This is a genomic window from Nocardia sp. CS682, assembly GCF_004634405.1.
Classification (GTDB): Bacteria; Actinomycetota; Actinomycetes; order Mycobacteriales; family Mycobacteriaceae; genus Nocardia; species Nocardia ninae.
Genome location: NZ_CP029710.1, coordinates 173,015 through 230,685, shown reverse-complemented (window position 1 = coordinate 230,685; position 57,671 = coordinate 173,015). Strand labels below are relative to the sequence as shown.

The 57,671-nt window shown below is 66.9% G+C and carries 51 protein-coding genes (1 of these 51 cut by a window edge); 25 read left to right on the top strand and 26 right to left on the bottom strand.

All coding sequences use genetic code 11. The annotated features are described in order from the left end of the window. Window positions 1-4 precede the first annotated feature (4 nt). From DMB37_RS01070 to DMB37_RS01035, 8 genes are all read right to left on the bottom strand, one after another. The gene (locus tag DMB37_RS01070) at window positions 5-1,111 is read right to left on the bottom strand and encodes a winged helix DNA-binding domain-containing protein (protein ID WP_135231022.1); all 1,107 of its coding nucleotides are present in this window, start codon (window positions 1,109-1,111) and stop codon (window positions 5-7) included. A gap of 18 nt (window positions 1,112-1,129) precedes the next feature. Beyond that, window positions 1,130-2,080, bottom strand: coding sequence for a M56 family metallopeptidase (locus DMB37_RS01065; RefSeq protein WP_135231021.1), 951 nt, complete (start codon window positions 2,078-2,080; stop codon window positions 1,130-1,132). Continuing rightward, window positions 2,077-2,481 (bottom strand): BlaI/MecI/CopY family transcriptional regulator, encoded by a 405-nt coding sequence (locus DMB37_RS01060; RefSeq protein ID WP_255508360.1) that lies wholly within the window; start codon window positions 2,479-2,481, stop codon window positions 2,077-2,079. The genes DMB37_RS01065 and DMB37_RS01060 overlap by 4 nt, the downstream gene beginning before the upstream one ends. Before the next feature lie 297 nt (window positions 2,482-2,778). Then, complete coding sequence (locus DMB37_RS01055; RefSeq protein ID WP_167768671.1) at window positions 2,779-5,382, bottom strand: glycosyltransferase; 2,604 nt, start codon at window positions 5,380-5,382, stop codon at window positions 2,779-2,781. Window positions 5,383-5,444: 62 nt separating this feature from the next. Then, on the bottom strand, window positions 5,445-6,023 hold the full coding sequence (locus tag DMB37_RS01050) for a 2OG-Fe(II) oxygenase (protein WP_167768670.1): 579 nt from the start codon (window positions 6,021-6,023) through the stop codon (window positions 5,445-5,447). 99 nt (window positions 6,024-6,122) lie between these two features. Then, window positions 6,123-6,563, bottom strand: a complete 441-nt coding sequence (locus DMB37_RS01045; protein ID WP_135231017.1) for a hypothetical protein — start codon at window positions 6,561-6,563, stop codon at window positions 6,123-6,125. Window positions 6,564-6,864: 301 nt separating this feature from the next. Continuing rightward, window positions 6,865-7,419: an integrase core domain-containing protein gene (locus DMB37_RS01040; protein ID WP_135231016.1), complete on the bottom strand. Its 555-nt coding sequence runs from the start codon at window positions 7,417-7,419 to the stop codon at window positions 6,865-6,867. 363 nt (window positions 7,420-7,782) lie between these two features. Next, a complete protein-coding gene (locus DMB37_RS01035) occupies window positions 7,783-8,127 on the bottom strand; it encodes a helix-turn-helix domain-containing protein (RefSeq protein WP_240772181.1) in 345 nt (114 codons plus the stop codon). Between the two features lie 93 nt (window positions 8,128-8,220). Here DMB37_RS01035 and dinB point away from each other — a divergent pair, with 93 nt between their 5' ends. After that, complete coding sequence (gene dinB, locus DMB37_RS01030) at window positions 8,221-9,453, top strand: DNA polymerase IV (RefSeq protein WP_135231014.1); 1,233 nt, start codon at window positions 8,221-8,223, stop codon at window positions 9,451-9,453. 295 nt (window positions 9,454-9,748) lie between these two features. Here dinB and DMB37_RS01025 read toward each other — a convergent pair whose 3' ends face one another. Beyond that, entirely contained in the window at window positions 9,749-10,162 is a 414-nt protein-coding gene (locus DMB37_RS01025; RefSeq protein WP_135231013.1) for a nuclear transport factor 2 family protein, read from the bottom strand. Window positions 10,163-10,405: 243 nt separating this feature from the next. Between DMB37_RS01025 and DMB37_RS01020 the strand changes: the two genes are divergently transcribed. Together DMB37_RS01020 and DMB37_RS01015 are read left to right on the top strand one after the other, a co-directional pair. Then, window positions 10,406-10,780 carry a hypothetical protein gene (locus DMB37_RS01020; protein ID WP_135231012.1) on the top strand — a complete coding sequence of 125 codons (375 nt, stop codon included), beginning with the start codon at window positions 10,406-10,408 and terminating at the stop codon, window positions 10,778-10,780. A 10-nt stretch (window positions 10,781-10,790) separates the two neighbouring features. Next, a complete protein-coding gene (locus DMB37_RS01015) occupies window positions 10,791-11,081 on the top strand; it encodes a hypothetical protein (protein ID WP_135231011.1) in 291 nt (96 codons plus the stop codon). A gap of 134 nt (window positions 11,082-11,215) precedes the next feature. On the opposite strand, the gene DMB37_RS01010 is transcribed toward DMB37_RS01015, so the two are convergent. The 6 genes from DMB37_RS01010 to DMB37_RS00985 are packed head-to-tail and all read right to left on the bottom strand — an operon-like array spanning window position 11,216 to window position 16,497. Further along, window positions 11,216-11,566, bottom strand: coding sequence for an Hsp20/alpha crystallin family protein (locus DMB37_RS01010; RefSeq protein WP_206055151.1), 351 nt, complete (start codon window positions 11,564-11,566; stop codon window positions 11,216-11,218). 35 nt (window positions 11,567-11,601) lie between these two features. Then, window positions 11,602-12,480, bottom strand: a complete 879-nt coding sequence (locus tag DMB37_RS01005) for a phosphoribulokinase (protein WP_135231010.1) — start codon at window positions 12,478-12,480, stop codon at window positions 11,602-11,604. Window positions 12,481-12,510: 30 nt separating this feature from the next. Continuing rightward, the gene (locus DMB37_RS01000) at window positions 12,511-13,590 is read right to left on the bottom strand and encodes a class 1 fructose-bisphosphatase (protein WP_135231009.1); all 1,080 of its coding nucleotides are present in this window, start codon (window positions 13,588-13,590) and stop codon (window positions 12,511-12,513) included. A 16-nt stretch (window positions 13,591-13,606) separates the two neighbouring features. Further along, on the bottom strand, window positions 13,607-14,623 hold the full coding sequence (locus DMB37_RS00995; protein ID WP_135231008.1) for an AAA family ATPase: 1,017 nt from the start codon (window positions 14,621-14,623) through the stop codon (window positions 13,607-13,609). Continuing rightward, the gene (locus DMB37_RS00990) at window positions 14,613-15,035 is read right to left on the bottom strand and encodes a ribulose bisphosphate carboxylase small subunit (protein WP_135231007.1); all 423 of its coding nucleotides are present in this window, start codon (window positions 15,033-15,035) and stop codon (window positions 14,613-14,615) included. Before DMB37_RS00990 ends, DMB37_RS00995 begins: the two co-directional genes overlap by 11 nt. 19 nt (window positions 15,036-15,054) lie before the next feature. Then, window positions 15,055-16,497: a form I ribulose bisphosphate carboxylase large subunit gene (locus DMB37_RS00985; protein WP_135231006.1), complete on the bottom strand. Its 1,443-nt coding sequence runs from the start codon at window positions 16,495-16,497 to the stop codon at window positions 15,055-15,057. A 365-nt stretch (window positions 16,498-16,862) separates the two neighbouring features. Here DMB37_RS00985 and DMB37_RS00980 point away from each other — a divergent pair, with 365 nt between their 5' ends. Next, window positions 16,863-17,732: a LysR family transcriptional regulator gene (locus tag DMB37_RS00980; RefSeq protein WP_240772180.1), complete on the top strand. Its 870-nt coding sequence runs from the start codon at window positions 16,863-16,865 to the stop codon at window positions 17,730-17,732. An 88-nt stretch (window positions 17,733-17,820) separates the two neighbouring features. Next, entirely contained in the window at window positions 17,821-18,678 is an 858-nt protein-coding gene (locus DMB37_RS00975; RefSeq protein WP_135231005.1) for an SAM-dependent methyltransferase, read from the top strand. A 4-nt stretch (window positions 18,679-18,682) separates the two neighbouring features. On the opposite strand, the gene DMB37_RS00970 is transcribed toward DMB37_RS00975, so the two are convergent. Beyond that, window positions 18,683-19,555, bottom strand: a complete 873-nt coding sequence (locus DMB37_RS00970) for an NAD(P)-dependent oxidoreductase (protein WP_135231004.1) — start codon at window positions 19,553-19,555, stop codon at window positions 18,683-18,685. Between the two features lie 49 nt (window positions 19,556-19,604). Between DMB37_RS00970 and DMB37_RS00965 the strand changes: the two genes are divergently transcribed. Then, window positions 19,605-20,012: a MerR family transcriptional regulator gene (locus tag DMB37_RS00965; protein WP_135231003.1), complete on the top strand. Its 408-nt coding sequence runs from the start codon at window positions 19,605-19,607 to the stop codon at window positions 20,010-20,012. A 75-nt stretch (window positions 20,013-20,087) separates the two neighbouring features. On the opposite strand, the gene DMB37_RS00960 is transcribed toward DMB37_RS00965, so the two are convergent. The 4 genes from DMB37_RS00960 to DMB37_RS00945 form a co-directional block, all read right to left on the bottom strand. Further along, window positions 20,088-21,149, bottom strand: coding sequence for a chitinase (locus DMB37_RS00960; protein WP_135231002.1), 1,062 nt, complete (start codon window positions 21,147-21,149; stop codon window positions 20,088-20,090). A gap of 220 nt (window positions 21,150-21,369) precedes the next feature. Beyond that, a complete protein-coding gene (locus DMB37_RS00955; RefSeq protein WP_240772179.1) occupies window positions 21,370-23,193 on the bottom strand; it encodes an FHA domain-containing protein in 1,824 nt (607 codons plus the stop codon). Then, complete coding sequence (locus tag DMB37_RS00950) at window positions 23,190-23,633, bottom strand: hypothetical protein (RefSeq protein ID WP_107656639.1); 444 nt, start codon at window positions 23,631-23,633, stop codon at window positions 23,190-23,192. Before DMB37_RS00950 ends, DMB37_RS00955 begins: the two co-directional genes overlap by 4 nt. After that, a complete protein-coding gene (locus DMB37_RS00945; RefSeq protein ID WP_135231001.1) occupies window positions 23,633-25,174 on the bottom strand; it encodes a hypothetical protein in 1,542 nt (513 codons plus the stop codon). Before DMB37_RS00945 ends, DMB37_RS00950 begins: the two co-directional genes overlap by 1 nt. Before the next feature lie 194 nt (window positions 25,175-25,368). Here DMB37_RS00945 and DMB37_RS00940 point away from each other — a divergent pair, with 194 nt between their 5' ends. The 15 genes from DMB37_RS00940 to DMB37_RS00870 all read left to right on the top strand — a co-directional run bounded on the left by DMB37_RS00940 (window position 25,369) and on the right by DMB37_RS00870 (window position 43,621). Continuing rightward, the gene (locus DMB37_RS00940) at window positions 25,369-25,764 is read left to right on the top strand and encodes a response regulator transcription factor (protein WP_135231000.1); all 396 of its coding nucleotides are present in this window, start codon (window positions 25,369-25,371) and stop codon (window positions 25,762-25,764) included. Between the two features lie 515 nt (window positions 25,765-26,279). Next, window positions 26,280-26,648, top strand: coding sequence for an NADH-quinone oxidoreductase subunit A (locus DMB37_RS00935; protein WP_228540775.1), 369 nt, complete (start codon window positions 26,280-26,282; stop codon window positions 26,646-26,648). A 50-nt stretch (window positions 26,649-26,698) separates the two neighbouring features. Further along, window positions 26,699-27,253 carry an NADH-quinone oxidoreductase subunit B family protein gene (locus DMB37_RS00930; RefSeq protein ID WP_135230999.1) on the top strand — a complete coding sequence of 185 codons (555 nt, stop codon included), beginning with the start codon at window positions 26,699-26,701 and terminating at the stop codon, window positions 27,251-27,253. Beyond that, window positions 27,250-28,023 carry an NADH-quinone oxidoreductase subunit C gene (locus DMB37_RS00925; RefSeq protein ID WP_206055150.1) on the top strand — a complete coding sequence of 258 codons (774 nt, stop codon included), beginning with the start codon at window positions 27,250-27,252 and terminating at the stop codon, window positions 28,021-28,023. The genes DMB37_RS00930 and DMB37_RS00925 overlap by 4 nt, the downstream gene beginning before the upstream one ends. Continuing rightward, window positions 28,023-29,357: an NADH dehydrogenase (quinone) subunit D gene (nuoD, locus tag DMB37_RS00920; protein WP_135230998.1), complete on the top strand. Its 1,335-nt coding sequence runs from the start codon at window positions 28,023-28,025 to the stop codon at window positions 29,355-29,357. The genes DMB37_RS00925 and nuoD overlap by 1 nt, the downstream gene beginning before the upstream one ends. Before the next feature lie 31 nt (window positions 29,358-29,388). Beyond that, on the top strand, window positions 29,389-30,135 hold the full coding sequence (gene nuoE / locus DMB37_RS00915; protein ID WP_135230997.1) for an NADH-quinone oxidoreductase subunit NuoE: 747 nt from the start codon (window positions 29,389-29,391) through the stop codon (window positions 30,133-30,135). A gap of 1 nt (window position 30,136) precedes the next feature. Beyond that, entirely contained in the window at window positions 30,137-31,480 is a 1,344-nt protein-coding gene (gene nuoF / locus DMB37_RS00910) for an NADH-quinone oxidoreductase subunit NuoF (RefSeq protein WP_135230996.1), read from the top strand. 20 nt (window positions 31,481-31,500) lie between these two features. Then, complete coding sequence (locus DMB37_RS00905) at window positions 31,501-34,011, top strand: NADH-quinone oxidoreductase subunit G (RefSeq protein ID WP_135237256.1); 2,511 nt, start codon at window positions 31,501-31,503, stop codon at window positions 34,009-34,011. Continuing rightward, window positions 34,004-35,839: an NADH-quinone oxidoreductase subunit NuoH gene (gene nuoH, locus DMB37_RS00900; RefSeq protein ID WP_135230995.1), complete on the top strand. Its 1,836-nt coding sequence runs from the start codon at window positions 34,004-34,006 to the stop codon at window positions 35,837-35,839. Before DMB37_RS00905 ends, nuoH begins: the two co-directional genes overlap by 8 nt. Further along, entirely contained in the window at window positions 35,836-36,711 is an 876-nt protein-coding gene (locus tag DMB37_RS00895; protein WP_240772178.1) for an NADH-quinone oxidoreductase subunit J, read from the top strand. The genes nuoH and DMB37_RS00895 overlap by 4 nt, the downstream gene beginning before the upstream one ends. Continuing rightward, a complete protein-coding gene (gene nuoK / locus DMB37_RS00890; RefSeq protein ID WP_107656630.1) occupies window positions 36,708-37,007 on the top strand; it encodes an NADH-quinone oxidoreductase subunit NuoK in 300 nt (99 codons plus the stop codon). Before DMB37_RS00895 ends, nuoK begins: the two co-directional genes overlap by 4 nt. A gap of 1 nt (window position 37,008) precedes the next feature. Beyond that, window positions 37,009-38,895: an NADH-quinone oxidoreductase subunit L gene (gene nuoL / locus DMB37_RS00885; protein WP_135230994.1), complete on the top strand. Its 1,887-nt coding sequence runs from the start codon at window positions 37,009-37,011 to the stop codon at window positions 38,893-38,895. Next, window positions 38,892-40,517, top strand: a complete 1,626-nt coding sequence (locus DMB37_RS00880; protein WP_135237255.1) for an NADH-quinone oxidoreductase subunit M — start codon at window positions 38,892-38,894, stop codon at window positions 40,515-40,517. The genes nuoL and DMB37_RS00880 overlap by 4 nt, the downstream gene beginning before the upstream one ends. 83 nt (window positions 40,518-40,600) lie before the next feature. Then, entirely contained in the window at window positions 40,601-42,226 is a 1,626-nt protein-coding gene (gene nuoN / locus DMB37_RS00875; RefSeq protein ID WP_135230993.1) for an NADH-quinone oxidoreductase subunit NuoN, read from the top strand. A 144-nt stretch (window positions 42,227-42,370) separates the two neighbouring features. Then, complete coding sequence (locus tag DMB37_RS00870) at window positions 42,371-43,621, top strand: MFS transporter (RefSeq protein ID WP_135230992.1); 1,251 nt, start codon at window positions 42,371-42,373, stop codon at window positions 43,619-43,621. Here the strand turns inward: DMB37_RS00870 and DMB37_RS00865 are convergent. Beyond that, on the bottom strand, window positions 43,557-46,274 hold the full coding sequence (locus DMB37_RS00865; RefSeq protein ID WP_135230991.1) for a M48 family metalloprotease: 2,718 nt from the start codon (window positions 46,272-46,274) through the stop codon (window positions 43,557-43,559). The two genes, DMB37_RS00870 and DMB37_RS00865, sit on opposite strands and share 65 nt — an antisense overlap. 193 nt (window positions 46,275-46,467) lie before the next feature. Then, entirely contained in the window at window positions 46,468-46,977 is a 510-nt protein-coding gene (locus tag DMB37_RS00860) for a hypothetical protein (RefSeq protein WP_135230990.1), read from the bottom strand. 133 nt (window positions 46,978-47,110) lie between these two features. On the opposite strand from DMB37_RS00860, the gene DMB37_RS00855 reads away from it, so the two are divergent. Beyond that, window positions 47,111-47,659, top strand: coding sequence for a phosphatase PAP2 family protein (locus tag DMB37_RS00855; RefSeq protein ID WP_167768668.1), 549 nt, complete (start codon window positions 47,111-47,113; stop codon window positions 47,657-47,659). A 17-nt stretch (window positions 47,660-47,676) separates the two neighbouring features. Here the strand turns inward: DMB37_RS00855 and DMB37_RS00850 are convergent, their stop codons facing one another. From DMB37_RS00850 to DMB37_RS00840, 3 genes are all read right to left on the bottom strand, one after another. Further along, window positions 47,677-48,426, bottom strand: a complete 750-nt coding sequence (locus DMB37_RS00850; protein ID WP_135230988.1) for an SDR family NAD(P)-dependent oxidoreductase — start codon at window positions 48,424-48,426, stop codon at window positions 47,677-47,679. Between the two features lie 241 nt (window positions 48,427-48,667). Beyond that, window positions 48,668-49,405, bottom strand: a complete 738-nt coding sequence (locus DMB37_RS00845) for an SDR family NAD(P)-dependent oxidoreductase (RefSeq protein ID WP_135230987.1) — start codon at window positions 49,403-49,405, stop codon at window positions 48,668-48,670. Between the two features lie 299 nt (window positions 49,406-49,704). After that, complete coding sequence (locus DMB37_RS00840) at window positions 49,705-51,141, bottom strand: alpha-amylase family protein (protein ID WP_135230986.1); 1,437 nt, start codon at window positions 51,139-51,141, stop codon at window positions 49,705-49,707. Between the two features lie 381 nt (window positions 51,142-51,522). Between DMB37_RS00840 and DMB37_RS00835 the strand changes: the two genes are divergently transcribed. The 3 genes from DMB37_RS00835 (at window position 51,523) to DMB37_RS00825 (ending at window position 57,296) form a co-directional block, all read left to right on the top strand. Further along, the gene (locus DMB37_RS00835) at window positions 51,523-53,622 is read left to right on the top strand and encodes an ABC transporter ATP-binding protein (protein WP_206055149.1); all 2,100 of its coding nucleotides are present in this window, start codon (window positions 51,523-51,525) and stop codon (window positions 53,620-53,622) included. Further along, on the top strand, window positions 53,619-55,382 hold the full coding sequence (locus tag DMB37_RS00830; RefSeq protein ID WP_135230985.1) for an ABC transporter ATP-binding protein: 1,764 nt from the start codon (window positions 53,619-53,621) through the stop codon (window positions 55,380-55,382). Before DMB37_RS00835 ends, DMB37_RS00830 begins: the two co-directional genes overlap by 4 nt. Before the next feature lie 81 nt (window positions 55,383-55,463). Then, a complete protein-coding gene (locus DMB37_RS00825) occupies window positions 55,464-57,296 on the top strand; it encodes a hypothetical protein (protein WP_240772177.1) in 1,833 nt (610 codons plus the stop codon). 110 nt (window positions 57,297-57,406) lie between these two features. On the opposite strand, the gene DMB37_RS00820 is transcribed toward DMB37_RS00825, so the two are convergent. Next, on the bottom strand, window positions 57,407-57,671 hold the final stretch of the coding sequence (locus DMB37_RS00820) for an alpha/beta fold hydrolase (protein WP_135230984.1). 551 nt of this gene lie beyond the right edge of the window; 265 of the gene's 816 nt are visible here — the last part of the coding sequence; its start codon lies beyond the right edge, outside the window — the gene reads right to left on this strand; its stop codon occupies window positions 57,407-57,409.

Here is a 57,671-nt window from a genome sequence, read left to right as displayed (position 1 = left end):
CGGACTAGCCGGCGTGCACGGTCAGCGCGTCGCGGCCGAGAGCCTGGGCCAGATGTTCGAGTGCCGCATCGAATCCCTTCCCGGGCAACGGCGCACCGTCGAACATCGCCACGGTCACCGTGTCGTCGGCGAGTTCCCACGTACCGGCGATGCGGCCGCCGACGACGACGATCGGTGAGATCCAGCCCGCGGTGCGGCTGACCTTCGCCCGATGATCCCCGGGCAGCAGCACGGTGTCGGCAGTGCCCGGGCCCAGGACGTACTGATCGAAGCCGCCGAGCAGGTGCACCGACTTCGTCGGCTTCGTCGCGGCGAGCTCGTCGAGGTGTTCGCTCAGCAGATAGCCGGAGCGGCCTTCGACCTCGACCTCGGTGACGGTCTCCCCCAGCTCCGAAAACCAGCGGCGCAGCACGGTTTTGCGCACACTGCCGCGGCTGAGCCAGGCATCGAACGCCGCGGGCGTCGCGGGTCCGTAAGCGCCGAGGTAGGCGGTGATCGCCAACGGCGCGGCGGCATCGGGCTCGGGCAGGCCCGGCCAGCCGCCGACCAGCTGTGCCGGATCGGCGAAGGTTATCTTGCTGCCCCGGGCCGGGCCGTGACAGATCGCGCCTTGCCAGGCAAGGGGTTTGAGCAACGCGCCCCAGCCGGAGCGCAGCTGCGCACCGAGCCGATGGAACGCGGGATCGGCGATGACCGCCTCGACCAGTTCCTCGCGCGTGAGTACCGCGCCGTCGAGCACCGCACGCACCCGCTCGGTCAGGGCGGCGACCTCGGCGGGCGACGCGCCGAAGTTGCGCTCCCACACCGGTCGCTCCCAGGTGCGCGCCGACGCAAGCAACGAAAGGTAGGCAGCGGCAAGATCCGGGGTGAGCGCGTGCAACGTACCGCGCATCGCCCACGTCTTGATCAGGGTGCCGTCGTTCAGCGCACCGACCAGCGCACCCGCTTGCGAGGCCGAACCACGCAGCGCTACCGCCAGTTCCGCGGCCGAGGTGACTTGCGCCTGCACGCCACCCAACCGGGCCACGATTTCGGTCAGCTGCGTGGCGGGTGCTGCGAGGTACTGCCTGCGCAGCCGCCACGCGAAAACCTGATCCCAGGTGAGGCGCACAGGTAACTCCTTCAATCTTCAGCCCAACACGGCGCTGCAGAAGGCTACCGTGGCCGCGGCGAACGCCAGTCCGGTCACCGTTGTCGCGATGACACCGAGCAGCGCGGTGCGGGTGGTCGCCCTGCGGATCGGGCTCACCGGATCGACCAGGCGCTCGGCCCTGGCCAGCACGGCGGTGCCCGCGGCGGCCAGCGCGCCCGAGGGGACCGGGCCGGAGACGCCGAGTATCACCAGCAGCCCGCCGAGCAGCGGTGCCGAACCGTGGGTGCGCGCCGCCTTGTCGTCGGCGCACATCTCAAGCAGCCGGGCGATCTCGGCGGCGCCCGCGGTGACCAGGCGCAGACCCGGCAGCGTGGTGGCGATCGCACGCAGTACCGCGGTCAGCGGGGCGTGCCTGCCGGAAAGGTGGGCGTGTTCGTGCGCCAGGACCGCGGCGAGCTGGTCGGGCGCCAACGCCGCGAGCGCGGCGCTGGTGACGACGACGGTGTCGGGCCGGCCCGGCACGCAATAGGCTTGGCGCTCCGGCGAATCCAGCACCAGCGCGGACAGTCCGGGCACCCGGCGCCCGACCAGCCGCAGCGCCTTCGCGTGCTCCTGGGTGCGCTTGCGCATCTCGCGCACCACCGTGACCGCTCGGGCCACCACGGCGATGGTGCAGGTGGCGACCAGCGCGCCGACTGCGAAGGTGGCGGCCTTGGTCGCGCCGGTGCCGTCCTCGTGGATCGGGGTCCACATGATCGCGAAGCAGGCACGCAGCGCGTCGTGCGGATGTCCCCAGTAGGTGGCGAATTCGACGGTGAGCATGGTCGCCGCCGCGGCCCACGAGCCGAGCGCGCCGACGATCGCGACGACCCAGGCGATGATGCCCAGCCGCGGCGCGTTGCCGCGCCGGGTCAACCTGCGCAGCACCGGCGGGCCGATCGTCGCCACGGCGCTGCCGTAGAGCATCAATGCGATCGCCAGGGTCATGGCGCGGCGCTCTCGGTGCCCGGCGGTGCGTCCGGGGTCTTGCGGGTGGTGAGCCTGCGTAGCGCGGCGCGCAAGCCCGCCGATTCCTCGGCGCTGATCCGGTCCACGAAATGGCTCAGCACCAGATCGGAGCGGCCGCCCGCGCCCAGCGCCTCGAGCATGAGCCGGGCGCTGTGTTCCTCGCGGGTCAGCGTCGGCCAGTACCGGTAGGCCTTGCCCGCGCGCTCGCGCGCCAGCCAGCCCTTGCGGTGCAGGTTGTCCATGGTGGACATGACGGTGGTGTAGGCGATGTCGCGCTGCGCGGACAACTCGTCGAATATCTCGCGCACCGTGGTGTCCTCTGCGTCCCGATCCCAGATACGGTCCATGATCACCGCCTCCAGGTCTCCAAATCCGCGCACCGTACCGACTCCCTCATCCAAAACGTGCCGTGCCGTCGGGCCAGCGTACCGGTTCGTCCGAATTGCTACGTAGTCAAACCGTAGATTGCGCGCGTTCTGTTCGATCACCCGGGTTCCGGATGTCGGTTGTCTTGCGTCAAGCCGGTGGCAGGCTGCGATGGCACAGTTTGGTTGCCGCGCCGAGGACTGCGAACGACGAAGCAATGCCGGCTACTGCGCATCGCCAAGCGAGTGTTGACGTCGCGCGGTGAAGGCAAGCCGCTTCTTGGCGGGCGAGGCAGCTCGGCTCGGTCGCGATCAGCGGGTGGTGGTTGCGACCGAGTGCTGAACGAGGATCGCCCGAAGATTGAGGTCAATTTTTCCGGTGCTGGATATGGGGAATTCGAGTTGGCTATGTGCCTCGTCGGAGGAAACGATCACTACGCGTTGTTGCGTGGATTGCGGACTGTTCCCAATCATTACCGTTCCGAGGTCCTGGTCATCGTAGATTCGGAGAGTGTGGTCATCGATCAGTGCGACGGAGACCGGATCGACGCACAGCTCGATGCGAGGGATGGTGGGCAATTCGGTTAGGTAGTCGCGCCCGACGCGTTGCAGGATCGCGAGTTTCGCGATCCTGCGGTGTGTCGTATCGGTGCATTTGGACAAGAATCGGTTGAGTACCTCCACGTCGTATTTTACTAATGCGAATTCACTGGTAGTTTTGGTAATGCTGGCCGGGTGGATCCGGTGCACATAAGTGGGCTCTGGAGCGCGGGTGAAGGGTATGCCGGCGGCAGCGAATCGCAACCAGAGATCCCAATCCTCGGCGTATCGAATCCGGTGATAGCCACCGACATTTTCATAGTCATCGATACTGAATAGGGCTCCGATGCACAGATAGTTTCCGGTAAGAAGATGGATGAGCTGATCAGTTGGTTCCGGTGTGAATTCCACGGTCCGCCGTAGCTCGCCTGCCGGGTTGGAACCGGTGTCGATCAGTGCCAATCGAGTAGTGGCGACAAGCCCTGGGGATTTCAGATAGGTGTCCTTCATTACCGCGATGTGGTTCGGAAGGAACATGTCGTCGGCGTCGAGTTGGGTGATCAGCCGGGACGTGACTGCGGCCATCGCGGTTTGTCGGGCTTGTCCGATACCTACTTGTTGCCGCAGTTGAACGAGGTTCAGGGGGAGGATATTTTTCCATCGGCCCACGATTTCGCAGGAGTTATCGTGTGAGGCGTCGTCGACGACCACGATCTGTTCGGCGGGGACGGTTTGTGCGGCGAGAGAGCCGAGGGCTTGGTCGAGGAACTCGGCGCCGTTGTGGACCGGTATAACGACCGCCACACCACTACGGTCGGTGCGTGGTGCGGTTCTGCGCGAGACCGAACCACGACTGGGCACGGTGGGTTCGGGCGTGGTCTCGGCGGAGGCGTTCGGTGGCACGGTGGCAGATTCGATTGGATCAATGTTGAATTGGTCGCGCATGTCGGGGTCTTCACCGATGACCAGGTTTTCCTGGGTCGCGATGGCCGGAACGCAGCGCAGGGCGCGGTGTGGGAACTGGCCGGCGTAGAAGATGTCGATGGCCTTGTGCTCGGCGATCCATCGACCCATGTCGTTGTCGTTGTCAGGGAGCTCGGCGAGCAACCGCTCGAAGATGTTCCGGTGGTAGGCGACTGCGTGTGTGGTGGTTGTTCCGGTGGCGTCGGCGAGATGTTCACAGTCGTCGAGCAGCTCTGGCGCGTGTCGCCATCGTGGCGCGCAGTGATCGAATCCGCCGAGGTAGAACAGGTCCCATTGCTGGTGGCGCAGTTCACGCAGGCTGCGCCGCAGAATCCACGGGGTACCGGAAAGAAAGACGGCATCGTCCTCGAGGACCAGGACGTTGTCCAAGCCGTCGCGGTGGGCGGCGGCTAGTACTGCACGGTGCGATAGGGCACACCCGACCGCTGGATCGTTGGGCGTCGCTATCGCCGAGACCCGGATTGTTCTTTCGGCGATGTCCAGCGCTTGCAGGCGGTGGGTCAGCCGGGCAAGTCGGTCGGGTCGATCGTCGAGGTTGATGCAGTAGATGGCGTCGAAGTAGGTGAATGGGTTGTTTCGTTCGTTGTGCCAGCGCGCGAGGAACTGCTCCAGTTGTTCGTCACCGCACCGCTGTCGGTAGTGAGCCACCACTGCTTCGGTGGGCAGCCCGAGTTCTTCCCAGCCGATCATGTGGTTGCGGAACCGCTCCCACCTCGAGTGCGGTGCAGAGGGACGATCGGGCCGGTCGAAGCGGTGCGTCCACCGCAGGAAGGGCAAGCACAGCACACGCCGGCCCGCGGCCCGGTACTTGGCGTGCAGATAGCCCTCTTCGCCGCCATGTCCGGTGAAGCGCGGGTTGAACCCCAGCCAGGTTGCTTTGCGGCAGGCGAACAGCCCCATCCCGTGCATGCCGATTTCGAACGGTGCCCCATCGAGGTCGGCGGCCCGGGGGTCTGTCACCACGCTGAACCGCCCGAACATACCCTCGGCCCAGACTGGGTCGCTGTGGGAGGCCAGCCTGATCATGTCTCGGTCGATCAAGGGGCCGTGCAGCAGGTCATCACAGTCGGGGTGGGCATCGATGAAGTCGAGCAACCGCGCCAGTGCCCCCGGCTCCAGGAGCACGTGGCAGTCGATACACAAAACCCACTCGCCCCGGGCCTCCCGGAACAGGCGATCTTTCACCGCCGCCGGACCGCGCAACTCCGGTGCGCTGAGGTAACGCAGCCCGTCGACCGAGGTCGCCAGCGATCGCAATGCCTCCGATACCGGACCGGGCTCCTCGTCGTTGTCGATGACGAGGAGCTCGATCCGATCGGCTACTTCACGGTGATACAGGCTCAGGGCGGTGACCGTGAAATACACCCCGTCATAGTCGTCACGTGTGGCCATTGCGATCGTCAACGCAGGAGACCTGAGAGCTTTCCTGGCTGTGAGATCCGTGGCAAGGTCGATCATGGCAACCATCCATGGAAACTGAAGTAGCCGTCGAGTAGGTCCCGGCCCTCACAGCTGACCTGCTCGATCTCATGCCAGGCGACGGAGGGGAAAAACACGATGGAGTCGTGGCGCGGTGCGATTTCACGGAAACTATCAGCACATCCCGGGCGACCGTCGGCGACAGTCAAGTCGAAAATCCGCAACCCACCCCCGGTGAAGGCGCGGGGACGCCGATACAACTGATAGACAAACGAAACATCGCGATCAGTCACCGCGCCGTCCCAGCCCGCATCCGGGCGCGGTCGACGACCACCCTGTTGGAACATCACGAAGTTGTAGGCCAGAGCGCCGTCGCCGATATCGAATCCGAGCATCGCGCACGCCGTCGGCGCCCACCGCGCGACTGCATCCTCCAGAACCGGTACCCGCAGCCGATCGAACGGCACGCACCACTCAGATTCTCTGCCGCCGTGGTCTGCGGCACCCCGCGATGCCGCAGACCACGCTGCGCAGGTCTCCTGTAACAGCCGATCAGCTATCACACCGCCAAGGACATTGTCGAACCGGCAAAAACCCGCTCCCAGCACCGGCATGCCCGACCGTTCCTCAGGGCAGCTTTGCGGAGAACCGAGCTCCGTCGAATCAATCGAGCCCTGGTCTGCACATGTCATCAGTGACTCCACGTGTCCCTATCAGTACTCTTCCACCTTGACCGAGAGCTTCGTATCCTTGCTCGTCTCCAACATCAAGCTCCCGGTAAAGCTTTGATCATCGCCGCTGCAAGTGGTGGAGTCGGCATACACGTGAATCAAACGGTCGCGTGGAGCATCGTAGTCAAAGCGTCCATTTGCATCCGTAACGGCTATCCGCGCAACTTTGGCCTTAGCGGGTACGGGTACCGCTTTACACTTATTCAGGGCAGTAACCTGCACAGGTTTTCCGACAAGGTTGCTGGACGAATTATCGCTACTATCATCAGGCCAATCATCGAAGAACTGCACCGTGACCACGCCGCTATCAGCGGCGTGTGCGGCTGGTGCCACGATCGCCGATACTCCACTTGCGACACCCGTGGCTCCTGCAACAAGCGACGCGGCACTCATGAGCGCCGCTGCACGGGAACGAAACTCCACAGACGGATCCATTCTCGAAACCCTTCCTCTTCGACCTGCCGATAGGACCAACCCACCCAACGAGACAGAACGCGCGAAGGACACATGGCGACTACATCCAGTCTGTGCCCGACCTAGCCATATTCGTTGCCGCATACCGTTCCGGATGGGACAAATTCTGCAACGCCGTGACCAGCGCCCATGAGCGCTGCACCTCTACAAGCGTGTCGGCCGCCCCCGGACGGTCCATGAGTACGCACCGGCACCGCTACCCAACGGGCAACAACACTCACCTGACGCTGGGCGCGCGTTCTCAAGCCGCTCACTCTTGTACGTAAGCGGCCTTGGGGGTCCGGTCGCCGAGGGCTTGGTGGGGCCTGATCGTGTTGTAGATGATCCGGAACCGGTGCACTTCCATGTCCAAGGCGTCTCCGTCAGCGATCAGGCCACAGTAGAGGTGCTCATATTTCAGGGTGCCGAAAAATCGCTCGATGACACCGTTGGTCTGGGGTGAGCGCGCGCGGGTGCGGACGTGGCGCAGGAATGGATCGGTTCCGGCGAATGCGGTCTTGAACACTTCGCCACGAAAGCATGGCCCGTTGTCGGAGACCACAGCGATCGGGGCCGCTGCAGAACCGATCACCTGCCCATCGGCTCCGATGACCTCGGCCAGGCCGCGATCGGCACGCAGATCATCGAGATTCAGGACGTGCTCGGCTTCGGCGACGGCCAGTCGCAGGCATGCCAGCGCGTCGGCCCCTCGTGCGGTCGGGGTGACGGTGATGGCCAGGCAGTATTTGGTGACGTAGTCGATGATCGCGCAGATCCGCCATATCCGCCACCGGTGGTTACGAACTCGCTGAAATCGGTTTGCCACACCCGATTCCGCACTGTCGGCGGGTCATGGAAGATCTGGCGGCGAAGCATCGCCCATGACTTACGATCGGCACGAAACCCGCGAGGCAGCAACAACCCTCGACGGCGCAAAGCCCGCTCCACCGTCGAGGTCGAGACGTCGTAACCGTCGGCGCGCATCATGGCGGCGATCTTGCGGTGGCCCCACGCCGGCCACTCTTCGGCGTACTTCGCCGTGATCGGCTCGAACCGGTCGACCTGGGGTGCGGGCCGGGGTCGGCGCGCGGGTCCGCGTCGCGCAGCCGAGCACGTCGCCGACGGTAGGTGCGTTCGGGGATGCCTGCCAGGCGGGCGAACCTCGAAACCGGCAAACCTTCTGCCGCTCTCAGGGCTTCGAGGTCGGCGAAGGGACCTTGTCGGTATAGGCGGCACCATGGTGCCAGATCCGCAGCTGCACCGTCGCCTCGGCCAGCGCAAGCTTGAGTTGCTCGTTCTCGATCCGCAACCGGCGTTGCTCCGGCGAGCCTTGCGCACCCGGCGGGCCACTCGGGCGCGGTTCGAGAGCTTTCGCGCCCGCTTCCAAGAACGCCTGCTTCCACTTCGAGACCGCCACCGCCGAGACACCGCGTCGCCGCGCGGCTTCCGACACGCTCATCTCACCATTCAGTACCGATAGCACGATCCGGACCTTGTCCTCGACCGGAATCCTCGACCGCGGTGATCTCGACACGACCATCTCCTTCCTGGCTCATGAGTCTCGAACCGTAAACACGGAGACCCTGCCAAGAATTCTGACGCACAAGACGGTGAGCTATGCGAACATATGTTCGTGTCCGACGCACCCGCCTCCCGCCCGCGGATAGTGGCGCGCGCCGAGTCGTCGATCCTGCATGCCGACCTCGATTCGTTCTACGCGGCGGTCGAGCAACGCGATAACCCGCGGTTGCGGGGCAAGCCGGTCATCGTCGGCGGCGGGGTGGTGCTCGCGGCGAGTTATGAGGCGAAGGCGTTCGGGGTGCGCACGCCGATGAACGGCGGGCAGGCGCGGCGGTTGTGCCCGCACGCGATCGTGGTGCCGCCGCGCATGGCGGCCTACGCGGCGGCGAGCAAAGCGGTGTTCGAGGTCTTCCACGACACCACGCCCGTGGTCGAGGGCATCTCGATCGATGAGGCGTTTCTCGATGTCGGTGGCCTGCGCCGGATCGCGGGTGCGCCGATCGGTATCGCCGAACGGTTACGCGCGCGGGTGCGCGACGAGGTCGGGCTGCCCATCTCGGTGGGCATCGCCCGCACCAAATTCCTGGCCAAGGTCGCCAGCGCCGTCGCCAAACCCGACGGCCTGCGCTTCGTGCCACCCGACGGCGAACTCGAATTCCTGCACCCGCTGCCGATCGAGAGACTATGGGGCGTCGGCGAAGTCACCGCCCGCACCCTGCACGAACACAACATCACCCGGGTCGGACAGCTTGCCGACCTCGGCGAAAGCCCACTGCGCGCCATCCTCGGCCCCGCCGCCGCCCGCCACCTCTACGCCCTGTCCTGGGCCCGCGACCCCCGCCGCGTCGAAACCGGTGTCCGCCGCCGATCCATCGGCGCCCAGCGCGCCCTCGGCCGCGCACCCCACCCACCCGACGAAATCGAGGCCTACCTCCACGGTCTGACCGACCGTCTCGGGCGCCGCCTCCGCGCCGCCGACCGCATCTGCCGAACGGTGGTGCTGCGCATGCGTTTCGACGACTTCACCCGCGCCACCCGCTCGCACACCCTGCCCGAAGCCACCGACCACACCGACACCCTGTTGCAGGCCGCCCTATCCCTGCTGACCGCCGCCACGCCGACCATCGAGGAACGCGGCCTCACCCTGATCGGCCTGTCCCTGACCAACCTCACCGACGCCGACCCCTTCCAACTCCCCCTCCCTTTCGACCCCCGCGCCACCAACACACTCGACGCCACCCTCGACGATCTGCGCCACCGCTTCGGCTCCACCGCCATCACACGCGCCGCACTCTTACGCCGTGGCGAAGGGCTGTCGGTTCCCTTGCTGCCGGACTGATACGACAATGCCGGGCCTGAGGGCCCGACCACCGCAGTCCCGCAAGGATGGACGAGCTGTGAGACGCGTGGCCGGCCGGTGGCTCAGCAGCCTGCCGAATCAGCCTGGCATCCGGCCGACGAAATGAGAACGCGCCGTCGCGGTTTCGCCGCCGGGTGAGATGCACATCGACACGTGTGCATGACTCGGCAAGCTTGGCGGCCTCGAGCTGGTTGGCGAGCCGCCGTGCTACATCCGGCAGCGCGTCGGCGTAGCACGACCGTTCAGCTCCGAGCTGCGAACTTTCGTCTCGCGACTACGAGGCGGACTGGGCTTGGGTGGCTGCCAGGGCTTCCTCTTGGATGCGCGGGAACTGGGCGGCCATCGCTTCGGCCATGGCTTGGGCGGCGGAGAGGGGGCGGATCATGACGGTGAGGCTGTCGATCAGGCCGTTGTCGTCGTAATGCAGGAAGTCGCAGCCGTTGACGGTTTTGCCGTTGACGGTGGCTTCGAAGATCAGGGCGTGGTCGCGGCCGTCGGGGTTGGCGATCTCGCGCACATAGCGGAAGTCCTCGAAGACGCGCAGCACTCCGCGCAGGATGGCGGCGGTGATCGCCTTGCCCGGGTAGGGCTTGAACGCCACCGGGCTGGTGAACACGACATTCTCGGCGAGCACCGCCGCCATCGCATCGGTGTCCCTGGCCTCGACGGCTTCGCGGAACGTAGTCATCCCTGCACCTCGCATATGCAACTCGTTGAATAGGGTTGATCGAGCGTAACCCAGAAGCGGCACCACGAGACGAGTAAGGGGCACCAGCCTGCGAATCAGGGGGCGACCCCCGCGGTATACGGGGTACCGAGGGTGCACGCACTCAGAATGTCCCCGGCTATGCCAACCGACTGCCAGAAAGACATAGATCAGTAGGCACCGACGAACGGCGGATTTATGTTTCAAACGGCACTGGGTGCATCGATGCCATCCACTGCCGATCCGAGCAGTCGGGCACAGTTGGTGTCCGAAGAACGCCGAGATTCCTTGGGGGGAATCATGCGAAAACTGTTTGCACTCATCTGTTTTGGCCTGTTGGCCACTCTCCCACTAGCCCCGGCGACGCATGCCGACGCCGTGGAGATCAAGCCACTCTGCGCGAAATCTGGTGTGTTCAAGGCTGGCGGAAACAAGGATCTGTGCGACATGTACTACAACCACACACTGATCCCAAGGTGTCGGGAACTGAAAAGCCGTCCATGCTACGAGCAGGCGGCTCAGTGGTTGGCGGACTGCTACGTCGGGAAGGCGCAAGTCCCGCTCGATCTCATCGCCTTGGAGATCAGGCGCAATGACTAGACTCGGATCCATGCCCACGGAGAAGCTCGGAGAGCCGATCGCTAGACGTGAACTCCGCAAGGGCGACCAGTTGGTTACTGTCACCTTCGATAAGCCCGAGCAGTCCGCCGATGGTGACTACTCCTGTGCTGTGCGGATCGAGGGCATCGATCCGGAGCCCAGAACGACAGCCATATTCGGCGTCGACTCGGTACACGCCCTGAGCGAGGCACTGACGTTCGCGGGCCGACTGCTCGAGGCCGACGACATGGTGACCTGGAATGGTGAGAGCGATCTGGGCTTCCCGCGAAGCGGGCGGTAGCTCACCCGTGTAGGAATCCCCGGTCGCAGGCCGGGGATCCTGTATCGGCCCGGGTCAGCATGCCTTCGGTACTGGCCAGGCACTCCGGCACCACTGTGCCGGACGGCGCTGCGCAGGCAAGTCGAGTGCGCGATCTACTCCATCTTCACCGGGATCTTCCGCGCAGAACTGGCGGACTCGTTCATCCGGATACGCACGCTGAGGATCCCGTTCGCGTAGGTCGCGGCGATATCGTCGTCCCGCGCCCCGGCGGGCAGCGCGACGGTGCGCGTGAGCGATCCGTAGCGGAATTCGGAGTATCCGCCGACCGAGCGTTCTTCGCTGCGTTCGGCTTTGATCGTCAATCGCCCGTCCTGCACGGTGACCTCGAGGTCCCGATCGGGGTCGATCCCGGGGATTTCGACGCGCACGACGTGGTAGTTGTCTTTATCCGGTGCCTCTTCCACCCGCAGATGACCGCCGGAACCGGATCCGATGAACGGCACGATCTTGCGGCTGACCCCGTCAATTTTATCGCCGTTCAGCGAGATCGTTTGGGGCGCTTGTCCATCAACCGCAAAATCAACGGCGTGAAGATGAGCTGCATGGCCAGGTCCATCTTCCCGCCGGGTACCACGATGCAGTTGGGGCGCGACATGAACGAGTCGTGCAGCATCGACAGCAGGTAGGGGAAGTCGATCACCTTGGGATCGGCGAAGCGGATGACGACGAAGCTCTCGTCGGCGGTGGGAATGCTGCGGGCGATGAACGGGTTCGAGGTGTCCACGGTGGGCACGCGCTGGAAGTTGACGTAGGTGTGGGAGAACTGCGGGCAGATGTATTTCACGTAGTCGGGCATGCGGCGCAGGATCGTGTCGATGACCGCCTCGCTGGAGTAACCGCGTTCGGTCTTGTCGCGGATTACCTTCTGGATCCATTCGAGGTTCACGATCGGCACCACACCGACCAGCAGATCCGCGTACCGCGCGACATTCACCGTGTCGGTCACCGCGGCACCGTGCAGCCCCTCGTAGAACAGCAGATCGCTGCCGGGTGCGAGATCCTCCCACGGCGTGAACGTCCCCGCGGGCTGCCCGTACGGCTTGGCTTCGGAATCGTCGTGCAGATACTTGCGCACCGAACCGACCCCGGTCTCGCCGTAATCGCGGAACAACCGCTCCAATTCCTCGAGCAGATTCGCGTCCTCCCCGAAATGGGAGAAGGTGAGGTCGCGATGCTGCTCGGCCTCGGCCAGCGCCAGTTTCATCTCGTTGCGGTCGTAGCGATGGAACGAATCGCCTTCCACGACAACGGCATTGATGCCTTCTCTACGGAATATCTCCTGAAAGGTTCGCGTGACGCTGGTCGTTCCCGCACCGGATGACCCGGTGATCGCGACGACGGGATGCTTGACCGACATGGCACCTCCTCGATTGCCGGACAACAGATTTCAGTGCGGCGCGGGCCGGAACAGCGAGCGTGTCCCGAACAACGAGCTGTCGAAGACGTGCCCCTCGTCGGGCTCGCTGTGATAGCGCTCGATCCGCTCGACCTCGTTGCGCGACCCGAAGATCAGCGGCACCTGGTGATGCACCTGCTCCGGCGGCACCTCGAGCACCCGCTCACCACCCGTGGTCGCCCACCCACCGGCCTGTTCGACGATGAACGCGATCGGATTGGCGCCGTAGAGCAACGACACCCGACCCGGACGCGCCGGCGGTCGAGTGTCGTGCGGATACAGATAGACCCCGCCCCTGGTCAGAATGTGGAAGGTGTCCGCGACCAGCGACGCCACCCAGCGCATATTGAAGTCGCGCCCGCGCGGTCCCTCCACGCCGTCGAGGCATTCGTGCACATACCTGCGCACCGGTCGCTCCCAGAACCGCTCGTTGGCGGCGTTGATCGCGAATCCCGAGGTGTCCTCGGGAATGCGCATCCGCGGATGGGTGAGCACGAACGCGCCGATCTCCCGGTCCAGGGTGAAACCGTCGACACCGCGGCCGGTGGTGATCACCAGCATGGTCGCGGGCCCGTACAGCGTGAACCCGGCACACACCTGGCGCACGCCCGGTTGCAGGAAATCCTCGGCGGCGGGTGCGCCGTTGTCCCGATCCGGGGACCGCAGCACGCTGAAAATCGTTCCGACGGGCAGATTCACGTCGATATTGGACGAACCGTCCAGCGGATCGAAGGCCAGCAGATACTTGCCGCGCCGATGCGCGTCGGGCACCGGATGAATGGTCGGCATCTGCTCCGACAGCAGCGCCGCCAGATGCCCCGTCCACTGAGTTTCGGCCACCATGATGTCGTTGGCGATGGCATCGAGCTTGCGGTGCACCGTCGGCGGCAGATTGTCCGGCTCAGCGGCGCCCAATGAGCCCACAATGGCGCCCCTCGTCACCTGGTTGGCGATGATCTTCGTGGCGGTTGCCACGACATTCACCAACGCGGAGAACTCACCGGAGGAGCCGGGGTGCCGGTGCTCCTCCTCGATCGTGTAGCGGGTGAGCGTCTTCAATCCCTCTGGCATGGGCGCCTCGATCTCGTCACGCTGGGGCCCGCGCGCTCGGCCCGTCCTGCGGTGCGGTGCTGTCGGTGAACACGCTGCTGCCGTACACATCCTGGTCGGTCAGCGTGATCAGATCGGTCTTGCGCAGCGGCCTGCGCAGCTCTACCAGCCGCTTGGCCTGGCGCAACCGGCAGCGGTCGAGTGCGTTGCGCACGCTGCGCGCGTTGGAGAACCGCGGCCGGGTCATCCGCAGCGCCAGGTATTCGGCGAAGGCGGTATGCGCGGGCTCGTCGAAGCGGAAGTTCTCCCGCGCCACCATGAGATCGGCGATGCCGAGCAGCTCCGCGTGGGTGTAGTCGGCGAACTCCAGATGATGGGCCACCCGCGAGGACAACCCGGGGTTGGCGGAGAAGAACCGCTCCATCCGATCCGGGTAGCCCGCGAAGATCACCACCAGGCTGGCGCGCTCGTTCTCCATCTCCTGCAACAGGATCTCGATGACCTCCTGCCCGTAGTCCCGCTCGTTCTCCGGCCGGAACAGGTAGTAGGCCTCATCGATGAACAGCACCCCGCCGGCCGCCTTGGCCAGCGCCTCCTTGGTCTTCGGCGCGGTGTGGCCGATGAACTGACCGACCAGGTCGTCGCGGGTGACGGTGTGCACCTTGGGTTTCCGGATATAGCCGAGCGCGTGCAGCATCTCGGCCATGCGCAGCGCGACGGTGGTCTTGCCGGTGCCCGGCCCACCGGTGAAGCTCATGTGCATGGTGGGCCGCGACGCACTCAAACCGAACCGCTGCCTGGCCCGGTCGATCAGCAGCAGTGCCGCGATCTCGCGCACCCGGCGCTTGACGTTGGACAGGCCGACGAGTTCGGCGTCGAGCCTGCGCAACGTGTCGTGCACATCGTTGCCCGCGATATCGGTCGACAGATCGAGTACCGCGTCGTCGTCGAGGATCTCGGGCTCGGCCGCCGCCTCGGCAGGCTCGGCCCGCACCGGCCTGCCGTCGCCGATACCGGGACGGTGCAGCCGGAAACCGTTGGCCTCAGCCGCCATACCGCTGTCCCCGGCGGTCGTCGGTGGCGTAGGAGTGCAGGCCGTACTTCTGCTGCCGATCCGGTCCCTCCAGTCGGGTGAGCAGGAAACCCGGCTCGTCGGCCGGGCGCTGCACCAGGAAACTCAGCGCCGTGGTCTGCCTGCCGAAGCGGGCGTCGTAGGCGAGCACCCGGATGTAGTGGTGCGGGAAAGTCGAACGGCAGGCATTGATCTCGGCGAGCACACCGTCGGGTTCGTCCAGATCGAACAGCGGTAGCCCCCACATCTCCCAGTAGGCGTTGCGGGGATGCGGGTCGTCGGTGTATTCGATGGACACCGGCCAGCTGTTGAGCAGCGCGTAGCGCACCTGGGCGGAGATCTCCGCGTCGGTGAACTCCGGCAGGTACGAAAACGTTCCGTGACGCAGGTACATGGCATGGGCTCCAAGGGTTTCAGCGAGTGGCCGTCGGCACCGCGTCGGGCGCGTCGGTGGAGGTGTAGTCGAAGGTGACATCGCCCCAGGTCGCCAGCGCGACGTCGAGCGGACGGCAGATCTCGGCGGCCTTGCGCAACACGTCGGGGCCCTCCTTCAGCAGATCGCGACCCTCGTTGCGGGCCTTGACGACCGCCTCCAACGCCACCCGGTTCGCCTCGGCGCCCGCCGCGATGCCCAGCGGGTGCCCGATCGTGCCGCCACCGAACTGCAGGATCACGTCGTCGCCGAAAAGGTCGAGCAGCTGGTGCATCTGCCCGGCGTGGATGCCGCCGGAGGCCACCGGCATCACTCCCGGCAGGCTCGCCCAGTCCTGGTCGAAGAAGATGCCGTTGCCGAGGTTGGCCGGAATGTGGTTCTCCCGCAACGTGTCATAGAAGCCGCGGGTCGTCGCCGGATCGCCCTCGAGTTTGCCGACCACCGTGCCGGCGTGCAGATGATCGACGCCGATCAGCCTGCACCATTTGGCCAGTACCCGGAAGCTCACGCCGTGCGTCTTCTGCCGGGTGAAGGTGGAGTGCCCGGCCCGGTGCAGATGCAGCAGCAGTCCGTTGCGCCGCGCCCAGTGCGACATCGACTGCATCGCCGTGTAGCCGACGGTGAGGTCGATCATGATGACGACGCTGCCGAGCTCCTTGGCGAACTCGGCCCGCTCGTACATGTCCTCCATCGACGCCGCGGTGACATTCAAGTAGTGGCCCTTGAGTTCGCCCGTCTCGGCCATGGCGCGATTGACGCCTTCCATGGCGAACAGATAGCGGTCCCGCCACCGCATGAACGGCTGGGAGTTGATGTTCTCGTCGTCCTTGGTGAAATCCAGTCCGCCCTTGCACGCCTCATAGATCACCCGGCCGTAATTGCGTGCCGACAGACCGAGTTTCGGCTTCACCGTGGCGCCGAGCAGCGGGCGGCCGTATTTGTTAAGATACTCCCGTTCCATCACCGTGCCGTGCGGTGGACCCTGGAAGGTCTTCACATACGCCACCGGGATCCGCATGTCCTCCAGGCGCAGTGCCAGCAGCGGTTTGAAACCGAAGACATTGCCGATCACCGAGGACGTCAGGTTGGTGATCGAGCCTTCTTCGAAGAGGTCGAGATCGTAAGCGACATAAGCGAAATACTCGCCCGGCCGCCCCGGCACCTCATCGACCCGATAGCACTTGGCCTGATACTTCGAGTGCGCCGTCAAACGGTCGGTCCACACCACGGTCCATGTCGCCGTAGACGATTCGCCCGCGACCGCGGCCGACGCCTCGATCGGATCCACCCCCGGCTGCGGCGTCACCCGGAATACGGCGAGCACATCGGTGTCCGACGGCTGATAGTCCGGCGCGTAATATCCCATCGACGCATACGATTGAACACCCGGATCCCACCGGTCCCGCTCGGTCGCTTCGGCCATCGTTCCTCCTGGCAGTCGGTGCTGCGGGACGCTCACGCCCAGGGATCGGGTTGTGCGCCTTGCGAATTCCAGGATGACGGCCGGGTAGACAACAAACAATTTGATTGTTCCTGCGAAAGCTCAACGGAAAAGTCAGGTTTCGCGCGAACCCGGCAGGGTAAGGAGCACTGCGGGCATCGGAAAACTTCCGGAACCGCCGCGAGTACCCCGGGACGCGCACCGACCCGGGGTACTCGAGCGCGACGCGGAAGGGGAGTCACGCGCCACGGTCGGGTTGACCTCGACATCATCGATGTTTCCACACATCACCGCCGCCGCATCGACGTCAATTCCGTTGGCACCAGAGTCACTGCTACCGTCGGCGGATGGGAGCGGTCAGTGCGGCCAGAATGGAAACATTCCTGGTGGTCGCCCGGCTCAGCAGCATCCGCCGCGCCGCGACCCAGCTGCACATCACCGAGGCCGCCGTCTCCGCCGCCGTCGCCCACATCGAGAAGCAGCTGGGCGCCAAGCTCGTCGCCAAATCCGGGCGCGGCATCGCGCTCACCGAAGCGGGCCGCATCTACGCCGAGTACTGCCGCAGCATCCTGGGTCTGATGAAGGAGGCGCACGCCGCGGTCCAGCAGGCCGAGACCGGGCGACTACGCATCGGGGTGGTGGCCACCGCGGGCGAGTACGTCCTGCTGCGCCCCCTGGCCGCATTCCGCAACCGCTACCCCGACATCGAACTGAGCTTGTCCGTGCATCCGCGCGATGTGCTGTTCCTCGAATTGCAGCACCACGAAACCGATCTCGTCATCGCGGGCCGTCCGCCCCGCAACACCGGTCTGGTCATCCGCGCCCGCAGACCCAGCCATCTCATCGTGGTCGGGGCCGCCGATCAGGACCCGCTGCGCACCACCTGGTTACTGCGTGGGCGCGGCTCGGGTACCCGTGACGCCACCCTCACCCTGCTCGACCAACTCGAAATCAGCCCGCCCACTCTCACACTCGGCAGCCACGGCGCCGTGCTCGCCGCCGCCCGAGAAGGGTTGGGCGTCACCTTGATTCACAGTGACGCCGTCTCCCAGGACCTCGAATCCGGCGTCCTGCGCATACTGCCCGTCACCGGCACACCCATGGACCGTCCATGGCACGCCATCACCACCCGCACCCCGACGCCCACCACGCGGTTGTTCCTCACCCACATCCTGGACCCCGGTGAGGTCGGCGCCGACGCCTTCCACCCCGCGTAATAGCCTCTGGCGCAGCACTTCTGGGTCGACTTGTGACGTGATGTGTACCACAAGGCCGACTGGTCGGTGCTGTGTCAAACTGAGCCGCATGGTTGGCGGAGAAGCACCTATCTCGAACGTGTCGGACACCGCCCGGTGGGTGGCCGCCTACCGGGCCCGCGAAACGGCACGCCCCGATGCGCTGTTCCAGGACCCGCTGGCCGACCGGCTCGCCGGCCCCCAGGGCTACGCCATCGCCGACGCCGCACCGAGCATCATGCGCAACGGCTGGCCGGTGATCGCCCGCACCAAACTCATCGACGACCTCATCACCAAGTCCATCGACGAGGGCTGTGACCGGATCCTGAACCTGGCCGCCGGATTGGACACCCGCCCCTACCGTCTGGCCCTGCCCGCCGACTTCGTCTGGGTCGAAGCCGACCTGCCCGAGATCCTCGAGGAGAAGGAGGCCAGTCTCGCCGGCGAAACCCCGCACTGCGTGCTGATCCGCCGGGCCGTCGACCTCGCCGATCCTGAAGCGAGAGAGAAGTTCCTCGACGAGGCGCTCGGTGCGATCGGCCCGGTCACCTCCCGTGCGAGCAAGGCGCTGGTGCTCACCGAGGGGTTGCTGTTCTACCTCGACGTCGACACGGTCACCGACCTGGTCCGAGCACTGACCAGGCCGGAGGTCGCGTGGTGGATGGCCGACACCAACCTCGGCACGCTGCGGATGCGTTCGGAATCCCTGCTGGAGAACGCGCCGATGAAGTTCGAGCCGCCGGGCGGGCTCACCTTCTTCGAAGAACTCGGCTGGCAGCCGCTGGAGGTGGAAGAACTTCTGGTGCACGCGCGCAAATACCGCCGCGCCCCCTGGTTTTTGCGCCCGTTCACCTATCTGCCCGCCCCTGACCTGCGCAAGCCCATGCGCCGTCCATGGTCCGGGGTGATCCGGTTCCGCCAGGAGTAGGCGGCTACGCGGGCTTGCTGAACTCTTCGATCAGCACCGGGTACTGCTCGCCACCGTGTCCGGCCGCGATCGCACGGTCGGCGATGGCCTTGAACAACTTCGGCAGTTCGGCATTGACGCCGAGCGCCTCGCTCTCCTCGATCAGATGCGTCATCGCCCGCACGTCGGTTTCCAAGGCCGACGTCTCGGCGGTGAACGAACCGTTGTCGATCTGCTCGGCATAACCCGGCAGCCAGCCGGCCACCCCGACGGCCATCTGCTGCGCGAACGGCGCATACGTCGCGGCATCGACACCGGCCGTGCGCAGCATCGCCGTGCCCTGCAACCAGGCGTTGAGCACGCTCCACATCATCGCCAGGCCAGCCACGTCGTACAGCGACGCCAGCCCATGATCCGCACCGAGGTAGGAGATCGTGCCCAGCGCTTCGAGTGTCGACCGGTGCGCCGCGAGGTCCGACTCCGGACCGCTGTGCAGAATCACCGCCTCGGCGGTTCCGATCCCCGGCGGCAGGGCCATGATGGCGCCGTCCAAGTAACGGGCGCCGCGTTTCTCGGCCCACCGCACTGCTTCCCGGGCCTGGGTCGAGTCGCCCGAGGTCAGGTTGACCAACATCGTTCCCCCGAGATCGGCCGCGTCCAGCAGCTCGTACACGGCGTCGTAGTCGGTGAGGCAGATGATGGTCAGACCGCTGTTCGCGAGCGCCTCGCCGACCGTCGGCGCCAGCAGCGCCCCCTCGGCCACCAACTTCTCGGCCTTGGCCGCCGTACGGTTCCACACGGTTGTCGGATGCCCCGCCTTCAGGAACGCTCCCGCGAGCGCCTGCCCCATCAGCCCGAGTCCGATGACGGCCACAGATGTTTCGGTTTTCTTGTCCATGGCAGCATCATCAACGTTGATACCGGTATGAAGGTCAAGTGAGGTCGCGATGCGCATCGGGGAACTGAGTCGTCGAACGGGCGTCAACGCCCACCAACTCCGCTACTACGGCGCCCAAGGCCTCCTCGAAGCCGACCGCAACCCCAACGGCTACCGCGAATACGACGAATCCGCCATCCTGCGCGTCAAACAGATCCGCCACCTCCTCGGCGCGGGCCTGTCCTCCGAAGACATCGCCTACCTCCTCCCCTGCGCCGTCGGCGAAAACCCCGAACTCCCCGGCTGCCCCGAACTCCTCACCGCCATGCGCGCCCGCCTCCAACGCCTCGACGACCAGATGACCAAGCTCGCCCAGGCTCGCGCCGCATTGGCCGACTACATCACCGCCGCCGAAGAATCCGGCAGCGAAACCTATCCGCCGTTCGACGGGACCGAGTTGGAGTGCATTCCCGCCTGAACCGGCACAACCAACGTCGAGTGGGCGGGAAGCGACCCGCTGGCCGTGGTGGCCAGCGGGTCGGGTGGGGTGGGGTTACTGCGCTGCGCGTCCCTGGAGGGACTTGACGTTGTTGCCGAAGGTCCAGTTGCGGGAGCCGTCCCAGTTGATGGACCAGGTCATCAGGCCTTTGAGGGCGTTGGCGGAGCCGGTGCCGTAGTGGTTCCAGGCTTGAGATACCAGGGCTGGGGACATGTAGCCGCCGCCTGCGCCGGGTTGGGCGGGCAGGCCGGGGGCTTGTTTGTCGTAGGGAACGGTGATGGTGGTGCCCTGGATGGTGAGACCTTTGGCGAGGCAGTCGGTTTGGGCGATGAAGCCTTGGACGGTGCCGGCCTGGTAGGAGTCGCCTGCGCAGCCGTACATGCTGCCGTTGTAGTACTGCATGTTGAGCCACCAGAGGCGGCCGTTGTCGGCGTACTTCTTGATGATCGGCAGGTAGGCGCCCCAGATGGAGCCGTAGGTGACGCTGCCGCCGGTGACGTAGGCGGTTTCGGGGGCCATGGTGAGGCCGAACCCGGCGGGCATCTGGGCGAGCACGCCGTCGATGATGCGGATCAGGTTGGCCTGGGAAGCCGAGAGGGTCTTGATGTTTCCGCTGCCGACGAGACCGGTTTCCAGGTCGATGTCGATGCCGTCGAAGTTGTACCGCTTGAGGATCGGCACGATGGTCGCGATGAACCGGTCGGCGACCGCACTGGAGCTGAGGTCGATGCCGGCGGCCGCGCCGCCGATCGACATCAAGATGGTGGCGCCGGCGGCTTTGGCCTGGCACATCTCGGCGGGGGTCGCGACCTTGACGGTCGGTTCCATGCCGTCTTCCCAGCGCGCGGTGCCGTTGGACTCGATGACCGGGAACGCCGTGTTGATGACGTTGTAGCCGTGCGCGGCGATCCGGGCGTCAGTGATCGGAATCCAGCCCATGCCCGGGTGCACACCGTTGGCCGCGCCGTCCCAACTCTCCCAATAACCCTGCAGGACTTTACCGCTCGGCTTCGGCTTGGTCGGACAGACATCGGCCGGTGCCGCGGCAACACCCGGCGCGACCGCGACCACCATGGTGCCGATCACCGCCAATACCGCCATCAAATATCTGAGCATTACCGAGCGTTGGCCGAGTCCACGCGAGCCACAGGTGGAGTTCATAACCAAGTAGAAACACACCCCTGCTGATCAACTCCAATGGCGACAACTGGGGAGAGGTTGCCCTATAACAACTGGTTAGCGGGGGCGATTTCGCCGCACTGCCACGCGTGCGGATGTCAAAGCGATTGCGGCGAGGCCGGATACGTCTCCGGCCTCGCCGACGATGACGGGTCGATCAGAGCTGACCGTGCTGGGAGTCGAAGGTGGCGACGCGGCCGCCGAGTTGGATCTGGGCGCCGGGGGTCAGCTTGACCGGGTGGCCGGGGATGGCGCGGGTCCAGTCCTGGTGGCCGGGTTGGCGGATGTGGGTGCCGTTGGTGGAGCCGCCGTCGACGACCGTGACGTCCCAGTCGATGAGGCGAATCTCGGCGTGGGCGCGCGACATGCCACCCGAATGGTCTGCCACGCGGACCGGGCGGGCACCGCGGGCGACCGCTTCCGCGTGCTCGGGTTCGCGGCCCAGGACGCAGTCGTTGTCGAGGACGAACGAGGTGCCGTCGTCGAGCAGCAGCAGGCCGAGTGGTGGACGGATGCCGTCGGTGAGTATGCAGGTCAGCTGATCCATTCGGATACCACAGACCGCGCAGAACGACACCCGCGGATCGTTCAGATGGTCACGCGCGCACTTGAATCCCTTGACCACGACACCACGCGACTCGGCCACGACACCACCGTCGCGGCCGCGGGGCGCCAGCGCCTCGCCGGGCACCACGGTCTCTTCGAGATCGACATCGCGGACCGCAGGGTGGTCCGGAAGGTGCTGAGCCGCACCAGGTTCCGGGCGCACAATGCCGGGTTGCGCACCGCTGTGCGCCGCACTCTCCGGCTGTCCCGCGCCGACCGGCTTGGCCAGCCGCGGCGCACTAGCCGGCGACACCCTCTCGTGCGGCTGCACCGGGCTCACTGCCGGAGAACTTCCGCTGGACTGCTCGGCGACCGCATCCGCCGGAGGGACCTGCGGGCCGCGCGGGACCAGACGTGCCGACCCCGTAGCAGACTCCCGCGACACCGCTGACGCGCCGTACTGCTCCGTCGCGGCATCCGCGACATCGTCCTGTTTCCGCAGATCCGGAACCTGCTGCGGCGCAACACCATGTTGCTGCTCAACACCCGTCGACCCGGAGGCTTCAGTCTCCCGCGCCACCGGCGATGTGCTGTAGTACTCCGTCCCGGCATCCGCGACATCGTCCCGTTTCCAGAGGTCAGGGGCTCGCAGCGACTCGCCACCGGGCACCTCGGCGCTGTGTGGCTCGGCACCGTGTCGCTGCCCGACCCCGGGCTGCTCGTCGAACCCGCGTGGCGCCTGGCCTCCGGTCGGTGTCTCGGCGTTGTGCTGCGGCCGAACCCCGTGCTCCTCGAACCCGGACCGCCGCTGCACACCGAACTCCGCCTGCGCACCGTGCGGCTGGGCAACCCCGGGGTGCTGCTCGACCCCGCGCAGTGGAACCCCCTCCGCACCAGCGGCGAGACCACCGGCACTAAACCACAGCACCACCCCACCACCCGGCGCCGTACCTTCCCCCAACGCGAAAACCCCACGCTCAGGCAACATCTCAGCCACCTGACCCACCTCATCCACGAACAACCCCACCCCGACCCCCGGCGCAGGCGTCACCACCCGGTCGACAGTGAACCCCGCCTCCCGTCCGCGCAAAATCTCCGACCGCTCCGCGCCGGCCAGCACCGCCGTCACCCCACCGTGCAGAAACACCGCGACCCCACCGTCTCCCGGCGTGATCACCCCGAACTCGACCGCGTCCTCATCCCCGTTCTCCAACCCCATCAACCAGTTGGTGGCCAACCGCGCCACCGTCCGCCCGCTGCGCCGCGGCTCGTTGGAGGTCGCCTGCCGCACGATCCCGAGCAACGCCGTCATCGCCCGCGCCGCCACCGAATCCGCGGTCACCGCACCCTCGTCCCGGTGCGCGACCAGCACGACCACACCCCCGCTGCTCGCCACCAGATGACGACCGGGAAGGACCTCGATCTGCCTGCTCACACGAACCTGCCGCCCTGGAATCGCCACCGATGGAACACCACGCGCATCGGTCCGTTCACGATCAGCCAGAACACGATCCAGGTGAGGATGAACTGGATCAGGAACGCGGTCAGCGAGGGACGCAGCGACTCGGGCAGCACGATGGTCGTGTACCGGACGAGCACCCACATGAGCGCCCCCTCGTTGACCATGGTGAGAAAACCGAACAGCGTCGGCCAATCCTTTTCCCAGCGGAACTGTTGCAAGAAATGGTAGAGCAACTCCCACAGCACCCCGACCAGAACGGTGCCGAGCAGGATCGACAGCGTCACCCGGTATGCCTGCCCGAGACTCAGCGATCCCGTCGGCAGCAGCGGGGTGATGATCAGCGCGACGAAAAACCCGATCACGCTCAGCGCGAGCACCCGGGTCTGGATTCGCCCGTTCAATGTCGGCAGCATCAGATCCTCTTGTTCATGACCCAGGCCCACCACTGGCTCGTCGAGCGCAGCGGACCCATTCGCTTGCAGAACCCCAGCGCCGCAAGATCGTCCGCGATCTCCTGCGCGGCGATCTGCAAGCCGAGAAAGGTGTCCACCCCGACGAACGGCCCACCCAGTGTCGCGCTACCGGATGCATAGATGCGCCCGATGCCACTTCGCGTGCCGATCAGTTCGAAGGTGGTGTCCACATCCAGCCGCCCAACCGGATTACGGCCCGCACCAGCGTGATCCAGCAGGTCCGCCAGCAACCGATGCTCACGGATATCGGCTTCGAGCCCGGTGCAGTCGATGATGTAATCGACCGTCGTGTCGAACGGCTGCGTCGGCGGCGGCACCGGCAGTTCCGCGGTGGGGTCCGGGATGATGGTGGCGACCACGCCCTGCCGTCCCGCGGCGGGCCGCGGCGCACGCATCGTCCCGGCCATCACCTGATACCACCCCTGCTTGCGCCCGCGCCGCAACTGCTCCTGCCACAGACGCCGGATCGGCGTATTCGTCCCGGAGATCTCCTGGTACGCCGCCGCCCGCTGCTCACCTTGCAGGGTGCGCATCTTCTGCTTGAGCTGCCCGCCCCACACCGACTTCGGATAGTTGAACCCCTGATACGCCCAGCCGTCGGCACCCTTGCGCCGGTTGAACACATTCTTGCCATGCGACTTCGCGACATAGGTGCGGAACAGATGCAGGATCTGCGTGTTCAACTGCATCCGGTCCCGGTCGTCGATGAGCCGCTGCAACACCCGGCTGGCCACGATCCCGCTACCTCGGATCAGCACCGTTCCCGGCCTGCGCTGCAACGCCTGATACACGTGCTCGTGCGGCTCGTACGCGTTCACCACCCGCGTCGGATCGCGATGCGTCTCCCGGTACTCCTGCAGATCCGGCAGCAGCTTCAATCCCGGATAGCCCACCGCCACATGCACATACGTGCTGCGAAACGCCACCCGCTTGGTCGGCGTCGACCCCGCGGCCGGGGTGAGAATCGTGAAGTATCCCCCACCGTGCCGCTTGCGCACCATGCGAACCTGCCCGCGATGCAACGAGCTCGCATAGCCGATGCGGTGGAACTCCCGCTCCATCCCGACGAACGCCTGCCCCGCCCGCGGTGTGTAGTAGTTCGCGAAGATCGGTTCCACGAACACATTCCACAGCGGTTTGATCGACTTGTCCGCGATCGCCTCCCGCACCGCATAGGACGGAAAGCCCCACATGTTGTCCGGCTCGGACGCCGAATCGCTGCGCAACCGCTCGCCGCGCGGGATCTGTGACACCCGAGTCAGATACTCGTACGACGCCCACGGATGTTCCTGCGGCCCGAGCACCGCCATCGACTGCGCGGGCACCCCGAAGATCCGCAGCGTGTCATAGGTGACGAAGGAGCCGATCCCACTGCCGATCGTCACGAACGGCACATCCACCACCGGAATCCCGGCTCTGTCCAACATTTCATCGGCCCACACGTCGGTATCGACGAGGGCCTGGGTGAGATCTCCCCGCATTTCGGGCACTCTACCGGCCCGTTCTTACCGATGGCTTACGATCCGCCGGCCCCCGGACCCGTGCGTGGTAAACCGCGAGAGGCTCGCACGCCGGTGTGCCACGCACCCGCCGACCTCGGGGATTTTGCGACGCGCGGGATCGGATCTCACCGAACATGCCACGGCGGCCGGGCTTTCGGAAGTAGCATGCGCTCGTGGCTGACTCACTGCGGGTCCTCGTGTACAGCAACGACGCCGATACCCGGCGCCAGGTGATCCTGGCACTGGGCAAACACCCGCACCCGGAACTACCCGAGTTCGACTACCTCGAAGTGGCCACCGGCCCCGTGGTGATCGAGCACATGGACGCGGGCGGCATCGACCTCGCCATCCTCGACGGTGAATCGGCGCCGACCGGCGGGCTCGGCATCGCCAAGCAACTCAAGGACGAAATCGAGCACTGCCCACCGGTGCTCGTGCTCACCGGTCGCCCGGACGACGCCTGGCTGGCCAAGTGGTCGCGCGCGGAGGCCGCGGTCTCGCATCCGATCGACCCGATCCGGCTCACCGAGGCGGTCGTCGGCGTGCTGCGCAACCGCTCGGCAGCCTGACGCCTTACCCTGCGTTGCCGCAGTCATTCATACAGACTGCACATTAATCCCCCGCTGATGGACATGGTCGCCGGAGCCGATCGAGTTCCGGCGCCAATGCGGGTGTAGACGGGCGCGTATCGGCACGGCTATGTCGCGAAAGCCGACCCACCGCAAGTGCGCATCAAGTGCCGAAATCCGCACGGACAACGCCATTTTCGCAGCACAGACTGACCGGTCAACCAACGTCACGTGACAACACCCCGGATTACCCCCGTTTCAGTCATAAATCGACGTCGCGAATTCGATCAAACGCAGCAGTCAAACCTCGAGCACTCAGAGCGATCAGTTGTAGGCTGTGCCCTAGCTCACAGGAGCGCGGGTACCAGCCCTACCCGCCTCGAGCAGGCCATGAGGCGCGTCTGGCCGAGGCGGACAACGACGTCAGCCCGCCTCGGAAGCTGCCGTCCGGCAACGGACGACCCATCCGCGGGCTCCAGCTGGCAAGGAGGGGAAGTGCAGTCGTGAATATCGAGATGCCCACTCTTGTATTAGGCGCGGTCGCTGCGGCGTTCGCGGTGTTCACCATCATCATGGCGGCCCTCGTCGGCCCGAAGCGGTACAACCGAGCCAAGCTCGAGGCGTACGAGTGCGGTATCGAGCCGACACCGCACGCCATCGCGGGCGGTCCGGGAAACGTGACCGGCCAACGCTTTCCGGTGAAGTACTACCTCACCGCCATGCTGTTCATCATCTTCGACATCGAGATCGTGTTCCTCTACCCGTGGGCAGTCCACTTCGATGCGCTCGGTCTCTTCGGTCTCGCCGCGATGGCGTTGTTCATCTTCAACGTCTCCGTGGCCTACGCCTACGAATGGCGGCGCGGTGGGCTCAGCTGGGAGTGATTGCCGCGCAACGTGTTCGGGCGACGAGTGGAAGTGAAGGTTAGTCGGATATGGGGTTAGAGGAAAAGCTGCCCAGCGGTTTTCTGCTGAGCACGGTAGAGGATTTCGCCGGTTATCTGCGTAAGGGCTCGCTGTGGCCCGCCACCTTCGGTCTGGCCTGCTGCGCCATCGAGATGATGGCCACCGGCGCAGGCCGTTTCGACATCGCCCGCTTCGGCATGGAGGCGTTCCGCGCCTCGCCGCGGCAGGCCGACCTGATGATCGTCGCGGGCCGGGTCAGCAACAAGATGGCGCCGGTGCTGCGCCAGGTCTACGACCAGATGACCGAGCCGAAATGGGTGCTCGCCATGGGTGTCTGCGCGTCCTCGGGCGGCATGTTCAACAACTACGCCATCGTGCAGGGCGTGGATCACGTGGTGCCGGTCGACATCTATCTGCCCGGCTGCCCGCCGCGCCCGGAGATGCTGCTGAACGCGATTCTGGCACTGCACGCAAAGATTCAGGAGATGCCACTGGGCGTCAATCGCGAAGAGGCCGTGAAGGCCGCCGAAGCGGCGGCGCTGGCCTCGACCCCGACCATCCGGATGGAGGGTCTGCTGCGATGACGTTCGACTCCCCCGACAACACCACCACCGCGCACGACGAAATCGACGCGGCGGCAACGGCAGGCCCGGAAGGCACACTGCCCAGCGAGGACGATCAGCAGGCGCCCGGCGCCGAGGTGATCGGCGTGCGCCGCGGCATGTTCGGCGTCACCGGCACCGGCGACACCTCCGGCTACGGCGGACTGGTCCGCCCGGTCACCCTGCCCGGCAGCACACCGGCGCCCTACGGCGGCTACTTCGACGAGATCGTCGACGCCTTACGCGGCGCGCTCGACGCGGCGGGCACCCGGCTCGAGACCGTGCTGGAGAAGATCGTCGTGTTCCGCGGCGAACTCACCCTGCACGTGCACCGCGAGCACCTGGTGACCGTCGCTCAGCTGTTGCGTGACCATCCCGCACTGCGTTTCGAGCTGTGCCTGGGCGTCAGCGGCGTGCACTACCCCGAGGACGCGGGCCGCGAACTGCACGCGGTGTATCCGCTCATGTCGATCACGCACAACCGCAGGCTGCGCGTCGAGGTGTCCGCCCCCGACGCCGACCCGCACATCCCCTCGCTGTTCGGGGTGTACCCGACCACCGACTGGCACGAGCGGGAGACCTACGACTTCTTCGGCATCCTCTTCGACGGGCACCCCTCGCTCACTCGAATCCTGATGCCCGACGACTGGAACGGTCACCCCCAGCGCAAGGACTACCCGCTCGGCGGGATCCCGGTCGAGTACAAGGGCGCGCGGATACCGCCGCCCGACGAGCGGAGGGCTTACAACTAATGAACGAGACAGATACCCGGCCCGACGTCGCAGGCGACGCTGGGCCGGAACCGACTGTGGTCACCGTCGCCGGCCAGGACTGGGAAGAGGTCGCCGACTCCCTGCGCGGCGCGGGCGAGGAACGCATCGTCGTCAACATGGGCCCGCAGCACCCGTCCACCCACGGCGTGCTGCGGCTCATCCTCGAGATCGAGGGCGAGACCGTCACCGAGGCGCGCTGCGGCATCGGCTACCTGCACACCGGCATCGAGAAGAACCTGGAGTTCCGCAACTGGACCCAGGGCGTCACCTTCGTCACCCGGATGGACTACCTGTCGCCGTTCTTCAACGAGACGGCGTACTGCCTCGGCGTGGAGAAGCTGCTCGACATCACCGACGCGATCCCGGAGCGGGTCAACATCATTCGGGTGATGCTGATGGAGCTGAACCGCATCTCCTCGCACCTGGTGGCGCTGGCCACCGGCGGCATGGAACTCGGCGCGCTCACCCCGATGCTGTTCGGTTTCCGGGAACGCGAACTGATCCTCGACGTCTTCGAGACCATCACCGGCCTGCGGATGAACCACGCCTACATCCGGCCCGGCGGCCTGGCTCAGGATCTGCCCGACGACGGCGTCAGCAAAGTGCGGGAACTGCTGGACCTGATGCCGAAGCGGCTGCGCGACATGGAGCAGCTGCTCACCTCGAACCCGATCTGGAAGGCCCGCACCCAGGACATCGGCTACCTGAACCTGCAGGGCTGCATGGCCCTCGGGATCACCGGCCCGGTACTGCGCGCCACCGGCCTGCCGCACGACCTGCGTAAGTCGCAGCCGTACTGCGGTTACGAGAACTACGAATTCGACATCCCCACCACCACGGGCGGTGACTGCTACGGCCGCTACGTGATCCGGGTGGACGAGATGAAGGAGTCGCTCAAGATCGTCGAACAGTGCCTGGACAAGTTGCGCCCCGGCCCGGTGATGGTCGACGACAAGAAGATCGCCTGGCCCGCCGACCTGCAACTCGGCCCGGACGGACTCGGCAACTCCGCCAAGCACATCGGCAAGATCATGGGCACGTCCATGGAGGGCCTCATCCACCACTTCAAGCTGGTCACCGAGGGCATCCGGGTGCCGGCCGGTCAGGTGTACACCGCCGTCGAGTCACCGCGCGGCGAGCTCGGGGTGCACATGGTGAGCGACGGCGGCACCCGGCCCTTCCGGGTGCACTACCGCGACCCCTCGTTCACCAATCTGCAAGCGGTAGCGGCGACTTGCGAGGGCGGCATGGTCGCCGACGTGATCGCCGCGGTCGCCAGCATCGACCCGGTCATGGGCGGAGTGGACCGATGAGCGAGCGCGCCATCGCCAGCGAGGAGCAGTCATGAGTATCGACCGCATACCGGCGGACACCGGCACCGCAATCCTGCTCCGGCTCACCACCCGGCCCGAGCCGTATCAGCCGTTCATCCGCGAGCGGCTGGAGCTGGACGCCAAAGAGATCATCGCGCGCTACCCGGAGCCGCGCTCGGCGTTGCTGCCGCTGCTGCACCTGGTGCAGGCCGAGGAGGGCTGCGTCACCGGCACCGGCATCGACTTCTGCGCCGACCAGCTCGGTCTGACCGGCGCCGAGGTCACCGCGGTGGCCACCTTCTACTCGATGTACCGGCGCACCCCGACCGGCGACTACCACGTCGGCGTGTGCACCAACACGCTGTGCGCGGTGATGGGTGGCGACGCCATCCTCGCCACGCTGGAGCGGCATCTCGGGATCGGCCACGGCGACACCACCGCCGACGGGAAGGTCACCCTCGAGCACATCGAGTGCAACGCGGCCTGCGATTTCGCCCCGGTGGTCATGGTCAACTGGGAGTTCTTCGACAACCAGACCCCGGAATCGGCTCGGGCCCTGGTGGATTCGCTGCGCACGGGTCAGCAGGTGACGCCCACGCGCGGCGCACCGCTGTGCACCTTCAAGGAAACCGCGCGCATCCTGGCCGGTTTCCCCGACGAGCGCCCCGGCGTGCTCGACGGCGCCGCGGGCGAGGCCACCCTGGCCGGCCTCCGGGTCGCCCACCAGCAGCAGAATTCCGAAAGTGCAGCGCCGCAACAGAATTCGGAGGGCGCCTGACATGACACTGACTCCCGTACTCACCAGGTACTGGGATGACCCGCAGTCGTGGACGATGGACACCTACCGTCGCCACGACGGCTACCAGGCGCTGCGCAAGGCGCTGTCGATGGAGCCGGACCAGGTCATCCAGACCGTCAAGGATGCGGGCCTGCGCGGCCGCGGCGGCGCGGGCTTCCCCACGGGCATGAAGTGGAGCTTCATCCCGCAGGGCGCGGGCCCGGACGGTGTCAGCAAACCGCACTACATGGTGGTCAATGCCGACGAGTCCGAACCCGGTACCTGCAAAGACATTCCGTTGATGCTGTCGAGCCCGCACGCGCTGATCGAGGGCATCATCATCGGCTCCTACGCCATCCGCGCGGCGCACGCGTTCATCTACCTGCGCGGTGAAGTGGTGCCGGTGCTGCGCAGGCTGCACGCCGCCGTCGCGCAGGCCTACGAGGCGGGCTTCCTCGGCCGCAACATCCTCGGCTCCGGCTACGACCTCGAACTCATCGTGCACGCCGGCGCGGGCGCCTACATCTGCGGTGAGGAAACCGCGCTGCTGGACTCGCTGGAAGGTCGTCGCGGGCAGCCCCGGCTGCGTCCGCCGTTCCCGGCTGTCGCGGGCCTCTACGCCTGCCCGACCGTGGTGAACAACGTGGAATCCATTGCCAGCGTGCCGCCGATCATCCTCAACGGCACCGCCTGGTTCCGCTCGATGGGCACCGAGAAGTCCCCCGGCTTCACGCTGTACTCGCTGTCGGGGCACGTGAAGCGGCCGGGCCAGTACGAGGCTCCGCTCGGCGTCACCCTGCGGGAACTGCTCGGGTACGCCGGTGGCGTCCGCGAGGGGCACACGGTGAAGTTCTGGACACCCGGTGGTTCGTCCACCCCGCTGTTCACCGACGCCCACCTCGACGTGCCGCTCGACTACGAGGGCGTCGCCGCCGCCGGATCCATGTTGGGCACCAAGGCTTTACAGATCTTCGACGACACCACCTGCGTGGTGCGCGCGGTGCTGCGCTGGACCGAGTTCTACATGCACGAATCCTGCGGCAAGTGCACCCCGTGCCGGGAAGGCACGTACTGGCTGGTCCAACTGTTGCAGCGGATCGAATCGGGCCGGGGCACCGAAGCCGACCTGGACAAGTTGCTCGACATCAGCGACACCATCAACGGCAAGTCGTTCTGTGCGCTCGGCGACGGTGCGGCGAGCCCGATCGTCTCGTCGCTGAAGTACTTCCGCGACGAGTACGTCGCTCACCTCGGGCAGGGGTGTCCGTTCGATCCGGCGCGCTCCACCGCGTGGGCCAATGACGACGGCGCGGACGTGCGAGAAACGGAAGGAGCGCAACGATGACCGCATCGCGTAGCGATTCGATGAGGGGTGGCGGTCGGGCGACGGGTGGGCCCGCCACCGTGAATACCAACGCCAGCGGGGTCGTCCCCGCCGATCTGGTCAGCGTCACCATCGATGACACCACGGTCAGCGTGCCCGCGGGCACCCTGGTGATCCGGGCCGCCGAGCTGATCGGCATCCAGATCCCGCGCTTCTGCGACCATCCGCTGCTCGACCCGGTCGGGGCCTGCCGCCAGTGCATCGTCGAGGTCGAAGGCCAGCGCAAGCCGGTCGCGTCGTGCACCATGACCGTCACCGACGGCATGGTGGTGCGCACCCAGCTCACCTCCGCGGTGGCCGACAAGGCGCAAGAGGGTGTGATGGAGCTGCTGCTCATCAACCACCCGCTCGACTGCCCGGTCTGCGACAAGGGCGGTGAATGCCCGCTGCAGAACCAGGCGATGTCCACCGGTCGCGCCGAATCCCGCTTCGAGGGCGAGAAGCGCACCTATCCCAAGCCGATTCCGTTGTCCACCGCGGTGCTGCTGGACCGCGAACGCTGCGTGCTCTGCGCGCGCTGCACCCGCTTCTCCCAGCAGGTCGCCGGTGACCCGTTCATCGAACTGCTGGAACGCGGCGCGCTGCAACAGGTCGGCACCGGACAGGCCGAGCCGCTGGATTCCTACTTCTCCGGCAACACCGTGCAGATCTGCCCGGTCGGCGCGCTGACCGGCACCAGCTACCGGTTCCGCGCCCGCCCGTTCGACCTGGTGTCGAGCCCGAATGTGTGTGAACACTGCGCGTCCGGTTGCGCGCAGCGCACCGACCACCGTCGCGGCAAGGTGCTTCGCCGGTTGGCCGGCGACGATCCGCAGGTCAACGAGGAATGGAACTGCGACAAGGGTCGCTGGGCCTTCGCCTATGCGACCGAACGCGACCGCCTCACCACACCGCTGGTCCGCGGCTGGGACGGCAAACTGGCACCTGCGTCGTGGTCCGAGGCGCTCGCCGCGGCCGCGGAAGGGCTGGCCGCCGCCTTCGGCAGCGCGGGCGTGCTGGTGGGTGGGCGCGTCACCGAAGAGGACGCCTACACCTACGCCAAGTTCGCGCGAATCGCGTTGGGCACCAACGACGTCGACTTCCGGGCCAGGGCACACTCGGCTGAGGAGGCCGACTTCCTCGCCGCGCGCGTGGCGGGCCATGGCATGACGGTCAGCTACGAGAACCTGGAGACCGCGCCGATCGTCCTGCTCGTCGGGTTCGAGCCGGAGGAGGAGTCGCCGATCGTCTACCTGCGGCTGCGCAAGACCGCACGCAAGCGCCGCATGCCGATCTACTCACTCGCCCCGTACTCCTCGCGCGGCCTGGATCGGATGTCGGGCAAGCTGATGCAAGCCATGCCGGGTGCCGAGCCGCATCTGCTGGATGCCATCCGTAACGGCGACACCGCAACGCCCGGCGCCGATCCCACGCAGATCTCCGATGCCGGACGCCTGCTGCGCGAACCGGGCGCAGTGATCATGGTCGGCGAGCGGATGGCAGGCATCCCCGGCGCGCTGTCGGCCGCGGTCCGGCTCGCCGACGAGACCGGTGCCGCGCTGGCCTGGGTACCACGCCGGGCCGGTGAGCGCGGCGCGGTCGAGGCCGGTGCGCTGCCCGGCCTGCTGCCCGGTGGTCGTCCGGTGGTGGATCCCTCGGCCCGCCAACAGGTTCGGATCGTCTGGAACGTGCCGGATCTGCCGGTCACCCCCGGTCGCGATACCGCAGCCATCCTGGAAGCCGCGCCCGGTCTCGGCGCACTGGTGATCGGTGGCGTCGACGTCGCCGACCTGCCGGATCCGCGCGGGGCGCTCGCGGCCATCGATGCCGCACGCTTCGTCGTCAGCCTGGAACAGCGGCACAGCGCGGTCACCGACCGGGCCGACGTCGTGTTCCCGGTCGCCACCGCGATGGAGAAGTCCGGCACCTTCCGCACCTGGGAGGGCAGGCCACGCCCGTTCACCGCCGCACTCGGCGACGACATGGTGCGCCGCCAGCCGGCCCCGCTGTCGGATCAGCGCGTGCTGCAAGCGATCGCCGACGAGATGAAGGTGCGCCTCGGCCTGCCGTCCACCGAAGCGGCCCGGGCCGAACTCGCCGAACTCGGCGCCTGGGACGGTGCCCCCGTCGCAGCGCCCGCACACCGCCCGCACCCGCTGACCCAACCGGGGCCCGGCACCGCGGTGCTGGCCAGCTGGCGCATGCTGCTCGACCTGGGCCGCCTGCAAGAGGGCGAACCCAATCTGGCGGGCATCGCCCGGACCCCGGTGGCCCGGCTGTCCCCCGCGACGGCCGCCGAAATCGGCGCCGCCACCGACGATCACGTGACCGTCGCCAGCGAGCACGGCACCGTCACGCTGCCGCTGGTGATCACCGACCTGCCCGACCGGGTGGTCTGGCTGCCGCAGCACTCGCCGGGCAGCTCGATCGCCGAACAGTTGGCCACCCAGCCCGGCGGCATCGTGCAGCTGCGGCGCGCCGACGACAGGATGAAGGAGCACAGGCATGAGTGATCTCTCCTTGTTCGGTCACGACCCACTCTGGCTCGTGATCGGAAAGTCCCTCGCCATCTTCGTGTTCCTGTTGCTCACCCCGATGATCGCGGTGGTCGCGGAACGAAAGATCGTGGCGCGCATGCAGATGCGCATCGGCCCGAACCGGATCGGCCCGTACGGCATGCTGCAGAGCATCGCCGACGGCGTGAAGATGGCACTCAAGGAAGACATCATTCCGGCCATCGTGGACAAGCCGGTCTTCATCATGGCGCCGATCATCTCGCTGATCCCGGCCGTGATGGCGTTCGCGGTGATCCCGTTCGGCCCCGAGGTTTCGATCTTCGGGCACCAGACCGCGTTGCAGCTCACCGACCTGCCGGTGGCGGTGCTCTACATTCTGGCGATCACCTCGATCGGCGTGTACGGCATCGTGCTCGCCGGCTGGTCGTCGGGTTCCACCTACCCGCTGCTGGGCGGCCTGCGCTCGACCGCGCAGGTGATCTCCTACGAGATCGCGATGGCACTGTGCTTCGCCACCGTGTTCCTGCTGACCGGCACCATGTCCACCTCGGGCATCGTGGCCGCACAGGACGGCACCTGGTACGTCTTCCTGCTGCTGCCGTCGTTCCTGATCTACTGCGTGTCCATGGTCGGCGAGACCAACCGGGCCCCGTTCGATCTCCCCGAGGCCGAGGGTGAGCTGGTCGGCGGCTTCCACACCGAGTACTCCTCGCTGAAGTTCGCCATGTTCATGATGGCCGAATACATCAACATGGCAACGGTTTCCGCGCTCGCCACCACCCTGTTCCTGGGTGGCTGGCACGCGCCGTGGCCGTTGAACATGTGGGACGGCGCGAACAGCGGCTGGTGGCCGGTGCTGTGGTTCACCGCCAAGGTCTGGATGTTCCTGTTCGTGTTCATCTGGCTGCGCGGCACGCTGCCCCGCCTGCGTTACGACCAGTTCATGAACCTCGGCTGGAAGCTGCTCATCCCGGCTTCGCTGCTCTGGGTGATGCTGGTCGCCACCGCCCGCGTGCTGCAGGCCGAGGGCTATGAGATCCAGACGCCGGCGCTGGTCATCGGCGGCCTGCTGGTCTCCGGGCTGATGGTGTGGATGTTCCTGCGGGCCGGACGCAAGGGTGGCGCTGCGCCGCCCGCCGAGCCGGTCCCGGCCGCACCGACCGCGGATTCGGCTGTGTTCCTCGGCTTTCCGACGCCGCCGCTGCCCGACCGTCCCCGCGAGGTGGCCAAGTCGGGACTGTTCGATCCGCTGGCCGGGTTCGCGGTGACCGCGGCGACCATGTTCAAGAAGCCGAACACCGAGTTCTATCCGGAACAGAAGGTACCGACCGCGCCGCGCTACCACGGGCGCCACCAGCTCAACCGGCACCCGGACGGGCTGGAGAAGTGCATCGGCTGCGAGCTGTGCGCCTGGGCCTGCCCCGCCGACGCGATCTACGTCGAAGGCGCGGACAACACCGAGACGGAACGCTTTTCGCCGGGTGAACGGTACGGGCAGGTCTACCAGATCAACTACCTGCGCTGCATCGGCTGCGGATTGTGCATCGAGGCGTGCCCGACGCGCGCGTTGACCATGACCAACGACTACGAGATGACCGACGACAACCGCGCCGGACTCATCTACGAGAAGGACCGGCTGCTGGTGCCGCTGCAACCGGGCATGTCCGCCCCGCCGCACGCCATGTACCCGGGCGCCGACGAAGGCGACTACTACCGCGGCAACGTGCCGGGTAGCGCGCAGGAAGCCAACGGCGGCAACGCAACCGACGCGCCGGAGAGCCCGAAGGAGCCCGCCGCGGTGGGCGTGGAAGGAGGGTCGCGGTGAACTCGCTGATACTGGCCGCCGAGCCACTCACCCGCACCGGGACCGGCGAGGCGGTGAACTTCTGGGTGCTCGCGCCGCTGGCCGTGGTCGGCGCGCTCGGCATGGTGTTCGCCCGCAAGGCCGTGCATTCGGCGATCTGCCTGGCCGCCACCATGATCGTGCTCGCCGTCTTCTACATGGCCCAAGACGCACTGTTCCTCGGCGTCGTGCAGATCGTCGTCTACACCGGCGCGGTCATGATGCTGTTCCTGTTCGTGCTGATGCTGGTCGGTGTCGACTCCGCCGAATCGCTCAAAGAGAACCTGCGCGGGCAGCAGCTCGCCGCTGCGGCGGTCGGTGTCGGCTTCGGCATGCTGCTGATCAGCGGTATCGCCCGGGGCATCCGGGAATCCGAGATCAGCTTCCCGGCAACCGGTTTCGCGGGCCGCGACGTGATCGGCGAACTCGCCGAGCTGATCTTCGTGCGCTACGTGTGGGCCTTCGAGCTCACCGGCGCGCTGCTGATCACCGCGACCATCGGCGCGATGGTGCTCGCGCACCGCGAGCAGTTCGGGCCGAAGATCGGGCAGCGCGAGATGTCGGTGCGCCGGTTCCGCGAGGCAGGCCACCGGGCCACCCCGCTGCCGACGCCGGGCGTCTACGCCAGGCACAACGCGGTCGACATCCCGGCCAGGCTGCCCGACGGCTCCTTCGAGGAACTCTCGGTCAGCACCATCCTGCGGCACCGCCGCACCCGGGCGCTCGCCGAGGCAGCGGTCACCCCGGCCGCAGCCAAGACCCAAGCACCCGGCAACTCGGTCGCGTCCACGACCGACGCACCCGCCGGCTCGGTCGCGACCGAGAACCAGAGCGACGAGGAAGGCAACCGGTGAATCCCCAGAACTACCTGTTCCTGTCCGCCCTGCTGTTCACGATCGGCGCGGCCGGCGTGCTGCTGCGGCGCAACGCCATCGTGGTGTTCATGTGCATCGAGCTGATGCTCAACGCGGTGAACCTCGCATTCGTCACCTTCGCCAGGTTGCACGCGAACCTGGACGGTCAGGTATTCGCGTTCTTCACCATGGTGGTCGCCGCGGCCGAAGTCGTTGTCGGCCTTGCCATCATCATGACCATCTTCCGCGCCCGCCGCTCGACCTCGGTCGACGACGCCAACCTGTTGAAGTTCTGATATGGGTACAGCGACGCTCTGGCTCATGCCCGCCCTGCCGCTCGCAGGTGCGGTATTCCTTCTGCTCACCGGCCGTTTCAGCGACAAGTGGGGGCATCTGCTCGGCACCGCGCTGGCGCTGGCCGCGTTCGTGGTCGCCGGCATCGGCTTCTTCGACATGCTCGGCCGCGACACCGCGCAGCGCGGCATGCACACCGACCTGTTCAGCTGGGTTCCGGTGGCCGGGCTGCAAGCCGACTTCAGCCTCCAACTCGACCAGCTGTCCATGTGTTTCGCGCTGCTGATCACCGGCGTCGGCTCGCTGATCCACATCTACTCCATCGGCTACATGAGCCACGACCCGGGACGGCGCCGATTCTTCGGCTATCTCAACCTGTTCCTGGCGGCCATGCTGCTGCTGGTGCTCGCGAACAACTACCTGGTGCTCTACCTCGGCTGGGAAGGCGTCGGCCTGGCGTCCTACCTGCTCATCGGGTTCTGGTACCACAAGCCCTCGGCGGCCACCGCGGCCAAGAAGGCGTTCGTGGTCAACCGGGTTGGTGACATGGGGCTGGCGATCGCCATGTTCGTCATGTTCGCCACGTTCGGGTCGATCAACTTCACCGACGTGTTCACGGGTGCGCCGCAGGCCGGGGAGGGCACGCTCACCGCAATCGGGTTGTTGCTGCTGCTCGCCGCGTGCGGTAAGTCCGCGCAGGTGCCGCTGCAATCCTGGCTCGGGGACGCGATGGAAGGCCCGACCCCGGTGTCGGCGCTCATCCACGCGGCCACCATGGTTACCGCGGGTGTGTACCTGATCGCGCGGTCCGGTCCGATCTTCGACCTGGCGCCGGACGCACGGCTCGGCGTCGTGCTCGTCGGCGCGGTGACGCTGTTGTTCGGTGCGATCGTCGGCTGCGCCAAGGACGACATCAAGAAGGCGCTCGCCGCCTCGACCATGAGTCAGATCGGTTACATGGTGCTCGCCGCGGGCCTCGGCCCGGCCGGATACGCCTTCGCCATCATGCATCTGCTCACCCACGGGTTCTTCAAGGCCGGACTGTTCCTCGGGGCCGGCTCGGTGATGCACGCGATGGACGACGAGACCGATATGCGCCGCTACGGCGGACTGCGCAAACTACTGCCGATCACGTATGTCACCTTCGGGCTCGGCTACCTCGCCATCATCGGCGTGCCGCCGTTCGCCGGGTTCTTCTCCAAGGACAAGATCATCGAGGTGGCGTTCAACCAGGGCGGCGTCAGCGGTTTGGTGCTCGGCACGGTAACGCTGCTCGGTGCCGGGATCACCGCGTTCTACATGACGCGGGTGATGATCATGACGTTCTTCGGTGAACGCCGCTGGAAGCCCGACACCCATCCGCACGAAGCCCCCGCGGTGATGACCGGGCCGATGATCCTGCTCGCCATCGGATCGGTCACCGCGGGTGCGCTGTTCGCGTTCGGTGCCTCGCTGCAGAACTGGCTCGCGCCGGTCGTCGGCGTGCATCACGGCGAGCATGTCGTCCCGGCGGGTGTCGTCACCGCGCTCGCGCTGACGGTGGTCGCCGTCGGTGTCGGCATCGCCTACTACCAGTACGCGCAGCGCGACATCCCCGAGCACGCACCGGCAACCGTCTCCGCACTGACCGTCGCGGCCCGCAAGGATCTCTACGGTGACGCGGTCAACGAGGCGGCTTTCATGCGCCCGGGCAGCCACCTGACCCGCGCGCTGGTGTTCCTCGACAACCGGGGCATCGACGGGATCGTCAACGGGACGGCCGCGCTGATCGGTGGTCTGTCCGCTCGAATCCGGCGGGTACAGACCGGATTCGTGCGGTCCTATGCCCTGTCCATGTTCACCGGCGCGGCCCTGGTGGCTGCCGCCCTGCTGGCGGTGAGGTTGTGGTGAAGGACTTTCCCTGGTTGACCACGTTGTGGTTGGCGCCTGTCATCGGCGCGGTCGTCGTGCTGGCGCTGCCCGCCGCGCAACGACTGCTCGCGCGCTGGGTCGCGCTGGTGGTATCGATCGCGGTGCTGGCGTTCGCCGTCGTGCTCGCCGTGCGCTTCGAACCCGGTGGCGAGCAGTACCAGTTCGTCGAGGACCACGAGTGGATACCGGCCTTCGGCGCCGGATACACCGTCGGCGTCGACGGGATCGCGCTGGTGCTGGTGCTGCTCACCACCGCGCTGGTGCCGCTGCTGATCCTCGCGGGCTGGCACGACGAGCGCGAGGTCGGCAGCGGGCGGCGGGTGTCGCACACCTATGTCGCGCTGACGCTGCTGGTCGAGGCGATGGTGCTGATCTCCTTCGTCTCGCTCGACATTCTGCTGTTCTACGTGTTCTTCGAAGCCATGCTGATCCCGATGTACTTCCTCATCGGTGGCTTCGGACCGCGGTCGGCGAATGTGGAACTGCGCCAGCAGCGGTCGCGGGCGGCGGTGAAGTTCCTGCTGTACAACCTGTTCGGCGGGCTGATCATGCTGGCCGCGGTGATCGGGTTGTACGTGGTCACCGCCCGCAACGGGCTCGGCGCGGACTCGGCGGGCACCTTCGACTTCCGCACCGTGGTCGCCGCCGCCAACTCCGGACAGCTCGGCGCCGCGCCCGCGGTGCTCAACGCGCTGTTCCTCGGCTTCATGTTCGCCTTCGCGGTAAAGGCGCCGCTGTGGCCGCTGCACACCTGGCTGCCCGACGCCGCCGTCGCCGCGACACCGTCGAGTGCGGTGCTGATGATGGCGGTGGTGGACAAGGTCGGCACCTTCGGCATGCTGCGCTACTGCCTGATGCTGTTCCCCGACGCGTCGAGTACCTATGCGCCGCTGGTGATCACGCTCGCCGTGATCGGCATCATCTACGGTGCGCTGCTGGCCATCGGGCAGACCGACGTGATGCGGTTGATCGCCTACACCTCGATCTCCCACTTCGGCTTCATCATCCTGGGCATCTTCGCGATGACCAGTCAGGGGCAGACGGGTGCCACGCTGTACATGGTCAACCACGGCATCTCCACCGCCGCGCTGTTCCTGATCGCCGGATTCCTGGTGTCGCGCCGCGGTACTCGGCTCATCGCCGACTTCGGCGGGGTGCAGAAGGTGGCGCCGGTACTGGCGGGCAGCTTCTTCATCGCGGGTCTGGCCACTCTCTCGTTGCCCGGGCTCGCGCCGTTCATCAGTGAGTTCCTGGTGCTGGTCGGCACCTTCAGCCGCTACCAGTTCGCGGCGGTCGTCGCGACCGGTGCGCTGGTGCTCGCGGCGCTGTATGTGCTGTGGCTCTACCAGCGGATGATGACCGGCCCGGTCAAGGAGGGCAACGAACACATCTACGACCTGGTGCCCCGCGAGCTCGCGGTGGTGGTGCCGTTGATCGCGGCGCTGCTGTTCTTCGGTGTGTATCCGAAACCGATCCTGGACTTCATCAATCCCGCGGTGAGCCAGACATTGACGACCATCGGCAAACACGATCCCGAGCCCGCGGTGCCCACGCTGCCCGAGGCGGGTAAGGCCGAACATTCCGGAGGTGCCCACAAATGAGTCGCATCAGTGTTCGCGTCGCCATCGCTCTCGTCGTCGCGGGTCTGCTCGCCACGATGATCACTTTCTCGAGGACGGCCTAAGTGACTTCCTTGGACTACGGAACAACCCTCGCCGCAACGATTCCGGCTCCGAGCATCGAATACGGCCTTCTTTCGCCGATGCTGATCGTCCTCGGTGCCGGGGTGATCAGTGTGCTGGTCGAGGCATTCATGGGGCGGCGGTTCCGGTTCGGCACGCAGCTGCTGCTGAGCCTCGCCGGTCTGGTCGCCGCGTTGGTCGCGGTGGTGCTGCTCGCCGGCACCGAGGGCACCGCGATGGTCGGCGCGGTCGCCGTCGACGGGGTCACGCTGTTCCTGCAGGGCACCATTCTGGTGGTGGCGATCCTCGGGGTGCTGTTCATGGCCGAGCGCGGCGCCGAACCGCGCGTCGAGGCGCGCAGCGGTCCCGGCACCTGGAGTGTGGCCGCGGCGACGCTCGGGCGTGGCGTGGATGCCTTTACCCCGCAAGCGTCTTCGGTGCCGGGAAGCGCGATGGAGCGGACCGCGCTGCGGGCCGGGATCGCGACCACCGAGGTGTTCCCGTTGACGCTGCTCGCGGTCGGCGGGCTGCTGTTGTTCCCCGCCTCGAATGATCTGCTCACCATGTTCGTCGCGCTCGAAGTGCTGTCGTTGCCGCTGTATCTGCTGTGCGGGCTGGCCCGGCGCAAGCGGCTGCTGTCCCAGGAAGCGGCGCTGAAGTACTTCCTGCTCGGCGCGTTCTCCTCGGCGTTCTTCCTCTACGGTGTTGCCCTGCTGTACGGGCAGGCGGGCACGGTGCAGCTGGCCGGGATCGCCGATGCCATCGCCGAGCATCCGGACAACGCGATGCTCGCACTGCTCGGTGTCGCGATGCTCGCGGTGGGGCTGCTGTTCAAGATCGGCACGGTGCCGTTCCAGTCGTGGGTGCCCGACGTGTATCAGGGTGCGCCGACACCGATTACGGCGTTCATGGCGGCCGCTACCAAAATCGCGGCAGTCGGTGCGTTGTTGCGGGTGCTGCAAGTCGCGGTGCCCGGACTGCGCGACGACTGGCGTCCGGTGCTCGCCGCCATCGCCATCGCCACCATGGCCGTCGGCGCCGTCATGGCGATCACGCAGACCGACGTCAAGCGGATGCTCGCGTATTCCTCGGTGGCGCATGCCGGTTTCATCCTGACCGGTCTGGTCGCCGCCAACGACAAAGGCGTGTCGGCGATCCTGTTCTACCTGGTGGCCTATGGTCTCGGCACCGTCGGCGCGTTCGCCGTCGTCAGCCTCGTCCGCGACGCCGCAGGCGACGAAGCCACCACCCTGTCCCAATGGGCAGGCCTCGGCCGCCGCTCCCCCTGGCTCGCCAGCGTCTTCGCCTTGTTCCTGCTCTCCTTCGCCGGTCTCCCGCTGACCAGCGGATTCGTCAGCAAGTTCGCCGTTTTCGAAGCTGCGGCCGCAGGCGACGCCTCCTTCCTGGTCATCGTCGGCGTCATCTGCAGCGCAATCGCCGCCTTCTTCTACATCCGGGTCATCGTCCTCATGTTCTTCACCGACCCACCCGCGGACGCGCCCACCGTGGTCGCCCCTTTCCTCACCACCACGGTCGTCACCTTCGGCGCAGGCGCAACCATCATCCTCGGCATCTTCCCGCAGATGGTGCTCGATCTGGCCGACCGGGCGTCGACCTTCGTCCGCTGAGAGTTGTTCTGCGTCTGCCGCATACCTGCTATCAGGTGTGCGGCAGACGCATTCGACGGGTGCCCGCACGGACCTGGACTTCGCTCGCTCGCTGCGCGCACGCTGGGAAAGATGGGGCAACGCCGAACGGCGGGACGGGCGTGAATGCGAAAACCGCTGCCGTATTTCCTCGCCGCGCGGGCGCTGAGCGTCCTCGGCGACCGCGTCACCGACGTGGTATTGCCGCTGGCGGTGCTCGCGGCGTCCGGGTCCGCGATCACGGCGGGCGTCGTCGGCGCGGCAGCCCAGCTGCCGCAGGTGCTGGCAGCACTGCACATCGGTGCCGTGGTGGATCGCCGGGAACGCAAGAGCCTGATGGTGACCGCGGACATCGTCCGTGCAGTCGCGTTCGTCGCTATCGGCGCGGAGGTGCTGCTCGGCGGGGCACGGTGGGTGCCGCTGGTGCTGCTCGCGCTGATAACCGGCGTAGGCGACGCCGTGTTCCATGCGTCGGCGAGCAGCTACCTGCCGAGTCTTGTCGGAGACCGAGACCTCATGCGCGCCAACGGTTTGGTGGAAGGCTCGGACGCCGCGGCGACCCTGACGGGACCGGCTGCGGGTGGCTGGCTGCTGCAGTCGCTGGGGCCGTTGGCGACGTTGATGGTCAACGCGGTGAGCTTCGTGGCGTCGGCCGTGCTGCTGGCGCGGTTGCCGAAGAACGTGCCAGCCCAGGGGGACGCCGAGGGAGACGAGTCCGTGCTGGCCGGGCTGCGGCTGGTGCGGCGGGACCGGGCCCAGACTGTGCTGCTGGCGAGCGCGTGCTACCTGCACCTGCTCGCGGCGGCGGCGATGCTGCCGCTGCTGGTGCATGCCAACGACGAGCTGCGTCTGACGCCGCTCACGACGGGGCTCATCGTGTCGGCGGCGGGGGTCGGCGGCCTGGTGAGCAGCTTGCTGCTTGCCCGGTTCTGCGACGCCGTCCCGTGGCCGCTCCTGTTGACTGCGGTGCTGTCGGTCAACGGTGGCGCGGTCGGCATGCTCGCCCTGTTCGACGCTCCGCTGTGGCTGGCGGCGGCGGTGCTGGTGCTCGACGGCGCGTCAGCGCTCGGGTTCATCGTCGTGTCCACGATGCGGCAGCGCATCACCCCGGATGCGGTGCGCGGCCGAGTGATCGCCGCGAGCACGGCGGTGACGGCCACCGTCCGCATGCTCGCCCTGGCCGGCGCGGGCGCGTTGATCGAGCTGGTCGGCCCGCGCCCGGTACTGCTCGGCCTGGCGACCCTCGCACTGCCGTTCGTTCTGCTGCTCATCCTGTCCGGTTCGGCGGCTAGCCCGGCCGAACCTGCCTCAGCTACGGACCTTCTTCCAGTGCGCCGACGGAGTGCAGGCGGCGTAGCAAAGCCTCGTAGGCGGTGACAGCGGTGAGACCCTCGTTCATTGATTTGTCGAACAAGGCGTCGTCGTTGGTTTGCAGGCTATTTCGACAGTCCTTGCCGGCTTGGGCGGCGGCGATATAGGTCTTCTTCCACTCGTCCTGGGCTATGGCGTCCGGGATCGGTATGAAGGTCGCGGCGTCGTCGGCGTCGCGGACGATGGCGGTACAGATCGGCATGAACACCTCGGAGTCGACCTTCACCGTGGGCTGACCGGCCTGTTCGGCGGCGTTGGCCGCGTCGCCCGCGGCTGTGCCCCACTGTCGAAAGTCTCGGCTGAGCGTGCTGATCCGGTCGTGGCCACCGACCTTCAGCCACGCCCATACCTGTCGCGAGATCATGTCCGGTGTGCGTTGCGGTTCCCGGCCGAGCGTCGCGACGACGGCGGCGGCGTCGATGGCGGAGTCGTCTCGCACGTAGTAGTTGCGCGCGGTGTTGACGCCGAGGACGGCCACCGCTGTGCATGCGGCCGCCACGACAAGCCTGCGGACTACCAGAGATTCGGGCCGTTCCGCGTCGTGCGACGCCGGTGCGGGGCGTCGATTCGTCAGGCGCCGACCACCCTCGGCGAGCACGGCACCGATCAGCGCGCCGATCGCGGCCAAGGTGATGCCGAGGCCCAGCACGAATGGAACCTGTTGCGTGACAACGTGCCATGCCGGATATGGCCGCCACGAACACGCGTATCCCAAGACCCGCATCGGCCCGATGCAGCCATCGACCGACGCGAAGGCGAACAATCCGAGCAGTCCGATCAGGCCGGCACCGCCGGACGCGGCGAGAGCCATCGCCAGCCGGTACCGGACGGTGGTCGCGGAGACGATCATTGCGGTCGCCACCGTCGCAGCCCCCAGGCCTGCCATCAACCACATCGGATAGCCGTACAGCCACGCCGCAGTCAACCTCTGTTCCACCGGTGGCTGGTCGGGATGCAGAGCAAGCAGGACTATCGCGACGGCCGCGCAGCTCAGCGCGCCGCCGAGCACAGCGGCGACGGCTGCGGGCCGCAGCGACACCGGTCGATGTACGGTCATGCCGTCGTCCGGCGCGTCGGTGCGCGCCCGCCGCACCCACCGCGGTGTTCCGGTCCCAGGCTTCCGCACCAAAGCGAGCAGCGGAAACAGCCACAGGACGGTAGCGCCCACCAGCACCAAAGGTCTATTGCCCAGATCCGCGATGACCCAGAACCAAGGCGGGAGGCCGGGCAGCACCAGGTCCAAAGACCGCAGCGGTCCGATCAGGAGCAGGAACGGTCCGCTCATCCAGTATCCGTACCAGGTGCCGAAGACGACCAGGGCGGCCGCCAGGCCGAGAAACTGCACCGGGCGGATCGAACGACCGCGGCAGCCGCGGATCCACAGTTCCGCGGATTGGGTGACCCACCAAGTGAATACCGATCCGGTGATCACGAACAGCAGCAGCAGTTCGGGATCCGGCGGCAACAGCGCCGAGCCTGCCGTGCGGAACGACACCAACTCGCCCACTGCCATGCCGATGCCGAGCCAGACCCCGGCACCCCATCCCGGGGGAACGCGGCGTCCAGTGAGAACGTTGTAGGCGACCGCCCGCCACAGCGCGTAGCCGGCAATGCCGACCACGAGCACGGCAGTCAGCCAGGTCGACACGTCTCTGGTGCCCGCCCAGCCCCAGGACAGGCCGAATGCCTCGACCACGAAAGGCACGGTCACGCTGGTGACCTGAGCGATGACTCCGGTGAGGAACATCGGTAGTGCGGTGGCACCGAACAGGATTCCGGGGTTGCGCAAGGATCGAACGCGTTCCGCCGCGGCGGGATGGGTGCGCCATAGACCGAGGAACCGTTGCCAGGCGGCCGATCTCGGCCGCACCCGTAGTCGCTCGGTCCGCCAGGAAAACGCGGTGTGCCCGGCGAGGTTTGCGGCATCGAGGTCGGCGTAGAACTCGCGATTCCGCAGGATGTCGGCGCGGACCAGATAGGTCAGGGCGACAAGTAGCGCGACCCGGAGCAGGCCGCGCAGCCCCAATTGCCATTCGGCACGCCAGAGCTCGGGATCGGTCGCCAGCGACACCGCTTGTCCGACCAGATGGGGAAGCAGCACGCACAGCAAGAAGGCTCGCCACAGAGCAACCGTGGCGTAGGTGATGTCGACGTCGCGGTTGCGAATGTGCGCGAGTTCGTGCAGCACCACGTCGCGCAGTACGTCCGGACCGGCAGCGCTGCGCGCCACCAAACCGGCATCGAGGCACACCGTGTACCTGCCCAGCCGCCCGAAAACGACCGCACTGACCGTGTCGGTTCGCGGGTCGATCACGAATCCGGGTGTTCTTCGTAGACCGGCGAGGGCTACGAGATCCCGCAGCTGCTGGGCTAACTCGTCGGCCGAGCTCAGATCGATGGGAAGCAGTCGACCACGCCTGCGTCGCCATGTCGGCCACAGCAGATAGATTGCGATCGCTACCCCGACCACTGCCACCGCGCCGACGGGCATCCACGCACCCGGTGCCCGCAATCCATGTGCGACGTCGCAGGATTCGATCCACGCGGCATAGGTGATCGCCTCGACCGGCCGGTACGGCTGCATCGGGTCGTGGCCCACCGCGAGACGGCAGAGCTCGAACCATTCGCCGCCGCGGCTCCGATACCACGACGTGGACATCGATAGCAGATACAGACTGTCCACCGCGATGAAAGCCAGCAACAGTGCGAACCGAATCGCGGTACCAGCGGCGAAGGCCCTGGCCTGGATCGGCGCTACGGGTGTGTCCGAGTCGACGGTGATGCCAATGCCTTTCCCGCGCGGCCGATCATTATCGGCGTTTCGGTGCCTGGGCTGAGCGTTCGATCGCGTGTCAGGGCTCAGCGGGGGGATGGTGGGCGTCGGCGGAATCACCGAGAAGCAGCCGACCGGCTACGCAGTCGGCGATTACTTGCGCGCGGTCGTCGGTCATTCCGCTACGCACAGCGGAATCCATTATCTGCGTCCGTATTTCGGCGATCTGTTCGGGGGTCAGCGGGGGCACGGCCGACGCGGCGCTGGTTCGGCGGAAGAGTCGGCGCAGCCCGAAACGTGCCACCTTGCCGCCGCCGGTGATCGCGTCGTTGGTAAATCGCTTCGCTGCCTCGTTGACCGCCACCCACACCACGGGACTCGCCAGCACCACCATGTCGTCGATGCCGAATCCGAGTAGATCGCGACCATGACTGCGTCGGCTGAGCAATCGCACCACCTGCTCGTCGTCGAGCTGGCGCAGCCGGTCCACCAGGGGTAGCTCCTCGGCAGCTACCTCGGCGATCACCTCGCGGACCACATCCCTGACCAACACAGATCCGTCGGACCGATCGAGACTCTCCGCATTCATTGCCAGTACCCCTCTGACGTGTGAATCACGTACTTCATCATGTCGCACAACGTGACTCGGATGGGGTGGGATGTCGAATGTTCCGCACCGGCCCGCCCCTCCGACGTGTCTTCCGACAGGCAGAATGTGCACCGTGAGTGTGGATCTGGATGTCCTGCGCTGGCTTTCCGAGCATCGGACTCCGACGTTGACGACGATGGCGCGGTGGGCGATGGATATGGGTGCGAGCCCTGCGGTCATGGCCGCGGTCGGGGCGGTGGGGCTGATCGTGGTGGTCGCGAAACGTTGGTGGTGGCAAGGGGCTACGGTCGCAGTCGCGAGTGTGGCGGCGCTGGTGGTCGCCAGTGTGTTCAAGCAGATGGTTCAGCGGGCGCGGCCGTCCGGGGATCTGGCCGTAGTTCAAATCGGTGGATGGGCGATGCCCTCAACTATCGCGGCGATGACGGCGGCCGTGGTAGTCGCCACATATTTGGTGCTGCCTTGGTCGGCGGGGCAGCGCCGCTGGACGGCCGCCCTGCTCGCGGTGGTGGTCCTGCTGATCGGTGTGGCGATGGTATATCTCGGGGCGCATTGGCCGACCGATGTATTGGTCGGATGGGCTGTGGGGGCGGGCGTGGGCGGGGTGGTCGCGAGCCTGCCTCTCCTCGGCCTCCATGCGGAGACCGGGAACCTTCCTCGGTAACCGCTGTGCGGGGCCACTCAGGCGTGCAGAGAGCGGCCGCCGTCGATGACGAGGCGTTGGCCGGTCACGAAAGAGGCTGACAGCGAGGCGAAGAAGCTGACGGCGGCGGCGATGTCGTCCGGGATTCCCAAGCGGCCGACCGGGATTGTGGCGAGGTAGGCGGCGCGAGTGGCGGCGGAGACGTCGGCGTGGCGTTCGACCGGGACGAAGCCGGGGGCGACGGTGTTGACGGTGATGCCGAAGGGGGCGAGTTCGCGGGCCCAGCTGCGGGTCAGGCCGATCTGAGCGTGTTTGGCGGTGGCGTAGGCGGAGCGGCCGGGAGGTGGGCTGTCGGCTACTTCGGAGTCGATGTGCACGATGCGGCCGTAGCGGCGATCCTGCATGCCGGGGATTATGTGGTGCGCGAGCAGGATCGGGCTCTTCACGAAGAAGTTCAGTTGCGCCAGATGATCGTCCCAGCCGACGTCGGTCAACGGCGCCTCGGGTTGGGGGCCGGTCGCATTCAGGACCAACACGTCGATCGGGCCGAGACCGTCGGTGACCGCGGCGACGAGTTCGCGCACCTGATCCTCATCGGTGACGTCGGCTGGGAACGCTTCGGCGACACCGCCGTTGTCGCGAATAGTCTGCACGACCCCCTGCGCCTTCTCCGCCCCCATACCGTTGACAGCGACAGCCAACCCGTCTGCGGCCAGCCGCTGTGCAATAGCGCTACCCAGCCCGCGCGAGCTCCCGGTCACCAACGCCACCCGTCCCGGCACTGCCATGCATGGGATCATTCCACGTCGCAATCCCCTTTGCGACAGGATGTTTCGGTGCTCGAGCCGCGAAGGGGTGGGGTCCGATGGGGTTTCATGATCGACGGGACAGGCGCCCTGCGGCATCGCCGATAACTCCGCCGTCGTCTCCCGCCCGACGAGAAGTCGGACGGGACATAGCGGCGCAGACGTGCGAGCGGGGCCGCCGTCATGTCCCGTTGATCATGAACACCGTGGTTGCGTGGCCGGGTCAGTGGAGGTAGGAGGCTCCGTTGACGTTGAGGACGGAGCCGGAGGTCCAGGTGGCCTCGGGTGAGGCGAGGTAGCGGACGGCTGAGGCGATTTCGGCGGGGGTGGCCACGCGGCCGAAGGGGCTCTGGGCGCGGACGTCGTCGGTGACGCGGTGGGCGACGCGTTCGGTTGCGACGAAACCGGGGGCGACCGAGGCGACCGCGATGCCGTGGGGAGCCAGTTCGACGGCGAGGGACTGGCCGAGGGCGTGCACGGCGGCTTTGCTGGCGCCGTAGCCGACGTATTCGGGTTCACCGCGGAACGCGCCGCGCGAGCCGATGTTCACGATTCGTCCCTCGATGCCCTCGGCGATCATGTGCCGGGCGACGCAGTAGGACATGTTGGCCGTCCCGAACACGTTGACGTCCATGGTTTCTCGCCATGTCCGCTGCCACTCGGCATAGTCGGTGTCCGCCACGGGATGTGCGATATTGACCGCCGCATTGTTGACGAGCACCTCGACCGCGCCCAGCCCTTCGATTGCCGCGTCGACGATGCCCGCGACGGCATCCGGCGAACCGATGTTCCCGCTGACGAGCACATGCCCCTCGCCCGGCAACCCGCGCAAGGTTTCCGCACCATCGTCCCGGCTCGACGAGTAGTGAACGGCCACTCGATCACCGATCTCCGCGAACGCCAGGGCGATCGCCCGTCCGATCCCCCGCGAGGCCCCGCTTACCAACACACCACGACTCATCCTGTGATCACCATGCCGCAAGCTTGCCATTGCGCCCCTGCGCTCGTCGCCCCATACCCGCCCGAGTGGTGCTGGCTGGTGCGGCCGCAACAGCGCGATCCCGATCGCCGACGCCATCAACAGCATCGGAAACGACGCCGCGGCGACGAGCACCCCATGCCCTGGTTGCCTCCGGACATGGGCCGGGCCAACGCCCCGAGACGGTCCCGAGGATCCTGGCGACGCTCACCGCAATCCTCTCGTCACTGCCATCCTCGGCCGCCTACCGATCCGGCAGCCAAACCATTTGTAGCCCAGAGCTATTCGGCGATCATCGCCCCGGTGTGCAGCGCGATCCCGGACTGCGCGGCGACGTCGGCGTGCAGCAAACCGGCGCCGTCGACCTGATAACTCGGACCCGTGCAAGATCCTCCCGCAACGGCACCGTGCAGCACATCGCAGTAGCTCCCGGCAGGCAGCGAGGTCTGGTAGATGCCTGCGTCGGCCGGAAAGTCCTCACCGTTGAGCACGAGATACCCCGCACTACCCCGCCCGAACGAGATCCTGTTGCCACCGTTGTCGGACCACCCCACCACCGGCTGCCCATGAACTTGCTCATGAAAGCCGACCATGCCGCCGATTCCCGGCCACGCATGCTCACACAACCAACGCCCATCTCCGCACCGCGAATCCATCGCACGCCCGAGCGGATCGGACGGCGGCGGCTCGTCATAGCTGCTGAACGCGTACCCGCTGAGCACCTTCGGCCGCCCGTAGGGCCAGGCGAGCATGAACGCGTTCGCCATCGTGTACCGCTCGCCGTCGGCATAGGTCAGGGTGGAACCGTTGTGCTCGGTGTCGTGGTTGGCCACGAAGACCACGGTGTTGTCGGAGGGCAGCGCCGAGCTGAAGGTACGCAACCAGGCCAGCCGCCCGTGCCGGAAGATCTGGCTCAGGGTTCCGGCGTAGCGCAGGTCCATCACGGCACCGGTGGCGAGATACTCCTCGGGCTGCACACCTTCACCCCAGCCGTAGATGACCTCCTGGTAGACGTAGGCCGGTCGGCTGAGCCGCTGCTCGATCGCCGCGATGTCTTCGGGCGGAATGTATTTGGCCGAGTCGATACGGAACCCGTCGACCCCGAGGGAGAGCAGATCGTTGAGGTAACCGGCGATCCGATCCCGGACGGAGTCGTCACCGGTCGCCAGGTCTGCCCCGTTGAACGATTGGCAGTTGAACACCTGGGAGCGGTCCGCGAGGTTCTCGACGGCATCATGCGGTGTGCCGCAATGGTGGAAGTCGCGCTCGCTGTAGGGCACCGCCGGATACCAGTAATGGCAGTGCGGGGTGAGCGCACTGCCGATGCTGCAGTCGGTCGTCGCGGACATGTTGTTGATGACCGCGTCGACGTACACCTGCACACCCGCTTCGTGGCAGCTGCGCACCATGGCCGCCAACTCGTCGCGCGTACCGAAGCGGCTGTCCAGCTTGTAGGACACCGCGGAGTAGCTCTGCCACCACGGAAAGCCCTTGTCCGGCCAGAGGGAATGCTCCTCCGGGGGCGAGGTCTGCACGGCGCTGTAACCCAGTTTGCCGAGCGTTGCCTGACATTCGTGGCCGATGGACCGCCAGTTCCAGCCGAACATCTGCGCGATCACATCACGCCCGGCAGGCTCCTCTGCCGACGACCGCGCGGGAACCGTGACCCACGTCGTTGCCAACGCAGTGATCAGCGCATATATCCATACGCGGCCCATTGGCCGACTGTATCCGAGCAGCCTTGTCTCGTGTCCCGACGCGCCGGACCAACGTCGGACGGTGCCTCGCCGAACGAGGGTGCCGCCGAGACCGCGAAACGGGCCCCTTGCCGCGCGGGCGCTCCCCCGGCATTCGGTTCGCTCAGCGCTCCCACCCGAGCAGCAGCAGGCGAAGCACGTCCATATTGCGCTGCGCGCCAACGCATTCGACAGCAGCATGCTGTTATATCCGGCTGACACTGTCGTTACGCTCGGTTTCCGAGTCTCGACGGTAGCCCGGCCATCCGGCCGCGGCTCGGACAACGACGACGATCGGTCGTCGTTCTGGATCGGGAGTTTCCATGAGTTCGCCGCGGCTTTGCCGTCGTTGGAATCGGCGGGGTGACCGCGGCCGTCGCGTTGGCATCCCCGCTCGCGAGTATTGCGTCGGCCGAGACTCCGGGCACCGTGCAGGTGGCCGGTTCCGGTGACCCGAGTATGGGGCAGGCGGTTCCGGCGACCCCGGCATGGGGCAGGGCGGAGGCCCTGGCAACCCCGGTACCGGCGGGTCGGGCGAGCCCGGCATGGGCTGAGGTCGAGCGGCTCGCGCGCTCCGCCGCACACGGCGATCGGTGGGGTGGGCCACCGATCGCGACGAGCACCAGCGGGAAGATCGCCATCGAGCAGTCGTCGGTGATGAAAACCGGCGTCGCGGCGGCGACCACAGTGGGAAATGATCCCTGCCAATACGATTCGTACGGGACCGTCGATATCGACAGGCAGGGGTGTGGGGCCATGAGCGAACGTGAACCGACCGACTATCAATCCGGTCCCCTGCGACTGCTGTGGTGGCTGGTCGTCTGCCAGCGCGCCCGCGTCGCGACCGGCGCGGCACTGGGCACGCTGTGGACGGTCGGCCTCGCGCTCCCGCCTTACCTGCTGTCCCGGGCGATCGATGACGGCCTACGCGCGCACGACATGCCGGCGCTGGCGTGGTGGACGCTCGCGATCCTCGGGGCCGGGGTCGCCAACGCGGGACTGGCCGTCGCCCGGCACCGCACGATGACCAAGGTCAGGATGGACGCCTCGTTCCGGATCGCCCGCACCACCGCCAACCACGCCGCGCACCTGGGCGCCACACTGACGCGGCGCACCACGGCGGGTGAGGTCGCGGCGATCGGCATGGGCGACGTGCGGGCGATCGCCTCGTCGCTGACGATCACCGGCCCGGGCGTCGGCGCGGTGATCGCCTACGTGACCGTGGCTGTGCTCCTGTTCTCGCTGTCGCCGCTGCTCGCCCTGGTGATCCTGACCGGCGTTCCGCTGCTCGTGGTCGCGGTCGGCCCGCTGCTCGGCAGACTGTATCGAGTCGGCGGGGATTACCGTGAGCTACAGGGTGTTTCGACCGCGCGGCTGGTCGACATCCTGACGGGGCTGCGCATCCTCAACGGTCTCGGCGGCAAGCAGCACTACATCGACCGTTACCGGCGGGACTCACAGTCCTTGCGGCACAAGGGCTATCGGGTCGGCGCGGTGATGAGCTGGCTGGGCGCGCTCGGCACCGGGTTGCCCGCGCTGTTCCTCGCCGCCGTCACCTGGCTGGCCGCGCGGATGGCCGTCGACGGCACGATCTCGATCGGCGACCTGGTCGCCGTGTACGGCTATGTCGCGATGTTGGTGGTCCCGGTGTCGTCCCTCATCGAAGGCGCCAACATGCTGACCCACGGCATCATCGCGGCCCGCCGGGTGATCCGGCTGCTCGCGGTGACACCGGATCACGTGGATGCGGCGACTGCGGCCGACGCACCGGAACACCCCGAAACCCTGCGGGACCCGGCATCGGGAGTCGAGGTCCGGCCCGGCGCCTTCACCGCGCTCGCGGGTGGGCGACATGGCGATGCCGTCGCCATCGTGGACCGGCTCGGTCGATTCGCGGAGTCGACGGTCGAGTGGGGCGGACGCCGACTGGACGACATCGTGCTGGACCAGGTGCGGGACCGAATCATAGTGGCAGACAACGATGCCGCGCTGTTCACCGGCACGGTCCGGGAGGTCGTCGCGGGACCACGCGAACCGGACGACGGGAAAATCACCGCGGCCGTCCACGCCGCCGCGGCGACAGATGTGCTCGACGCACTGCCTGGCGGACTGGACTCGATGATCACCGCGCAGGGACGCAACCTCTCCGGCGGTCAGCGGCAACGTCTTCGGCTGGCTCGCGCGTTGTACGCCGAACCGCAGATTCTGCTCGCGGTGGAACCCACCTCGGCCGTCGACACACACACCGAGGCGGTTATCGCCACCAGGCTGCGGCTCGCGCGCACCGGCCGGACCACGGTCGTCACGACGACGTCCCCGCTCGTGCTGGAGCAGGCCGACGTCGTCGAATACCTCGTCGACGGGAGGGTGGCTGCGCGCGGCACACATCACGAGTTGCTCACCGGCGAGCCGGGCTATCGCGCCTTGGTATCCCGCGACGCGGACGAGAAGGCGCTGCGATGACCCCCGCGAGTACGAACGCCGCGACCCTGCCCGTCGCGGACCGGGCCGCCGTGCGTCGCGCCGCCTGGCACGAGATCCGTGCGGACCGAACAGGTTTCGCCGTGATGCTGCTCCTGAACGCCCTCGCCGCGGCGGCCGGGCTCGCGGCACCGCGGCTACTCGGCGCCATCGTGGACACGGTCAAGGAATCGACCGGACCGGGCGCGGTTTCCAGGATCGACGAACTCGCGCTGGCGATCGTCGCATTCACCCTCATCCAGTTGGTGCTGACCAGGTTCGCGCTGTACGCGGGCGCACGTTTCGGCGAGGGGGCCGCGGCCCGCATCCGCGAACGCTACCTCGACCGCACCCTCGCACTACCCGCCTCGACCGTCGAACACGTGCCGACCGGTGATCTCGTCACCCGCGGAACCAGCGACGTCGGCAGTGCCGCCACCGCGCTACGCGACGCCGCCCCAGAGGTTTTGGTGGCCACCGTACAGGCCGTGTTCATCATCGCAGCGGTCATGGTGTTGCACCCGCTGCTCGGCGTGTGCGCGTTGACCAGCCTGATCGGCATCGCCGTAGCGTTGCGCTGGTATCTGCGCCGGGCCCGCACCGACTACCTCACCGAGGGTGCCGCCACGGCGGCGCTGGCCGACATCCTCACCACGACCGCCCAGGGTGCGCGCACCATCGAGGCGTTCGGGTTGCACCAGCGCCGCCGTACGCAAACCGATACCGCGATCGCACATTCGCGCCGAACCCGGCTGCGCACCCTGTGGCTGCGATCGGTGCTGTTGCCCTCGATCGATGTCTCGCAGGTGGTCGCGCTGGCCGGCGTGCTGTTCCTCGGCGGCATGCTGGAGCGGGCCGGCGTGGTGAGTCTCGGCACCGTCATCGCGGCCGTACTGTACCTGCGGCAACTGTCCGGGCCGCTGGACACCATCATGATGTGGATCGAACAGCTCCAGCAGAGCAGTGCGTCCTATGCCCGCGTCGAAGGCCTGGCGCAGGCGCCCAGCGACAAACCCCGCAGCGCCGCCGAGCCCGCCGACGACCGAATCGAGGTCGCGGACTGCCATTTCGCCTACACCGGCGACCGGGACGTGCTGCGCGGCGTCACCCTCGACATCGCGGCCGGGGAGAAACTCGCGATCGTCGGACCGTCGGGAGCGGGCAAAACCACCCTCGGCCGACTCCTCGCCGGACTGGAGGAACCACGGTCGGGAACCGTGTCCGTCGGTGGCGTACCGATCGCGGACCTCACACCAGAGTTGTTGCGTCGCCAGGTCGTTCTCGTCACGCAGGAACATCACGTCTTCCAGGACACGTTGCGCGGCAACCTGCGCATCGCAGACCCCACCGCGACCGACGAGCGGATGCGCGACGCACTCACCACCGTCGACGCCCGCTGGGCACCGGAACTTCCCGACGGCCTCGACACCGAACTCGGCGGCGCAGGACACGCCCTCAACGGCGCACAGGCCCAACAGCTCGCCTTGGCCCGGGTAGCGCTGGCCAACCCGCACACACTGATCCTCGACGAAGCAACGGCCCTGCTCGATCCCGCCTCCGCCCGCGCAACCGAGCGCGCCCTGGCCGCGGTCCTGGCGGGCCGCACAGTGATCGCCATCGCCCATCGCCTGCACACCGCGCACGACGCCGACCGCATCGTCGTGATGACCGACGGGGCGATCATCGAGCTGGGCACGCACGACGAACTCGTCGCGGCGGCAGGCATTTACGCCGGATTGTGGCGGTCCTGGCACGGCGACTGAGTGCCCTGTTCGATCTTGGCGAACTGCATGAACTATCGGGCAAACTCCTGAAAAATCTCCCAGTGACGTGGGTCTCGGTCCATGGCAACGTCACTGACCGTGGCAAATGCGGCGCGGCGTCTCGGACAGTCGGTACGGCAGGGTAGGCGGCGCGGCGAGCGCCGAACTGGTTGGGCGGCAACGGCGGTGATGACGGTGGTGGCCGCCGGTCTGGTCCCGCCGGGCCTGGCGGCGGCGGCCGGGGAACCGCCTGCTTCGGTGGCGACGGACCGCCAGGAGCAGCAGGTCGCGACGCGCGACGGAATCGCGGTGTCCTACGTGAGCTTCCGGCTGCCGTTGCCTGCGGGGGTGCCTGCGCATCCGGACGCCTGCGATCGCACCGGGTACCTGCGCTATCGGCCCGTCGGCGGTCCGGAGAACTCGCGCGACGCCGACGCGGTGGTCGTGCAGCAGCAGGGATTGGGCGGTGGCGCAGTCAATTCCGAGGGTGTCGCGGGCAACACGGTGCGTTCGGCGAAATCCCTCGGCCGCAACATCGAGTTCTGGTCGCTGGCGCGGCGCGGCGCCTGCTTGGATGAGACAGCTGGCTTCGACTACGCCTTACAGACCGGGAACTACCTGGACGCGGTCGACTACTACTTCAACGGCAAGCCGATCGACGGGCGCACCTTCCCGGGCTTCAAGCAATCGCAGGACCTGGCCATCCTGGACGCGATCGGCGTCGAGCGGGTGATCAGGGACCAGTACGAGATCATGCTGCACGAGGTGCCGGATCAGGCTGAGCGGCAGCGGAAATACATCTGCACCGGCATTTCGATGGGCGGGATGGTCACCGGGTTCTTCTCGGACTGGGACTTCGACGGCAACCCGGCCACCCAGGCCGACGCCGGTTACAACCAGTGCGCTGCGTTCGCCGCCCAGGACTCGATGGTCTCCTCGGACCCGGCCGCCATCCAGAACACGCCGTTCTTCAGCGACGTCACCAATGCGCTCATGGGCCCGACCAACACCGTGCTCAAGGCCGGATTCGACAGCGGGGTGCTGCCGATGCGCACCCTCGGCCCCGTTCCGGTGATCGGCACCAAGGCGATGATGCTCTACCGCCTGGCCGGGCTCGCCGCACATCTCGCGCCGGACGAGGAGAGCCAATTGCTGGCCCACCTGCACGATCCGGAGGTGGAGACCACGCTCACCACCATGTTCGGCCAGAGCTGGGCGGCGGTCGCGTCCGGCGGCTCGAACGGTGAGGGCACCATCCGCGACTACCGGTTCACCAATACGGCGCTGCTCGGCACGTTCATCGACAACAACTCCGGCAACTTCGCACTGTTGCAGCAGGGTGTCGGCGCCCTCGCGGGCGGTCCGGTGCAGGAGAAGACGTTCCCGAATGGCGGTGGGGCGACCCAGGTTCCGGTGCTGGGCAACTACTTGCGGATGAGCGCGGGCCCGCAGACGCGGGTCGCGCCGACCGACCGGAACGTGCTCTACACGTGGCGCAACTACAACGACGTCGTCGGCGTGCCGTGGACGGCACCGAGCCGGGAGACCTCCGACATCCACGCCGTGGCAAGGCAATTGGGCACCGGTGCACCAACCGCCTACTGGGAGACTTACTTCCCGGCGCGCATGGTCATCGATCTCGGCGCGGGCTTCACCGGCGCCCGCAGCGGCAACATGGTTGACCTGCGCTACCACAACATGAGTCGCACCAAACCGAACTTCATCGCCTACGCGGGTGACAGTGTCGTTCAGTACGGCGTGGGTACCTGGATTCCGACCGGAGCCACCGCCCAGGTGGAGACCCTGCCGGGCTACACCCACATCGATACGATCGGCGCGGCCGCGGTGCAGAACAACGGGAAGCCCGATTACAGCGGCCAATACCTGGCCGAGTTCATCCGGGGACTCACCTAGTAGACGTCACCCCACGGGTGGTGACTCCGGGCGTCTTCGACCCTCATCAGGTCGCCCGGTGAACGTCCTGGACGGCGACGCGGGCAGAGCCGTCGTCCAGGACACCACCTTCAGCCGAGTACTTCGCGCAACCGGATGACGAAAGTGGCTGGGTCGTCGACGAATCCGGTGTGCCCGCCCGGGAACAGGGTGGGCTCGATGTCGATCCGCGCGGCCAGCGCCCGCGTGGTGTGATCACAGAACTGGTCCGTCGAGTCGGCGCCGATCCCGGCAACCAGCCGGACCGGCGTCGCGCGCAGCACTTCGAAATCCGGTTCCCACCAAACGGTTCCGTCGATCTCGTGCAGGAACCAGAAGCACTCGCTGGCCACCTGC

Coding starts and splice junctions, on each gene's coding strand:
- DMB37_RS00995 (WP_135231008.1), bottom strand. CDS start 14,623: ATGGCGGCTGAGGCCAACGGTTTCCGGCTGCACCGTCCCGGTATCGGC.
- DMB37_RS00825 (WP_240772177.1), top strand. CDS start 55,464: ATGGCAACGTCACTGACCGTGGCAAATGCGGCGCGGCGTCTCGGACAG.
- DMB37_RS00905 (WP_135237256.1), top strand. CDS start 31,501: ATGAGGGGTGGCGGTCGGGCGACGGGTGGGCCCGCCACCGTGAATACC.
- DMB37_RS01055 (WP_167768671.1), bottom strand. CDS start 5,382: ATGGCCACACGTGACGACTATGACGGGGTGTATTTCACGGTCACCGCC.
- DMB37_RS00860 (WP_135230990.1), bottom strand. CDS start 46,977: ATGAATGCGGAGAGTCTCGATCGGTCCGACGGATCTGTGTTGGTCAGG.
- DMB37_RS00845 (WP_135230987.1), bottom strand. CDS start 49,405: ATGAGTCGTGGTGTGTTGGTAAGCGGGGCCTCGCGGGGGATCGGACGG.
- DMB37_RS00865 (WP_135230991.1), bottom strand. CDS start 46,274: ATGTCCACGTCGTGGTATCGGAGCCGCGGCGGCGAATGGTTCGAGCTC.
- nuoE (WP_135230997.1), top strand. CDS start 29,389: ATGAGTATCGACCGCATACCGGCGGACACCGGCACCGCAATCCTGCTC.
- nuoH (WP_135230995.1), top strand. CDS start 34,004: ATGAGTGATCTCTCCTTGTTCGGTCACGACCCACTCTGGCTCGTGATC.
- DMB37_RS00980 (WP_240772180.1), top strand. CDS start 16,863: ATGGGAGCGGTCAGTGCGGCCAGAATGGAAACATTCCTGGTGGTCGCC.
- DMB37_RS01015 (WP_135231011.1), top strand. CDS start 10,791: ATGCCCACGGAGAAGCTCGGAGAGCCGATCGCTAGACGTGAACTCCGC.
- DMB37_RS01005 (WP_135231010.1), bottom strand. CDS start 12,480: ATGTCGGTCAAGCATCCCGTCGTCGCGATCACCGGGTCATCCGGTGCG.
- DMB37_RS00985 (WP_135231006.1), bottom strand. CDS start 16,497: ATGGCCGAAGCGACCGAGCGGGACCGGTGGGATCCGGGTGTTCAATCG.
- DMB37_RS00990 (WP_135231007.1), bottom strand. CDS start 15,035: ATGTACCTGCGTCACGGAACGTTTTCGTACCTGCCGGAGTTCACCGAC.
- DMB37_RS00975 (WP_135231005.1), top strand. CDS start 17,821: ATGGTTGGCGGAGAAGCACCTATCTCGAACGTGTCGGACACCGCCCGG.
- DMB37_RS01020 (WP_135231012.1), top strand. CDS start 10,406: ATGCCATCCACTGCCGATCCGAGCAGTCGGGCACAGTTGGTGTCCGAA.
- nuoF (WP_135230996.1), top strand. CDS start 30,137: ATGACACTGACTCCCGTACTCACCAGGTACTGGGATGACCCGCAGTCG.
- DMB37_RS00960 (WP_135231002.1), bottom strand. CDS start 21,149: ATGCTCAGATATTTGATGGCGGTATTGGCGGTGATCGGCACCATGGTG.
- DMB37_RS00965 (WP_135231003.1), top strand. CDS start 19,605: ATGCGCATCGGGGAACTGAGTCGTCGAACGGGCGTCAACGCCCACCAA.
- DMB37_RS00850 (WP_135230988.1), bottom strand. CDS start 48,426: ATGGCAGTGCCGGGACGGGTGGCGTTGGTGACCGGGAGCTCGCGCGGG.
- DMB37_RS00830 (WP_135230985.1), top strand. CDS start 53,619: ATGACCCCCGCGAGTACGAACGCCGCGACCCTGCCCGTCGCGGACCGG.
- dinB (WP_135231014.1), top strand. CDS start 8,221: ATGTTCGTGTCCGACGCACCCGCCTCCCGCCCGCGGATAGTGGCGCGC.
- DMB37_RS00870 (WP_135230992.1), top strand. CDS start 42,371: ATGCGAAAACCGCTGCCGTATTTCCTCGCCGCGCGGGCGCTGAGCGTC.
- DMB37_RS00945 (WP_135231001.1), bottom strand. CDS start 25,174: ATGCGGGGAGATCTCACCCAGGCCCTCGTCGATACCGACGTGTGGGCC.
- DMB37_RS01065 (WP_135231021.1), bottom strand. CDS start 2,080: ATGACCCTGGCGATCGCATTGATGCTCTACGGCAGCGCCGTGGCGACG.
- DMB37_RS01025 (WP_135231013.1), bottom strand. CDS start 10,162: ATGACTACGTTCCGCGAAGCCGTCGAGGCCAGGGACACCGATGCGATG.
- DMB37_RS00950 (WP_107656639.1), bottom strand. CDS start 23,633: ATGCTGCCGACATTGAACGGGCGAATCCAGACCCGGGTGCTCGCGCTG.
- DMB37_RS01050 (WP_167768670.1), bottom strand. CDS start 6,023: ATGCCGGTGCTGGGAGCGGGTTTTTGCCGGTTCGACAATGTCCTTGGC.
- DMB37_RS00840 (WP_135230986.1), bottom strand. CDS start 51,141: ATGGGCCGCGTATGGATATATGCGCTGATCACTGCGTTGGCAACGACG.
- DMB37_RS00930 (WP_135230999.1), top strand. CDS start 26,699: ATGGGGTTAGAGGAAAAGCTGCCCAGCGGTTTTCTGCTGAGCACGGTA.
- DMB37_RS00935 (WP_228540775.1), top strand. CDS start 26,280: ATGCCCACTCTTGTATTAGGCGCGGTCGCTGCGGCGTTCGCGGTGTTC.
- nuoD (WP_135230998.1), top strand. CDS start 28,023: ATGAACGAGACAGATACCCGGCCCGACGTCGCAGGCGACGCTGGGCCG.
- DMB37_RS00970 (WP_135231004.1), bottom strand. CDS start 19,555: ATGGACAAGAAAACCGAAACATCTGTGGCCGTCATCGGACTCGGGCTG.
- nuoL (WP_135230994.1), top strand. CDS start 37,009: ATGGGTACAGCGACGCTCTGGCTCATGCCCGCCCTGCCGCTCGCAGGT.
- DMB37_RS01000 (WP_135231009.1), bottom strand. CDS start 13,590: ATGCCAGAGGGATTGAAGACGCTCACCCGCTACACGATCGAGGAGGAG.
- DMB37_RS00925 (WP_206055150.1), top strand. CDS start 27,250: ATGACGTTCGACTCCCCCGACAACACCACCACCGCGCACGACGAAATC.